Source organism: Lysobacter sp. K5869 (genome assembly GCF_018847975.1).
Taxonomy (GTDB): domain Bacteria; phylum Pseudomonadota; class Gammaproteobacteria; order Xanthomonadales; family Xanthomonadaceae; genus Lysobacter.
On record NZ_CP072597.1, the window covers coordinates 3,237,120 to 3,294,790 of the forward strand.

45 protein-coding genes and 1 tRNA gene (2 of these 46 cut by a window edge) are annotated in these 57,671 nt (G+C 69.5%); 19 read left to right on the forward strand and 27 right to left on the reverse strand.

All coding sequences use genetic code 11. The features are described 5' to 3' along the window. The 13 genes from J5226_RS14040 to J5226_RS14100 all read right to left on the reverse strand — a co-directional run. A protein-coding gene (locus tag J5226_RS14040) for a sensor histidine kinase KdpD (RefSeq protein WP_215835099.1) crosses the window boundary here: on the reverse strand, nt 1-732 show its 5' end (the start). The gene continues 1,989 nt to the left of window position 1, outside the view; only the first 732 of its 2,721 coding nucleotides appear in the window; its start codon is at nt 730-732; the stop codon falls past the left edge of the window. A 443-nt stretch (nt 733-1,175) separates the two neighbouring features. After that, nucleotides 1,176-1,478 carry a hypothetical protein gene (locus J5226_RS14045; RefSeq protein ID WP_215835100.1) on the reverse strand — a complete coding sequence of 101 codons (303 nt, stop codon included), beginning with the start codon at nt 1,476-1,478 and terminating at the stop codon, nt 1,176-1,178. A 333-nt stretch (nt 1,479-1,811) separates the two neighbouring features. After that, nucleotides 1,812-2,423, reverse strand: a complete 612-nt coding sequence (gene kdpC / locus J5226_RS14050; protein ID WP_215835101.1) for a potassium-transporting ATPase subunit KdpC — start codon at nt 2,421-2,423, stop codon at nt 1,812-1,814. A 78-nt stretch (nt 2,424-2,501) separates the two neighbouring features. Further along, nucleotides 2,502-4,562 (reverse strand): potassium-transporting ATPase subunit KdpB, encoded by a 2,061-nt coding sequence (kdpB, locus tag J5226_RS14055; RefSeq protein ID WP_215835102.1) that lies wholly within the window; start codon nt 4,560-4,562, stop codon nt 2,502-2,504. Nucleotides 4,563-4,573: 11 nt separating this feature from the next. Further along, on the reverse strand, nt 4,574-6,292 hold the full coding sequence (kdpA, locus tag J5226_RS14060; RefSeq protein ID WP_215835103.1) for a potassium-transporting ATPase subunit KdpA: 1,719 nt from the start codon (nt 6,290-6,292) through the stop codon (nt 4,574-4,576). Between the two features lie 131 nt (nt 6,293-6,423). Next, nucleotides 6,424-6,516 (reverse strand): potassium-transporting ATPase subunit F, encoded by a 93-nt coding sequence (locus tag J5226_RS14065; RefSeq protein ID WP_057948112.1) that lies wholly within the window; start codon nt 6,514-6,516, stop codon nt 6,424-6,426. Between the two features lie 14 nt (nt 6,517-6,530). Further along, nucleotides 6,531-7,292 (reverse strand): TorF family putative porin, encoded by a 762-nt coding sequence (locus J5226_RS14070; protein WP_215835104.1) that lies wholly within the window; start codon nt 7,290-7,292, stop codon nt 6,531-6,533. A gap of 322 nt (nt 7,293-7,614) precedes the next feature. Then, nucleotides 7,615-8,472, reverse strand: coding sequence for an alpha/beta fold hydrolase (locus J5226_RS14075; protein ID WP_215835105.1), 858 nt, complete (start codon nt 8,470-8,472; stop codon nt 7,615-7,617). Then, the gene (gene thiD, locus J5226_RS14080; RefSeq protein ID WP_215835106.1) at nt 8,465-9,277 is read right to left on the reverse strand and encodes a bifunctional hydroxymethylpyrimidine kinase/phosphomethylpyrimidine kinase; all 813 of its coding nucleotides are present in this window, start codon (nt 9,275-9,277) and stop codon (nt 8,465-8,467) included. The genes J5226_RS14075 and thiD overlap by 8 nt, the downstream gene beginning before the upstream one ends. A 55-nt stretch (nt 9,278-9,332) precedes the next feature. Beyond that, nucleotides 9,333-9,959 carry a DUF5625 family protein gene (locus J5226_RS14085; protein WP_215835107.1) on the reverse strand — a complete coding sequence of 209 codons (627 nt, stop codon included), beginning with the start codon at nt 9,957-9,959 and terminating at the stop codon, nt 9,333-9,335. Between the two features lie 63 nt (nt 9,960-10,022). Further along, the gene (locus J5226_RS14090; protein WP_215835108.1) at nt 10,023-11,420 is read right to left on the reverse strand and encodes a PhoH family protein; all 1,398 of its coding nucleotides are present in this window, start codon (nt 11,418-11,420) and stop codon (nt 10,023-10,025) included. A gap of 145 nt (nt 11,421-11,565) precedes the next feature. Next, entirely contained in the window at nt 11,566-12,051 is a 486-nt protein-coding gene (locus J5226_RS14095; RefSeq protein WP_215835109.1) for a peroxiredoxin, read from the reverse strand. A gap of 16 nt (nt 12,052-12,067) precedes the next feature. After that, nucleotides 12,068-12,628 carry a glycine cleavage system protein R gene (locus J5226_RS14100; protein WP_215835110.1) on the reverse strand — a complete coding sequence of 187 codons (561 nt, stop codon included), beginning with the start codon at nt 12,626-12,628 and terminating at the stop codon, nt 12,068-12,070. Between the two features lie 311 nt (nt 12,629-12,939). Here J5226_RS14100 and dapA point away from each other — a divergent pair, with 311 nt between their 5' ends. Both dapA and J5226_RS14110 read left to right on the forward strand, forming a co-directional pair. After that, the gene (dapA, locus tag J5226_RS14105) at nt 12,940-13,845 is read left to right on the forward strand and encodes a 4-hydroxy-tetrahydrodipicolinate synthase (RefSeq protein ID WP_215835111.1); all 906 of its coding nucleotides are present in this window, start codon (nt 12,940-12,942) and stop codon (nt 13,843-13,845) included. A 19-nt stretch (nt 13,846-13,864) separates the two neighbouring features. Beyond that, nucleotides 13,865-14,389, forward strand: a complete 525-nt coding sequence (locus J5226_RS14110; protein WP_215835112.1) for a hypothetical protein — start codon at nt 13,865-13,867, stop codon at nt 14,387-14,389. A 166-nt stretch (nt 14,390-14,555) separates the two neighbouring features. On the opposite strand, the gene J5226_RS14115 is transcribed toward J5226_RS14110, so the two are convergent. The 3 genes from J5226_RS14115 to J5226_RS14125 all read right to left on the reverse strand — a co-directional run bounded on the left by J5226_RS14115 (nt 14,556) and on the right by J5226_RS14125 (nt 16,016). Beyond that, the gene (locus tag J5226_RS14115; RefSeq protein ID WP_215835113.1) at nt 14,556-15,185 is read right to left on the reverse strand and encodes a hypothetical protein; all 630 of its coding nucleotides are present in this window, start codon (nt 15,183-15,185) and stop codon (nt 14,556-14,558) included. Between the two features lie 127 nt (nt 15,186-15,312). Next, nucleotides 15,313-15,636: a ferredoxin FdxA gene (gene fdxA / locus J5226_RS14120; RefSeq protein WP_215835114.1), complete on the reverse strand. Its 324-nt coding sequence runs from the start codon at nt 15,634-15,636 to the stop codon at nt 15,313-15,315. Nucleotides 15,637-15,940: 304 nt separating this feature from the next. Further along, nucleotides 15,941-16,016: transfer RNA gene (locus J5226_RS14125), tRNA-Glu, on the reverse strand. Between the two features lie 161 nt (nt 16,017-16,177). Here J5226_RS14125 and pcnB point away from each other — a divergent pair. The 6 genes from pcnB to pgi all read left to right on the forward strand — a co-directional run bounded on the left by pcnB (nt 16,178) and on the right by pgi (nt 22,528). Next, nucleotides 16,178-17,542, forward strand: coding sequence for a polynucleotide adenylyltransferase PcnB (gene pcnB, locus J5226_RS14130; protein ID WP_215835115.1), 1,365 nt, complete (start codon nt 16,178-16,180; stop codon nt 17,540-17,542). 172 nt (nt 17,543-17,714) lie between these two features. Beyond that, complete coding sequence (gene folK / locus J5226_RS14135; RefSeq protein ID WP_215835116.1) at nt 17,715-18,230, forward strand: 2-amino-4-hydroxy-6-hydroxymethyldihydropteridine diphosphokinase; 516 nt, start codon at nt 17,715-17,717, stop codon at nt 18,228-18,230. Between the two features lie 401 nt (nt 18,231-18,631). Beyond that, nucleotides 18,632-19,471, forward strand: coding sequence for a 3-methyl-2-oxobutanoate hydroxymethyltransferase (gene panB, locus J5226_RS14140; RefSeq protein WP_215835117.1), 840 nt, complete (start codon nt 18,632-18,634; stop codon nt 19,469-19,471). Between the two features lie 151 nt (nt 19,472-19,622). Further along, on the forward strand, nt 19,623-20,474 hold the full coding sequence (gene panC / locus J5226_RS14145; protein WP_215835118.1) for a pantoate--beta-alanine ligase: 852 nt from the start codon (nt 19,623-19,625) through the stop codon (nt 20,472-20,474). 148 nt (nt 20,475-20,622) lie between these two features. Beyond that, nucleotides 20,623-21,003 carry an aspartate 1-decarboxylase gene (gene panD, locus J5226_RS14150; RefSeq protein WP_057948096.1) on the forward strand — a complete coding sequence of 127 codons (381 nt, stop codon included), beginning with the start codon at nt 20,623-20,625 and terminating at the stop codon, nt 21,001-21,003. Between the two features lie 13 nt (nt 21,004-21,016). Then, nucleotides 21,017-22,528 (forward strand): glucose-6-phosphate isomerase, encoded by a 1,512-nt coding sequence (gene pgi, locus J5226_RS14155; RefSeq protein WP_215835119.1) that lies wholly within the window; start codon nt 21,017-21,019, stop codon nt 22,526-22,528. A gap of 171 nt (nt 22,529-22,699) precedes the next feature. On the opposite strand, the gene queG is transcribed toward pgi, so the two are convergent. Next, a complete protein-coding gene (gene queG / locus J5226_RS14160; protein ID WP_215840428.1) occupies nt 22,700-23,809 on the reverse strand; it encodes a tRNA epoxyqueuosine(34) reductase QueG in 1,110 nt (369 codons plus the stop codon). A 34-nt stretch (nt 23,810-23,843) separates the two neighbouring features. On the opposite strand from queG, the gene J5226_RS14165 reads away from it, so the two are divergent. From J5226_RS14165 to J5226_RS14190, 6 genes are all read left to right on the forward strand, one after another. Continuing rightward, the gene (locus J5226_RS14165; RefSeq protein ID WP_215835120.1) at nt 23,844-25,367 is read left to right on the forward strand and encodes an NAD(P)H-hydrate dehydratase; all 1,524 of its coding nucleotides are present in this window, start codon (nt 23,844-23,846) and stop codon (nt 25,365-25,367) included. Nucleotides 25,368-25,375: 8 nt separating this feature from the next. Beyond that, on the forward strand, nt 25,376-25,900 hold the full coding sequence (tsaE, locus tag J5226_RS14170; RefSeq protein ID WP_215835121.1) for a tRNA (adenosine(37)-N6)-threonylcarbamoyltransferase complex ATPase subunit type 1 TsaE: 525 nt from the start codon (nt 25,376-25,378) through the stop codon (nt 25,898-25,900). 123 nt (nt 25,901-26,023) lie between these two features. Continuing rightward, a complete protein-coding gene (locus J5226_RS14175; RefSeq protein WP_215840429.1) occupies nt 26,024-27,751 on the forward strand; it encodes an N-acetylmuramoyl-L-alanine amidase in 1,728 nt (575 codons plus the stop codon). Nucleotides 27,752-27,989: 238 nt separating this feature from the next. Beyond that, nucleotides 27,990-29,867 carry a DNA mismatch repair endonuclease MutL gene (mutL, locus tag J5226_RS14180; RefSeq protein ID WP_215835122.1) on the forward strand — a complete coding sequence of 626 codons (1,878 nt, stop codon included), beginning with the start codon at nt 27,990-27,992 and terminating at the stop codon, nt 29,865-29,867. 26 nt (nt 29,868-29,893) lie between these two features. Next, the gene (locus J5226_RS14185) at nt 29,894-30,883 is read left to right on the forward strand and encodes a DUF1684 domain-containing protein (protein WP_255322791.1); all 990 of its coding nucleotides are present in this window, start codon (nt 29,894-29,896) and stop codon (nt 30,881-30,883) included. 523 nt (nt 30,884-31,406) lie between these two features. Then, complete coding sequence (locus J5226_RS14190; RefSeq protein WP_215835124.1) at nt 31,407-32,474, forward strand: TraB/GumN family protein; 1,068 nt, start codon at nt 31,407-31,409, stop codon at nt 32,472-32,474. A 327-nt stretch (nt 32,475-32,801) separates the two neighbouring features. Here the strand turns inward: J5226_RS14190 and rnfB are convergent, their stop codons facing one another. The 4 genes from rnfB to J5226_RS14210 all read right to left on the reverse strand — a co-directional run bounded on the left by rnfB (nt 32,802) and on the right by J5226_RS14210 (nt 39,451). Further along, complete coding sequence (gene rnfB, locus J5226_RS14195) at nt 32,802-33,212, reverse strand: Rnf electron transport complex subunit RnfB (RefSeq protein ID WP_215835125.1); 411 nt, start codon at nt 33,210-33,212, stop codon at nt 32,802-32,804. Nucleotides 33,213-33,312: 100 nt separating this feature from the next. Beyond that, a complete protein-coding gene (gene metG / locus J5226_RS14200) occupies nt 33,313-35,400 on the reverse strand; it encodes a methionine--tRNA ligase (RefSeq protein ID WP_215835126.1) in 2,088 nt (695 codons plus the stop codon). A gap of 389 nt (nt 35,401-35,789) precedes the next feature. Next, nucleotides 35,790-36,227: a DUF2147 domain-containing protein gene (locus J5226_RS14205; RefSeq protein WP_215835127.1), complete on the reverse strand. Its 438-nt coding sequence runs from the start codon at nt 36,225-36,227 to the stop codon at nt 35,790-35,792. Nucleotides 36,228-36,457: 230 nt separating this feature from the next. Beyond that, nucleotides 36,458-39,451 carry a TonB-dependent receptor gene (locus J5226_RS14210; RefSeq protein ID WP_215835128.1) on the reverse strand — a complete coding sequence of 998 codons (2,994 nt, stop codon included), beginning with the start codon at nt 39,449-39,451 and terminating at the stop codon, nt 36,458-36,460. Nucleotides 39,452-39,933: 482 nt separating this feature from the next. Between J5226_RS14210 and apbC the strand changes: the two genes are divergently transcribed. The 3 genes from apbC (at nt 39,934) to J5226_RS14225 (ending at nt 42,591) form a co-directional block, all read left to right on the forward strand. After that, nucleotides 39,934-40,998: an iron-sulfur cluster carrier protein ApbC gene (gene apbC / locus J5226_RS14215; RefSeq protein WP_215835129.1), complete on the forward strand. Its 1,065-nt coding sequence runs from the start codon at nt 39,934-39,936 to the stop codon at nt 40,996-40,998. A gap of 140 nt (nt 40,999-41,138) precedes the next feature. Then, on the forward strand, nt 41,139-41,711 hold the full coding sequence (dcd, locus tag J5226_RS14220; RefSeq protein WP_215835130.1) for a dCTP deaminase: 573 nt from the start codon (nt 41,139-41,141) through the stop codon (nt 41,709-41,711). Nucleotides 41,712-42,078: 367 nt separating this feature from the next. Next, nucleotides 42,079-42,591, forward strand: a complete 513-nt coding sequence (locus J5226_RS14225) for an RDD family protein (RefSeq protein ID WP_215835131.1) — start codon at nt 42,079-42,081, stop codon at nt 42,589-42,591. A 184-nt stretch (nt 42,592-42,775) separates the two neighbouring features. Here the strand turns inward: J5226_RS14225 and J5226_RS14230 are convergent, their stop codons facing one another. The 6 genes from J5226_RS14230 to J5226_RS14255 all read right to left on the reverse strand — a co-directional run bounded on the left by J5226_RS14230 (nt 42,776) and on the right by J5226_RS14255 (nt 46,659). Further along, the gene (locus J5226_RS14230; RefSeq protein ID WP_215835132.1) at nt 42,776-43,075 is read right to left on the reverse strand and encodes a hypothetical protein; all 300 of its coding nucleotides are present in this window, start codon (nt 43,073-43,075) and stop codon (nt 42,776-42,778) included. 221 nt (nt 43,076-43,296) lie between these two features. Continuing rightward, entirely contained in the window at nt 43,297-43,980 is a 684-nt protein-coding gene (pcp, locus tag J5226_RS14235) for a pyroglutamyl-peptidase I (RefSeq protein WP_215835133.1), read from the reverse strand. Continuing rightward, nucleotides 43,977-44,930, reverse strand: a complete 954-nt coding sequence (locus J5226_RS14240) for a DUF979 domain-containing protein (protein ID WP_215835134.1) — start codon at nt 44,928-44,930, stop codon at nt 43,977-43,979. Before J5226_RS14240 ends, pcp begins: the two co-directional genes overlap by 4 nt. Then, nucleotides 44,927-45,649, reverse strand: a complete 723-nt coding sequence (locus tag J5226_RS14245; protein WP_215835135.1) for a DUF969 domain-containing protein — start codon at nt 45,647-45,649, stop codon at nt 44,927-44,929. Before J5226_RS14245 ends, J5226_RS14240 begins: the two co-directional genes overlap by 4 nt. Nucleotides 45,650-45,719: 70 nt before the next feature. Beyond that, complete coding sequence (locus J5226_RS14250; protein WP_215835136.1) at nt 45,720-46,463, reverse strand: 5-oxoprolinase subunit PxpA; 744 nt, start codon at nt 46,461-46,463, stop codon at nt 45,720-45,722. 31 nt (nt 46,464-46,494) lie between these two features. Continuing rightward, a complete protein-coding gene (locus J5226_RS14255) occupies nt 46,495-46,659 on the reverse strand; it encodes a DUF5668 domain-containing protein (protein ID WP_091793749.1) in 165 nt (54 codons plus the stop codon). 321 nt (nt 46,660-46,980) lie between these two features. Here J5226_RS14255 and J5226_RS14260 point away from each other — a divergent pair, with 321 nt between their 5' ends. Together J5226_RS14260 and J5226_RS14265 are read left to right on the forward strand one after the other, a co-directional pair. Further along, entirely contained in the window at nt 46,981-57,522 is a 10,542-nt protein-coding gene (locus J5226_RS14260) for a hemagglutinin repeat-containing protein (protein WP_215835137.1), read from the forward strand. Between the two features lie 49 nt (nt 57,523-57,571). Further along, nucleotides 57,572-57,671 carry the start of a ShlB/FhaC/HecB family hemolysin secretion/activation protein gene (locus J5226_RS14265; RefSeq protein ID WP_255322792.1) on the forward strand. It continues 1,676 nt past the right edge of the window, so only the first 100 of its 1,776 coding nucleotides appear in the window; its start codon is at nt 57,572-57,574; its stop codon lies beyond the right edge, outside the window.

Sequence of the window (57,671 nt, forward strand, 5' to 3'; positions counted from 1 at the left end):
GCCGGGCAGGCCGCGCGCGGTCTGCGCCTCGCGCAGGTCGCTGTCGACGCGATCGGCCGCGGTCTGCATCGCCAACTCGCGCAGCGCGGTGAGGTTGGACGGCGAGAAGAAGGCCTGCAGCGCGTGCGCGGCCTGTTCGGGCACGTAGACCTTGCCTTGCTGCAAGCGCTCGATCAGCTCGCGCGGCGGCAGATCGACCAGGACGATGTCGCGCAGGCGGTCGAACAGCGCGTCGGGCACGGTTTCGCTGACGCGCACGCCGGTGATGCGGTGGACGACGTCGTTGAGGCTTTCCAGGTGCTGGATGTTGACCGTGGTGTAGACGTCGATGCCGGCGTCGAGCAGTTCCAGCACGTCCTGCCAGCGCCGCTCGTGGCGGCTGCCGGGCGCGTTGCGGTGGGCGAGTTCGTCGACCAGGGCGACCTTGGGCTTGCGCGCGATCAGCGCGTCGAGGTCCATTTCCTCGAGCGTGCGGCCTTGGTAGTCGCTGCGCTTGCGCGGCAGCACCTCCAGGCCTTCGACCAGGGCCGAGGTTTCGGCGCGGCCGTGGGTTTCGACGATGCCGACGACCGCGTCGATCCCGCGGCGCTGCAGTTCGCGCGCGCGGCCGAGCATGGTGTAGGTCTTGCCGACGCCGGGGGCGGCGCCGAGAAAAATGGTGAGGCGGCCGGCGCCCTGGCGTTGCAGTTCGCCCATGAGGGCATCGGCTTGGGCGCTGCGGGGGTCGCTCATGCGGGGATTGTGCGCTTGGGGGGGGAGGGGTGTGTAGTGGCGTGTGGGTTTTCGGTTGGGGGTAGGAGCGGCGTGAGCCGCGATTGCGGAGGGGCGATGGGTTTTCGTCGTGGTTGTATTGGCGCGGTCGCGGCTTGCGCCGCTCCTACAGTCGGAAACGAAACCGGCTGGAGTCCCTGTTAGGAGCGGTGCGAGCTGCGGCCGCGAAAACGCAACTACGCCGAATCCCACTTACCGTCATTCCGGCGAAAGCCGGAGTCCATTTTGCCGTTGCCGTTGCCGTTGCTGTTGCTGTTGCCTTTCGCTTGGACGCATCCCCACCCGAGGCCCACGCTCCAAAGCCCCGGAGGGCGCGCGCATGGATGCGCGCGTGCGCCGTAGGGGCATGGATGCCCCTTACGGCGCAGCCCCGCGCCGGGTGCTGGACCTAGTGGCTCTTGACTCTAAAACCAGCGTTTTTCTTTGGTTACTTTCTTTTGTCGCGCTGACAAAAGAAAGTAACTCGGCCGCTTGCGGACGAAAGCTCTTAGCGTTTGATCTTCGCTTGTCGTCGCGCGTTCTTGCGGTGAGGAAGGGGAAGCAACATCAAAATGGATTCCGGCTTTCGCCGGAATGACGGAGTGTGAGCTGCGTTTCTCGCAGGTGGCGATGGCGGACACCCTACCCACCGTCATTCCGGCGAAAGCCGGAACCCATTTTGACTTTGCCGTCGGCTTTGCTCTTTCCGAAGCAACGAGTGACGACAAGCGACAATCCAAAGCGTTCCATCCGCAAGCGGCCGGGTCACTTTCTTTGTCTTGCCAAAGAAAGTAACCAAAGAAAGGCGCTTTCCTTGTTTTCGAATCAAGAGCCACTAGGGCTCACAGCGACGCGGGGCCGCGCCATAAGGGTCATCCTGACCCATGGCGCGCGTGCGCATCCATGCGCACGCCCTTCGGGGCTGCGGAGCGTGTGCTTCGGGCGGGGATGCGTCAAAGCGAACAGCAACGGCAAAGGCAACCGCTAATGGATTCCGGCTTTCGCCGGAATGACGGTGGGAGGAGTGCCGAGGATGGCGGGCGAATTACCGCATTGCCGCATCAGCGCTTCTGCGCCGCGGCCGCATCCAGCGCCAGATTGAGCTTGAGCACGTTCACCCTCGGCTCGCCGAGCGCGCCGAATTGCGGGGCTTCGGTGTTTTGCGCGATCAGCGCTTCGACTTGTGCCGCGTCGAACCCGCGCGCCTGGGCCACGCGCGCGGCTTGCACCTGGGCGGAACGCGGGGAGATGTGCGGGTCCAGGCCGCCGCCGGATTGGGTCGCCAGCTCCGCCGGGACGGCGCTCTCGGCGATGCCTTCGCGCTTGGCGATCGCTGCGGTTTCCTCGGCGAGGCGTTTGCGCAGGTCGGGGTTGCTGCGCGCCTGATTGCTACCGGATGCGGACATCGGGTCGTACTTGGCGGCCGAAGGGCGCGGTTGGAAGTAACGCTTGTCGGCGAAGGGTTGCGCGACCAGTTCCGAACCGACGGCGCGGCCGCCTTGTTCGACGATAGAGCCGGTGGCTTGCGCGGGAAACGCGACGCGGCCGAGGGCGGTGCCGGCGAGCGAATAGGCCAGGCCGAAGCCGAGCAGCGAGATGGCGGCGTACAGCAGCGGGGCGCGCAGGGAAAGGCGGTCGTCGATGCTGGGGGCGCAGGTGGGTTGGGTGTTCATTGCGGTGTTCCTTGGTATGCGAGGGTGGAGCCCTCGCCTCGACCCCTCTCCCGCGGACGGGAGAGGGGCTCAGGTGAGTCAGAAAATCGCCGACAGCGCCAGGTCGATCAGCTTGATCGCGGCGAACGGCAGCAGCACGCCGCCGAGGCCGTAGACCAGCATGTTCCGGCGCAGCAGCGCGACCGCGGTGGCGGGCTTGAAGCGCACGCCGGCCAGGGCCAGCGGGATCAGCGCGGGGATGATGATCGCGTTGAAGATCAGCGCGGCCAGCACCGCGTTGGTCGGGCTCGACAGGTGCATGATGTTGAGCGCGGCCATCTGCGGAATCGCTGCGGCGAACAGCGCCGGCAGGATCGCGAAGTACTTAGACACGTCGTTGGCCAGCGAGAACGTGGTCAGCGCGCCGCGGGTGATGAGCTGCTGCTTGCCGACTTCGACCACCGCCAGCAGCTTGGCCGGATCCGAATCCAGATCGACCATGTTGCCGGCTTCCTTGGCCGCCTGCGTGCCGGAGTTCATCGCCAGACCGACGTCGGCCTGCGCCAGCGCCGGGGCGTCGTTGGTGCCGTCGCCGACCATCGCGACCAGACGGCCGCCGGCTTGCTCGGCGCGGATGCGGGCGAGCTTGTCCTCGGGCCGGGCTTCGGCGATGTAATCGTCCACGCCCGCTTCGGCGGCGATGGCGGCGGCGGTGAGCGGGTTGTCGCCGGTGATCATCACCGTGCGCACGCCCATCGCCCGCAACCGCGCGAAGCGTTCCTTGACGCCGTGCTTGACCACGTCCGACAGCTCGACCACGCCGAGCACGTAACGCCCTTCGGCCACCACCAGCGGGGTGGCGCCGCCGCGCGCGACTTGTTCGATGCGCGCGGCCAGTTCCGCGGCGACGTCGCCGCCGAGCGAGCGCACGTAGTTGCCGATGGCGTCGCCGGCGCCCTTGCGGATCGAACGCGCGCCGCCCGGATACTCCTCGGGCAGATCGACGCCGGACATGCGCGTCTGCGCGGTGAACTGCAGATAATCGGCGCGCTCGGGCTCCGGCACCGCGCTGTGCTGCTCGCGCGCCAGACGCACGATGGACTTGCCTTCCGGGGTGGGATCGGCGAGCGAGGCGAGCAGGGCGGCGTCGCGCAGTTGCGAGCGGTCGACGCCGGCGAGCGGATGGAACGCGGTGGCCTGACGGTCGCCGTGGGTGATGGTGCCGGTCTTGTCGAGCAGCAGCACGTCGACGTCGCCGGCCACTTCCACCGCCTTGCCCGACTTCGCCAACACGTTGGCCGAGAGCGCGCGGTTCATGCCGGCGATGCCGATCGCCGGGAGCAGGCCGCCGATGGTGGTCGGGATCAGGCAGACCAACAGCGCGATCAGCAGCAGCGGGTCGAGCTTGGCGCCGACGAACTGGGCGAAGAACGGCAGCGTGGCGACCACGATCAGGAAGGTCAGCGTCATCGCCGCCAGCAGCATGGTCAGGGCGATTTCGTTCGGCGTCTTCTGCCGGTTGGCGCCTTCCACCAGCGCGATCATGCGGTCGAGGAAGCTCTGGCCGGGTTCGGCGCTGACTTCCACCACGATCTCGTCCGACAGCACCTTGGTGCCGCCGATCACGCCGGAGCGGTCGGTGCCGGCCTCGCGCAGCACCGGCGCGGATTCGCCGGTGACCGCCGATTCGTTGATCGTGGCCAGACCCTTGACGATTTCGCCGTCGGCCGGAATCAACTCGCCGGCCGAGACGATGACGCGGTCGCCGGGCTTGAGCGTCGAAGCGGCGACGCGGGTTTCGTTGCGGCCGACGGTGTCGAGCTTTCGCGCCACCAGATCGCGGCGGGCGGCGCGCAGGGACGCCGCCTGACCGCGGCCGCGCGCTTCGGCGACGGCTTCGGCGAAGTTGGCGAACAGCACGGTCACGAACAAGATCACCGTGACCGCGGCGCCGAACGCGGTGTTGCCCGGGACGAACAGCGTGATCAGCGCCGACAGCACGGTGCCGAGCAAGACCACGGCCATGATCGGGCTGCGCACGGCGTGGTGCGGAGCGAGTTTGACGAAGGATTCGCGGATCGCCGCGCGGAAACCGGCGGCGTCGAGGCCGGCGACGGCGCCGCTGCGGCGCTGGGCGCCCAAGTGTGTGTTGTTGTTCATAAGGCTTTACCTCACAGAGCCTTGGCCGCGAGCGTCAGATGGTCGGCGATCGGGCCGAGCACCAACGCGGGCATGAATTGCAGGACGGTCAGGATCACGATCACCGCGATCAAGGTCAGGGCGAACGTCGGCGTTTCCGCATGCAGGGTGCCGCCGCTTTCCGGCGCCACGCGTTTGCGCGAAAGCAGGCCGGCGACGGCGAGCGGCACGATCAGCGCGGGGTAGCGGCCCAGCGCCAGCACCGCGGCGCAGCTGAGGTTCCACCAGTACGTGGCGTCGCCCAAGCCCTCGAAACCCGAACCGTTGTTGGCGAATGCCGAGGTGTACTCGTAGAACACCTGGCCGATGCCGTGGAAGCCGGGATTGGAGTTGCCGGTGATCGAGGGAATCGCCAGGGTGATCGCGCTGAAGCCCAACACCACCAGCGGTTGCAGCAGGATCAGCAACGCCAGCAGGCGCACTTCGGGCGCTTCGATCTTGCGGCCGAACAGTTCCGGCGTGCGGCCGGTCATCAAGCCGGCAAGGAACACCGACAGCAGCAGATACACCAGGAACTGCTGCAGGCCGCAGCCGATGCCGCCCCAGATCGCGTTGATCAGCATGTTGACCATCGCCATGCCGCCGGTCAGCGGCGCCAGCGAGTCGTGCATGGCGTTGACCGAGCCGTTGCTGCTTTGCGTGGTCAGCGCCGACCACAGCGCCGAATCGCTGGCGCCGAAGCGGGTTTCCTTGCCTTCCATCAGCGCGATGTCGGTGGTGGTGGCCGAATGCGCTTCCGACCACACCGACAAGCCGGTGGAGACCGTGGACATCAGCAACATGCTGCCGAACACCAGCGCGGTGAGCTTACGCCGGCCGGTGAACGGGCCGATCATGAAGGTCACCGCGACCGGAATCAGGATCAGCGCGAGGGTTTCGATCAGGTTGGAGAACGGCGTCGGATTTTCCAGCGCGACCGTGCTGTTGGGGCCGTACCAGCCGCCGCCGTTGGTGCCGAGTTGCTTCGCGGCGACCATGGCCGCGACAGGCCCTACAGGAATCTTCTGTGCTTTCAGCTCGACGCTTTGATCGAGCGGCGAAACAGTCGCGCCGCCCTGCAACGTCGACGGCACGCCCTGCCACGTCAGCAACAGCGCCCACAGCAAGCACAGCGGAATCATGAAGCGCAGCGTGGCGCGGGTCACGTCGGCCCAGTAATTGCCGAGGTCGCGGGTCTCGCCTTCGCGCGCCGGCGCGGCGGAATTCGCCATCGCCTGACGGCCGCCGAACAAGCCGCGCAGGGTCGCCGCGACGATCGCCAAGCCCATCATCGGCGTCACCACCTGCAGGCCGACGATGCCGACCATCTGCGACAGATAGCTCAGCTGCGCCTGACCGGAGTAGTGCTGCTGGTTGGTGTTGGTGAGGAAGGACACCATGGTGTGCAGCGCGGTGTCCCAGCGCATGTTGGGCGCGGCGTCGGGATTGAACGGCAGCCAGGCCTGGGTCATGAACAAGGCCCACACCAGCACGGCCAGCACGGCGTTGCTGAGCAAGAACGCCAGCGCGTAGCCGCGCCAGCTCATGCCGCGCGACGGGTCGGTGCCGAGCGCGCGGTAGATCGCGCGCTCCAGCGGCAGGAACAGCGGGTCCAGGCGCGAGCGGTCGCCGCGCATGACCCGCGCCAGATACAAGCCCAGCGGCCAACCCAGGCCGATGGCGAGCGCGAATACGAGGAAGATTTCGATCATGACGAACACCGGACGGTGATGAGGGCGGCGCCGCGCATCCGGCGCGGCGACGGCCCAGCGCGCGACCGCTCAAGCGGCGGTCGCGCTAAGGAGTGGAACCGCGGCGCGTTCCTCGCGCCGCGGGCGCGCCGTCAAAAATCCTCGGGGCGCAGCACGACGTAGAGCAGGTACGCGGCGGCCACCAGGACCGAAATCGCGCACAGCATCGAGAGCCAGCCGGGCATGGTCGTGTCTCCTGTCAGAAGGACGCCTGGATCGCGGCTTCCACGCGCGAGCCGGCCAGGGAATCGCCGAAGATCCGCTCGGCGTTGCGGTCGGTGCCGTGCGCGGTCAGGCGCAGCTCGAACGGCGCCTTGAACGCCCAGATCGCGCTGAGCTGGCCGTGGGTGTAGCTGCGGTCGTAGACGTCGTCGAGGAAGTAGTGGCCGACCGCGGCCTCGAAGCGCAACGCATCGTTGACCGGGAAGCGCGCGCCGAGCTGCGAATAGACGCCGCGGTCCTTGCTGCCGAGCGCTTCGTTGGAATACGCCAGCGACAGCCAGTAGTTGTCGCGATAGGTCACCGTGCCGTTGAGCTCGGTCCAGTTCAGATCGACCGTGGTGGACGGATAGCGGTAGTGCAGGACGTTGACGTCGAGCGCCCAGTCCGGCGCGATCTTGCCGGCCCAGCCGACGGTGAAGTCGAGTTCGCTGCTGGCGTGGGTTTCAGGCGCGAATTCGACGCCCGAGCCCCACACCGAGGCATAGAAGCCGCTGCGGTGCGCGGCCTTGAAGCCGACTTGCGCGGCCGGGTCGCCCTGGCTCTGCGAGCTGCCGCGCCAGACGTAGTCGCTGGTCAGCGCGGCCGAGCCGCTGAGAGTGAAAGCGGGCGGCTCTGACGAGCGCGTTTCTTCGGCCTGCGCGTTCGCGCCCAGCGCGAGCAGGCCGAGGCCGGCGCAAGCGGCCAGCAGCAAGGGCGCGGCGGCTTCGCGGCGGCGGAACAGGTGATGCGACGACGACATGGAAGTATCCGGGAAGGAGCGTACGAGGCCGGTTCGGCCACGTGTTCATTCTCGGAAGGGCGGGCGTAAAGCCGCTATTTCGTGATCGGCGTCGTTGCGTAAATTCGGCGTAAAAGATCGCGCCGGCGGCGTAAATGCGGGCAGTGTTCCTGTAGGAGCGGCGTGAGCGGCGACCAACCGAAGCGACGAAATACCACGCCTGTCGCCGAAGACCGGCAACTGTACGCGCGTCGGAGGCTACGACCGATTGTTTTCGGCTTCGGCGACAGCGCATTGGTGCGTCGCTTCGGTTGGTCGCGGCTCACGCCGCTCCTACAGGGAGCTAGCGCAACAACGCGGCGACCACAGCATCAGGCCGCTTCATCCACGCGAAATGATCGGCCGCAACGCCCAACTCCCGCGCACCCAGCTCCACCGCTTCGACCTGCGCCAGCGGCAACTTGCCGAGCAAAAAATCCTGCGAGGCGCGCGGCACCAGCCAATCCTCGACCATGCGCACCGCGCGCGCGTCCACGCGCACCTGCGCCATGCCGGCCTCGATGTCCGCCTCGACGCCGCGCGCCGCGTACACGCCGCTCAACGCGGTGCGGCCCCAGTCGCGGATCAGGCTGCGCGCTTCGGTGCCGCCGAAACCGATGCGGCGGCCGGGCAGGGTGCCGTTGACCCGCGCCAGCCACGGCAGGAAGCGATAGATCAGCGGCATCGCCAGACGCGTCGGCATCGGCCACGTCGGCCAATACGGCGCGCCGCTGGCGACCAGCCACAGCGAAGTCGGAATGTTCGGATCGCCGCTCAACGCGGCCAGCCCGAGGCGCATGCAGGCCATCTGCCCGCCGAGGCTGTGGCCGCCGACGATGCGCGGCACGCCCGGCAGCAGCGCGGCGACTTCGGCGTCGCTGACCGGCAGATCGTCGAGCAGCAGTTCGCGATAGCCCCAATCGTTGTCGCGGCTGGCGCGCAGGTTGCTGCTGCCGTTGCCGCGCCATTCGTGCACGAACACGGCGATGCCGCGCGCGGCCAGCGCGTCGGCGAAGGCTTGGTAATGGCGCGCGGCCACGCCCAGCGCCGGCAGCCACAACAGGCTGGCGCTGGGAGCGGGCGGAATCGTGCAGGCCAACGACCAGCGATAGCCGTCGCCGGAGGCCAGCGAGCGTTGTTCGATGCGCGTCGGCTCAGCCATGCGGCGCGGCGCCGAAATGATCGAGCACCAACACCTCGCCGCGGCCCGGCCGGTAACCCTGGCGCAGCGCGACGTGCACGTAGTCGGCCGCGGCGACGCTGGCGTCTTCCAACGAACGGCCCAGACACAGATTCGCCGCGACCGCCGACGCCAGCGTGCAGCCGGTGCCGTGCGCGTCCACGCGCAGGCGCGGATGCGCGATCTCGCGCGGTGCGGCGCCGGGCGCGGCGAACAGATCGACCACCTCGCCGTCGCCGGGCAGGTGGCCGCCCTTGAGCAGCACCGCGCGCGCGCCGAGCGCGAACAGGCCGTCGAGCGCGTCGCGCATCGCGTCGCGGTCGGCGATCGGCGCGTCGATCAGCAATTCGGCTTCGGGCAGGTTGGGGGTGACCACGCTCGCCAGCGGCAGCAGCCGCGTGCGCAGCGCGTCCAGCGCCGAGGGTTCGAGCAGGCGCGCGCCGGAGGTGGCGACCATCACCGGATCGAGCACCAACCACTGGGGCCGGTAATGCTCCAGCGCATCGGCCACGGCGTGGATCACCTCGGCCGTGGCGAGCATGCCGAGCTTGACCGCGCGCACGTCGAAGTCGTCGAAGCAGGCGTCGATCTGCGCGCGCAGAAAACCGATGTCGGGCACGTGCACCGCGCTGACGCCGCGGGTGTGCTGCGCGGTCAGCGCGGCCAGCGCGCTGAGGCCGTGCACGCGGTACGCGGCGAAGGTCTTGAGGTCGGCCTGGATGCCGGCGCCGCCGCCGGAGTCGGAGCCGGCGATGGTCAGGGCGGAAACGATGGAGGATGCGCTCATGGCGCAAGCGTAGCGAAAAGCGCCCGGCGCGGCAGTGCGGGCTTGGGCGCGATGCTCAGGCCGCGGCGGCGGACGCGGTCGCGCGCCGGCGGACGATCAGGTCGCGGATCGTCCACCCGGCCAGCGCCAACGCCGCCAGCGCCATCAGCGGGTCCAGGAACACGCAGATCAGGCGTCCGAACCACGCCCATTCGGTCTGCGCGCTGCCGGTGGCCTTCGGGTGCAGGCCGATGTGCAGGCGCGTCGGCACGCCCGCCAGTTCCGGCACCGGCCGCGTTACCTGCGCTTGCAGCCGGTACCAGCCCGGTCGCGCGGAGAAACTGGTTACGGTGCGGAAGAAATCGTCGCTGCCCCAGCCGCTCAAGCCGTCGGCGACGGGTTCGCCCTGGGCGACGACGCGGCCGCTGTCGATCTCGCTCAGCGACCAGCGCAGCGGCACCGCCACGCCTTCGGACACCGGCTGGCCGTCGCGCAGCACCGGCGCTTCGAGCAGTTCGCGCAAACGTTGCCCGTCGCCCGCTGGTTTGCGGAAAACCAATTGCATCTGATAGTGGTCGCGCGCGCGCAGGCGGATGCGCTGGTCGATCGCGCCGCCGTCGGCGACCGCGAGCGGCGCGTCCAGCGGCGAGGCCTGCAAATCGTCGGCCCAGTACTCGAACCCGATCCGCGCCAGCAGCAACACGGCGAATGCCGCCAGCGCGAATCGCAGTGCCGTCGGTGACGTCCTTGTCGTCGCCTGCATCGTTTACAGCACTTCCGAAGCGTAATCGGCCAGACGCGAACGCTCGCCGCGGCGCAAGGTGACGTGCGCGCTGTGCGCCCAGCCCTTGAAGCGGTCGACCGCGTAGGTCAGGCCCGAGGTGGTTTCGGTCAGGTACGGCGTATCGATCTGCTCGACGTTGCCCAGGCAGACGATCTTGGTGCCGGGGCCGGCGCGGGTGATCAGGGTCTTCATCTGCTTCGGGGTGAGGTTCTGCGCCTCGTCCAGAATCAGCCAGCGGCTGAGGAAGGTGCGGCCGCGCATGAAGTTCATCGAGCGGATCTTGATCCGCGAAGCGAGCAGGTCGTTGGTCGCCGCGCGGCCCCAGGCGCCGCCGTCCTGGTTGTGGGTCAGCACTTCCAGGTTGTCGGTCAGCGCGCCCATCCACGGGGTCATCTTTTCTTCCTCGGTGCCGGGCAGGAAGCCGATGTCCTCGCCGACGCTGACCGTGGCGCGGGTCATGATGATCTCGCGGTAGCGCTGCTGATCCATCGTCTGCGCCAGACCCGCGGCCAGCGCCAGCAAGGTCTTGCCGGTGCCGGCGGTGCCGAGCAGGGTGACGAAATCGATCTCCGGATCCATCAGCGCGTTGAGCGCGAAGTTCTGCTCGCGGTTGCGCGCGCTGATGCCCCACACCGCGTGCTGGTGATGGCGGAAGTCGTCGACGATCTGCAAGGTCACGCGCTCTTCGCCGACCTTGGTGACCTTGAGCTCGGACTCGTCGTCGCCCGGCAGGTACAGGAACTGGTTCGGATACCAGTCGTCGTTCTCGGTGCGGCCGATCTCGTAGAAGGTGCGGCCCTTTTCGGTCCACGACTTCAGATCCTTGCCGTGGCGCTGCCAGAAATCCTCGGGCAGCGCGGTGGCGCCGGTGTAGAGCAGGCTGAAGTCGTCGAGCGCGCGATCGTTTTCGTAGTCTTCCGATACGATCCCGGCGATCGACGCCTTGATCCGCAGGTTGATGTCCTTGGACACCAGCACCACCGGCGCGCCCGGGTCGCTTTCCTTGAGCGCGAGCACCGCGCCGAGGATCTGGTTGTCCGGGATGACGGTGCCGAAGCGCTTGCCGGCGTCGAAGGAATCGGTCTGGAAGCGCAGCTTGCCGATGCTCTGCGCGCCGCGCAGTTGCAGCCCTTGCGGACGCACCAGCGAGATCCCGCTGGAAATCTTGTCGGTGCCCTCGGCCTCGATCAGCTCGTTGAGGAAACGGCTGACCTGACGCGCGTTGCGGCTGGCTTCGGAGGTGCCTTTCTTGCCGTTGTCGAGCTCTTCGATGACCTGCATCGGCAGGTAGACGTCGTGCTCCTCGAATTTGAACAGCGCGGTGGGATCGTGCATCAGCACGTTGGTATCCAGCACGTAGATGCGCTTGCTTCGTGTCATCGACAACTCCGCGGGAGAGTGGCGTGGCGGCACGCCGGGGGAAAAGGAATCGGGTGGCTGCGCACCGGCGCGCAGGCGTGCGCGCACGGCGGCGCCGCCGTGGCCCGCGGGGCGGGACGGCGGCGCGTCGGGAAAAGGGGCGGCCTCACTGGGCGGCGTGTTCCTTGAGAGCGTCGAGTACGGCTTGCGCATGCCCGGCGACTTTCACCGGACGCCATGACTGCACGATGACGCCCTTGGGATCGATCAGGAAGGTGCTGCGCTCGATGCCCAGGTACTTGCGGCCGTACAGCGACTTTTCCTTGATCACGCCGAAGGCGTTGCACAAGGTTTCGTCCTTGTCGCTGATCAGGTCGAACTGGAAACCCTGCTTGGCGCAGAAGTTCTGGTGCGACTTGACCGAATCGCGCGACACGCCCAGCACCGTGGCGCCGAGCTTCTTGAACTTGGCCAGGTGGGCGTTGAAGTCGAGCCCTTCGGTGGTGCAGCCGGGCGTGCTGTCCTTCGGGTAGAAGTACAGCACCAGCCAGCCGCCGGCGTAGTCCTTGAGCTTGACCGTTTCGCCGCTGGACAGGGCCAGGTCGTAGTGGGGGGCTTTGCCGCCGTAAGCGCGATCGCCGGTGTCGAGCATGATGGGGAGCGTACCGTCAGAACTTCATCGGATCCATGATGGCGTCCAGGTTCAAGTGGTCGCAGAACTCGAGGAAATCGTCGCGCAGCGCGGCGATGTGCATGCTGGAAGGCACGCCGATCGTGATCTGGGCCGAGAACATGTCCGCCCCGGTCTGCATCGCGCGGTAGCGCGAGCAGTGCAGGCTTTCGATGGTGATGCCTTGGCGGTCGAAGAAGTCGGCCAGCTGGAACAGGATGCCGGGCTTGTCCGCGGCGACCACTTCGACGATGTAGGGCAGCAGGCTGGACTGCACCTGCTTGGCGCCGGTGCGGTACCACACTAGCTTGAGGCCTTCCTCGCGCTCGAGCCGGGCCATCATGGCTTCCAGCTTGGCCACCGAATCCCAGGACCCCTGGGCCAGCGCGGTCACCGACACGTCGCGGCCGACCGTGGACAGGCGCGCGTCGACGAGATTGCAGCCCGAATCGGCGATCCGGCGCGTCACCGACAACAGCGGCGACTCCGGATGCGTCGTATAGGCGTTGATCAGGAGGTGGTTTTCGTTCGGCGACGGCCGGGAAGCGGAATCGGTCAAGGCGGCGCCTGCAAGGGGAGCGATGTCGGCTCGGAGAATGAACGGCGGCCCGGACGCGGGCAGCGACTGCGGGTCAGCATACTTGCCCGCGCTTTCGCGCCGCAAGTAACATCGCCCGGTGTATGGCCGTCCGGCGGCACGGTTTCGCGCCCGCAGGCCCGGCTTTGCGCAATACGTTTCGCAGTTCGGCTTCGGGACCGCCCCGACCGCGCCCGCGCCGGCCCCGCCGCGCCGGGTCCGCTCGCGGTCCCCGGGCCGTCCCGTCCGCCCCCAGCGTCCGTCCGCGGCCGCCACCTCTGATAGGTTCCACCTTGCGACTTACCGGCAGCATCACCGCGCTGGCGACGCCGTTCACCGCGTCCGCCGAACTCGACCTGGACGCCTGGCGCTCGCTGTTGGCGAAACAGTTGGAGGGCGGCACCCTGGCGGTCGTGGTCGCGGGGTCCACCGGCGAGGCGGCGGCGCTGTACGACGCGGAATACGACGCGCTGCTGCGCGCGGCGGTGGAATTCGTCGCCGGGCGCATCCCGGTGCTGGCCGGCACCGGCCTGTCCAACACCGCCAAGACCATCGAACTGAACCGGCGCGTGGCCGCGCTCGGCGCCGACGCGGCGCTGGTGGTCGCGCCGCCGTACGTGCGCCCGACCCAGGCCGGCCTGCTCGCGCATTACCGCGCCATCGCCGACGACGGCGCGCTGCCGATCGTGCTCTACAACGTGCCCGGCCGCACCGGCTGCGACCTGCTGCCGGCCACCGTGGCCGAACTGGCCGCGCACGAGCGCATCGTCGGCATCAAGGAAGCGGTGTCCGATCCGCAGCGCATGAGCGAGCTGCTGGCGCTGAAGTCCGACGCCTTCGCCGTGCTCAGCGGCGACGATCCGACCGCCTGCCGGGCCATGCTCGCCGGCGCCGACGGCATCGTCTCGGTCGGTTCCAACGCGATGCCGGCGGCGTTCCGCCGTCTCGCCGACCTGTCCCGCGCCGGCAAGCGCGCCGAGGCCGAGGCCTGGGACGCGCGCCTGCGCCCGGCCTACGACTTCCTCGGCGTCGAGCCGAACCCGATCCCGGTCAAGGCGCTGCTGGCCGCGCAAGGCCTGGGCCACGGCCTGCGCCTGCCGTTGCAGTCGCTGTCGGCCGCGCACGCCGACGCGGCGCGCCAAACCGCGGCCCTCGCCGCCGAACTCGAACACCTGAGCCGCGCCGATCTCGCGGCCTGAACCCTTGCAGGAGATGCCCATGCGTTCCAACGTTTCCCTGTCCCGTGCGGTCGTCGCCGGTCTGCTCCTGGCGGTCGTCGCCACTTCGGGCTGCAGCTGGTTCCGCAAGGGCAACAAGCTCTATGCCGAAGCGCCGGAAAACCGTCCGCTGGAAGTGCCGCCGGACCTCGACCAGCCGCGCACCGACGGCGCCATGGCGATCCCGGGCGGCTCGGCCACGGCCTCGGCCAACCGTCCGACCCAGGCCCAGCCGGGCGCGCCGGCGTCCTCGGCGCTGGGCTTCACCGTCAGCGGCAACCGCGACGACGCCTTCAACAAGGTCGGCGAAGCGCTCGGCAAGACCGAGGGCCTGACCATCGCCAGCCGCGCCCAGCTGCTCGGCGCGTACGACGTGAACTACCAGAACGCCAACTTCCTGATCCGCGTCAGCGCGGTCGAGGCGGGCGCCTACGTGTCCGCGGTCGATCCGCGCGGCCTGCCGGCGTCGGGCGCGGGCCCGACCAAGCTGATCGCCGATCTGAAGGCGGCGCTGGGCGGACGTTGATCGTCCGGCTTCGGCCGAATGCGGAAACGGGCGCCCGAGGCGCCCGTTTTCGTTTGCGGGGTGGGTAGCGGGCCGAGTCGGAAATCGCCGGTTTTAAGGCCTTTTCGCGCAGCGCGCGGCGCGGTACGGCTGCAACGCGAGGCGCTGGGTCGCGCGCCGCTACGACTCAGCGCACCGCCAACCGGCTCATGCCTTCGTTCAACATCAGCCGCATCGCGCCCGCGCGCTGCGCCAACGGCTGTTCGCCCAGCGCATCGAGCAGCCAGGCGAAGGACTGGCAGCGCGCTTGCTTGGACGTCTCGTCGATGCCGTCGGCGTTGAGCCCGGCGCCGAAGCCGTCGTGCAGGATCATCGCCTTGGCCGCGGCCGACTTCAGCGATTGCTTGGCGCCGGCGGCGTCGTAAGGCTGGCGCGGGCTCTGCAGGCCGCTGGCGGCGATCTCGATCAGCGCGTTGCCGAAGCGCTGGTGGCTGTCGGGACTGAGCCGCTGCGCCGCCGCCATCAGCGCCTGCGCGCTGCGGTCGGCCTGCGGGTCGAACAGGGCGCACAAGGTGGCCGCATCGCTACGGTCGCGCGAGGCGCTGCGCAAGGCCTGGAACAGGCCGTCGATGCGATCGTCGGGCGCGCGCATCAAGGTGTCGTTGGCGCTGGCCATGATCGCGGCCGGGTCGAGCCGCGACAGGTCGAGTTGCGAGAGATCCAGCTGGGACAGATCGAAACCGCGGTGCTGGGCGCCGGTCGCGGCGGGAGTCAGACACAACGCGAGCAGCAGGCCGAACGGCAGGAGCTTGGACATGGCGGCGCGGCGATAGAGGACCGCGGCCAGTCTAGGCGCGCGCGGATGAACGCATCCGCGCCGAAAACCCGGGCGATTCAGCAGGTTGCGGAACTTTTTCGCGGCGCCGCGACGGGCGCCGGCGGACTCAGCGCTCGAGCAGGTCGATCTTGCCGGTCTTGCCTTCCCACTCCTTGGCGTCGGCGAGGCTGTCCTTGCGCGTGGTGATCACCGGCCAGGCCTTGGCGAGTTCGGCGTTGAGCGCGACGAAGGCTTCCTGCCCGGCGGGCACGTCGTCCTCGGGGTAGATCGCGTTGATCGGGCACTCCGGCTCGCACAGGGTGCAGTCGATGCACTCGTCCGGATCGATCACCAGGAAGTTCGGGCCTTCGTGGAAACAGTCCACCGGGCACACCTCCACACAGTCGGTGTACTTGCACTTGATGCAGTTCTCGGTGACGACGAAGGGCATGGCTGGGTCCTGTGAGTGTTTCCGGAGCGCGAGGATCGGGGCAGGCCGGGCGGGCGATAGTGTAGCCACTCGCGCCGCGCCGGCCCAAGGCCGCGCGCGGCGTCTTGCGCAAGCTGGGAGCTGGGTAACGTCGCGGACGGAACTGTTCGATGGCGCGGTTTTGCGCCGCCGGTCCGCCCGCGGCCGCGACCTGGCGCCGGTGGGGGGGCGGCGGGCGCGTTCGCAAGCCCGCCGGATGCGGCCTGCGTCGCTAAACGAAAAAGCCCGCGCGAGGCGGGCTTTTTCTGCGACGAGGTCGCTTGGATGGCGCTCCCTACGGGATTCGAACCCGTGTTTTAGCCTTGAGAGGGCCACGTCCTAGGCCTCTAGACGAAGGGAGCGTTGGTGCTTCCGGCCGGGGGCTCCGGCGACCGGAGGCTTCCTGGCGGACCGCCCAGTCTCTCAATCCTGTGCGGCCTGCTAGTATATGCGCCGCTGTGGCCTCCGGCAACGGCCCGACCCACGAATTTTCTTTCCAGATAAGGCGGCGCGTCCGCGTTCGATGCAAGCCGACAACTCTTCATCCTCTATTCCGACATCGCTGCGGGTGATCCCGCGCGATCAGCACAACGTCTCGCGCAAGGACATCAGCCCCAACGCGTTGCGCGTGCTGTACCGCCTGCGCGACAGCGGCTTCGGCGCCTATCTGGTCGGCGGCGCGGTGCGCGACATCCTGGTCGGCGGCCATCCCAAGGACTTCGACGTGGCCACCGACGCCACGCCCGAGCAGGTCAAGGGGCTGTTCCGCAATTGCCGTTTGATCGGCCGGCGTTTCCGTCTGGCCCACGTGGTCTACGGCCGCGAGATCATCGAGGTGGCGACGTTCCGCGCCAACAGCGACGACGGCAGCGGCGACCGCGAGACCGACGACGGCGGCCGGCTGCTGCGCGACAACGTCTACGGCACCATCGAAGACGACGCGGTGCGCCGCGACTTCACCGCCAACGCGCTGTATTACGCGGTCGAGGATTTCTCGGTGCGCGATTACGTCGGCGGCTTCGAGGACGTGCAGAACCGCTTGATGCGCCTGATCGGCGATCCGGAAACGCGTTATCGCGAAGACCCGGTGCGCATGCTGCGCGCGGTGCGTCTGGCGGCCAAGCTCGGGTTCGAGATCGAGCGCGGCACCGCCGAGCCGATTCCGCATCTGGCGCCGCTGCTGGCCGAAGCCGCGCCGGCGCGCTTGTTCGAGGAATGCCTCAAGCTGTTCCTGTCCGGCCATGCCGTGGAAAGCTTCCTCGGCCTGGAGCGCTACGGCCTGTTGCCGGCGCTGCTGCCGGAAAGCGCCGCGGCGCTGAAGTCCAACCGCAGCGGCGCGCTGCGGCGCATGGTGCTGGAAGGGCTCAAGGGCACCGACGCGCGCGTGGCCGCGGACGAGCCGGTGTCGCCGGCGTTCCTGTTCGCGCTGCTGCTGTGGCCGGCGTATTGCCGCGACCTCATGGGCCTGCAGGCGCAGGGCGTGCACACCGCCGAGGCGCAACGCCGCGCCGCCGACCGGGTCACCCTGCACCAGCTCGCGACCATCGCGCTGCCGCGCCGGTTCTCGCTGCCGATGCAGGAAATCTGGCTGCTGCAATCGCGTTTCCAGCAGCGCCAGCGCAAGCGCGTGTTCCGCCTGCTCTCGCATCCGCGCTTCCGCGCCGCGTTCGATTTCCTCACCCTGCGCACCGCCGCGTCGGACGAGCACGTCGGCGACGTCGAGTTCTGGCGCGAGGCGCAGCAGCATCCGAACGAGTTGCTGGCGCAGGCCGAAGCGCAGGCGCGCTCGGGCGAGGACGGCGGCGACGAGGAGGGCGGCGAGGGCCGCGCTCCGCGCAAGCGCCGCCGCCGCCGTCGCGGCGCGCCGGTCGGCAACGCGGCGGAGTAAACCGTCGCGGCGCATCGGCGGCGCGGGGCGTCGCCGGTTCGGCCGGTATAGGTGCGGTCGGCCTTTGTCGGCCGATCTTAGCCCGTAGCGGTTCCATCGATTTTCGCGTCGCCGTTCGCGAACCGTGCACCGACACGGCCGCGCCGGCCCGCAGTCCGTTCGCGTAGCGCCCATGACTTCGACCGTTTCCGCCTACATCGGCCTGGGCAGCAATCTCGGCGACAGCGCCGCGGTGCTGCGCGCGGCTCTGCGCGCGCTCGCCGGCTTGCCCGACTCGCGCCTGCTGCGCGCGTCCAGGCTGTATCGCACCGCGGCCTGGGGCCGCATCGATCAACCGGATTTCCTCAACGCCGTGGCCGTGCTGGAGACCGCGCTGCCGGCGCGCGAACTGCTCGCGGCGATGCTCGGCATCGAACGCGACGCCGGCCGCGCGCGCAGCGCCGACGGCAGCGACCGCTGGGGCCCGCGCACCTTGGACCTGGATTTGCTGTTGTACGGCGAGGCGGTGATCGCCGAAGCCGGCCTGCACGTGCCGCACCCGCATCTGCACGAGCGCGCGTTCGCGTTGGCGCCGTTGGTGGAGATCGCGCCGCAGGTGTCGATTCCCGGCGTCGGCCCGGCGCGCGAGGCGCTCGCGCGGATCGAGTTGGGCGGGATCGAGGCTTTGCCGGACGGCGAGGGCGGCTGAGCGCCCGCGTGGCTCCGGTCGCTCGCGGTAGGAGCTGCGTGAGCTGCGACCGCGACAACGCAACCACGGCGCGTTTTTCCTGCGCCCGCGAACGCAGCAGGCCGCGCCCTCGTCGAGCGTTGGAAAATTCAACGTCGAGTTGGCGGGAACGGACCCGTTAGGCGGGTTTCGCCGTAGCTGCATTGTCGCGGTCGCAGCTCACGCAGCTCCTACAAGGGGCCACCGGTTCGCGCGGCGAACGGGGTTGACCGCTTCGGGCGATTCCGGCCCTCGCACGCGGCTGCGCGGTTGCCCGCGCGTGGCGGCCCGACAGCGTTGCGCGGGCAGGGGTCGCCTGGGGGCGGCAACCTGCTAAGTTAGGCGACCTCCCCATCACGTCCGTCGCCACCGGACTTCCGCCCATGTACACCTCGGCTCCGACCGATGCCTCGCCTTCCGAAAAGCGCAAGGCCTGGACCGTGCCCATGCTCGCCGACGCCAAGCGCGAAGGCCGCAAGCTGGTCATGCTGACCGCCTACGACGCCAGTTTCGCCCGCACCATGGACGCCGTCGGCACCGATCTGGTCCTGGTCGGCGACTCGCTGGGCATGGTCTCCCAGGGCCACAACAGCACCTTGCCGGTGACCGTGGCCGATATGGCCTACCACACCGCCAGCGTCGCCCGCGGCCTGTCCAAGGCCTTGCTGATCGCCGACTTGCCGTTCGCCTCCGACGCGACGCCCGAGCGCGCGCTCGACGCCGCCGTGGCGCTGCTGCGCGCGGGCGCGGCGATGGTCAAGATCGAAGGCGCCGGGCACAAGCTCGAGGTGATCCGTTTTCTGGTCGAACGCGAAATCCCGGTCTGCGCCCACCTCGGCCTGACCCCGCAGTCGGTGCTGCGCCTGGGCGGCTACAAGCTGCAAGGGCGCGACGACGCCACCGCGGCCAAGCTGCGCGCAGATGCGCGCGCGGTGGCCGAGGCCGGCGCCGCGCTGCTGGTGCTGGAGTGCGTGCCGACCGGGCTGGCTCAGGCGATCAGCGGCGACCTCGCCATCCCGACCATCGGCATCGGCGCCGGCCCGCACTGCGACGGGCAGGTGCTGGTGCTGCACGACCTGCTCGGGGTCAACTCCGGGCACCGCCGGCCCAAGTTCGTCAAGGACTTCCTGGCCGAAGGCGGCTCGGTTGCCGGCGCTTTCGCCGCGTACGCACAGGCCGTGCGCGACGGCAGCTTCCCCGACGCGGCGCATTCCTACGACTGAACGCGCCCGCGCGGCAGCGGCGCCCTGAACGTCCGGAATCTGGATATTCAGGGCCGCCGGCCCCAGATCCGCCCCGTTCCCGCTTTCCAGCCGGCGCCGCGCGCGCCGGTCCGTCGCGCATGGACCGCGCCGTCACTCATCGAGTTACCGCATGCTGACCGTCGATCAACTGGGCGCCCTGCGTTCCACCCTGCAGGCCTGGCGCGCGTCCGGCCACAGCGTCGCCTTCGTCCCGACCATGGGCAACCTGCACGAGGGCCACCACTCGCTGATCCGTCTGGCGCGCGAGCGCGCCGACCGGGTGGTGGCGAGCGTGTTCGTCAACCCGACCCAGTTCGGCCCCAACGAAGACTTCGGCCGCTACCCGCGCACTCCCGAAGCCGACGCCGAAGGCCTGCGCGCGGCCGGCTGCGACCTGCTGTGGCGCCCGTCGGTCGACACCATGTACCCGTACGGCGCCGAGCGCACCGTGCGCATCGTCGTGCCGGGCGTGACCGAAACCCTGGAGGGCGCGCACCGCCCGGGCCATTTCGACGGCGTCGCCACCGTGGTCGCGCGCCTGTTCAATCAGGTGCGTCCGGATGTGGCGGTGTTCGGCCGCAAGGACTACCAGCAGCTCGCGGTGATCCGCTACATGGTCCGCGACCTGGCCTTCCCGATCGAACTGGTCGCCGCGCCGACCCGGCGCGAGGCCGACGGTCTGGCGATGAGCTCGCGCAACCAATACCTGTCCGAAACCGAACGCCCGCGCGCCGCCGAGATCCACCGCACCCTGCAATGGATGCGCGAAGCCGCACAGGCCGGGCAGGGGCGCGAGACGGTCGAAACCGAGGCCGCCCGACGCCTGGGCGAGGCCGGGTTCGAGGTCGATTACGCGGCCCTGCGCCGCCCGGACCTGACCCTGCCCGAGACGGGCGAGGCCGGCGACGGCGAGCGGGTGGCCCTGATCGCCGCCCGCCTGGGCCGCACGCGTCTCATCGACAACCTGGAATTCACCGCCTGAACAGGGCGGCGGTGCGGCTGCGGGCCGGAACCGAGCGGAAAAGCAGTGTTCCGGCCGAACCTCTCCGGCACCATGTTGCAGCGCGCCATGCGCTGCTAGACTTCAAACCCTTCGCGCCCGCGCCTCCGCGGGCCCACGAGTGACCGACATGCAACTGAATCTGCTCAAGGCCAAGATCCACCGTGCCACCGTCACCCACGCCGAGCTGCATTACGAAGGCTCCTGCGCGATCGACGGCCGCCTGCTCGACATCTCGGGCATCCGCGAGTACGAGATGGTGCACATCTACAACATCAACAGCGGCCACCGCTTCTCCACCTACGCCATCCGCGGCGAAGAGGGCAGCGGGGTGATCTCGGTCAACGGCGCGGCCGCGCACAAGGCCCAGCCCGGCGATCTGGTGATCATCTGCGCCTACGGCATCTGCGACGAGGCCGAAGCGGCCAAGTACAAGCCGACCCTGGTCTACGTGGACCGCGACAACCAGCTCACCCACACCAACCATTCGATGCCGGCCCAGGCCGCCTGAGACCCGACGCACGATGAGCGACGACTCCCGACTCCACGAGCTGCGCGCCGAGGTCGGGCGCGTCGCTGCCACGCCGCTGTCCCAGCTGATCGCCGCCGACCCCGCCCGGGCCGGCGACTTCGCCCTCAAGGTTGGCCCGGTCTACGCCAGCTTCGCCCGCCAGGGCTACGACCGCGACGCGCTGGCCTGGCTGTTCCGCGCCGCCGAGGCGGCCGGCAGCCGCGAGCGCCTGCAGGCGCTGTTCGACGGCCAGACCGTCAACGTCACCGAAGGCCGTCCGGCGCTGCACACCGCGCTGCGCGGCGATTTCTCCCACGCGCCGATCGCCCACGACGCGCACCGTCAGGCGCTCAAGGCGCGCGCGCAGATGCGCGCGACGATCGAGCAGCTGGCGGCGAGCGAAGTCACCGACATCGTCAGCGTCGGCATCGGCGGTTCCGATCTCGGCCCGCGGCTCGCGGTCGATGCGTTGAGCGGACCGAAGCCGGGCCGCTTCCGCGTCCACTTCCTGTCCAACGTCGACGGCCACGCGGCCCAGCGCACGCTGGCGGGGCTCGATCCCCAGCGCACCGCGGCGCTGCTGATCTCCAAGACCTTCAGCACCCAGGAAACGCTGCTCAACGGCGGCATCCTGCGCGACTGGCTCGGCGACGATTCGCGCCTGTACGCGATCAGCGCCAACGTCGAACGCCCGGCGCAGGCCTTCAACATTCCGGCCGAGCGCATCCTGCCGATGTGGGACTGGGTCGGCGGCCGCTATTCGCTGTGGTCGGCGGTGGGCTTGCCGATCGCGCTGGCGATCGGCATGGACGCGTTCGAGCAATTCCTCTCCGGCGCGGCGCAGATGGACGCGCACGTGCTGCAGACCGAACTGCTGCGCAACCTCGCCGCATGGCACGCGCTGACCTCGATCTGGAACCGCAACGGCCAGGGCTACGCGACTCAGGCGGTGCTGGCCTACGACGAACGCCTGAAGCTGCTGTCGAACTATCTGCAGCAGTTGGTGATGGAGAGCCTGGGCAAGTCGGTCAAGCTCGACGGCGCGCCGGTGCACGGCGACACCGTGCCGGTGTGGTGGGGCGGCGCGGGCACCGACACCCAGCACAGCTTCTTCCAGGCGCTGCACCAGGGCACGTCGATCGTTCCGGCCGACTTCATCGGCGTGGTCCGCAGCGACGCGCCGTACCCGCAGAACCATCGCGCCTTGCACGCCAACCTGCTGGCGCAGACCGAGGCCTTCGCCAACGGCCAGCGCAGCGACGACCCGCACCGCGCCTACGCCGGCGGCCGTCCGAGCACGACGATCCTGCTCGACGCGCTGACCCCTGCCTCGCTCGGCGCGCTGCTGTCGATGTACGAGCACAGCGTGTATCTGCAGTCGGTGTTCTGGGGCATCAACGCGTTCGACCAGTTCGGCGTCGAGCTCGGCAAGCAGGTCGCCAGCAAGCTGCTGCCGGCGCTGGCCGGCGAGGTCGAGGCGGACGATCCGGTGACGCGCGAGTTGTTGGCGCGGTTGCGCGGATAAGCCGTCGCGATACGCATCCACGAACGGCGCCTCGGCGCCGTTCGTCGTTTTGGGCCTAGGTAATGCTGGGTCTGCTCCCTGTAGGAGCGGCGCGAGCCGCGACTGCGACAACGCAACTACGCCGCAAGGTCCGTCATGGTTGCGTTGCCGCAGTCGCGGCTCACGCCGCTCCTACAGGGCGGCTTCGTGCTTCGCGAGCGCCCATTGGACGTGTTCGCGCACCAATTCGCTCGGATGCTCCCGGCGCGAACGCAAGGCCGCGATCGTCTCGGGCGTTGTCGGCGCATTGCCCAGCGCCACCGCGATATTGCGCAACCACCGCTCGTGCCCGCTGCGGCGGATCGCCGAGCCTTCGGTGCGGCGCAGGAATTCGTCCTCTTCCCACGCGAACAGCTGCGCCAGCGTCGCCCGGTCCAGATCGTTGCGCGCGCGGAAATCCGGCTCGTCGCTGCGCCGGGCGAACTTGTTCCAAGGGCACACCAACTGGCAGTCGTCGCAGCCGAAGATGCGGTTGCCGATGGGCTCGCGCAGTTCCAGCGGAATCGCGCCCTCGTGTTCGATGGTGAGGTACGCGATGCAGCGCCGCGCATCCAGCCGGTGCGGCGCGACGATGGCCTGAGTCGGGCAGATGTCGATGCAGCGCACGCAGGTGCCGCAGTGCGCGCTGGCCGGCGCGTCCACCGGCAGCGGCAGGTCGACGTAGATCTCGCCGAGGAAGAACCACGAGCCGCCGTCCTTGTCGATCAGGCAGGTGTGCTTGCCGATCCAGCCGAGCCCGGCGTTGCGCGCCAGCGCGCGTTCGAGCACCGGCGCGGAATCGACGAACACGCGGTGGCCGAACGACCCCACCAGTTCGGCCAGCCGCTCGGCCAGCCGTTGCAGACGCTGGCGCATGAGCTTGTGGTAGTCGCGGCCGAGCGCGTAGCGGGCGACGTAGGCGCGCTCGCCGTCGGCCAGCGTGGCCCAGGCGTCGTCGTCGTCGCGGCGGCCGTAGTCGAGCCCGACCGAAATCACCCGCACCGTGCCCGGCAGCAACTGCGCCGGGCGCGCGCGCAATTCGCCGTGGCGCGCCATCCAGTCCATCGAGCCGTGCAGGCCGCGTTCCAGCCAATCCAGCAAATACGCCTCGTCCTGGCCGAGCTCGACGCCGCTGATGCCGCAGCGCTGGAAGCCGAATTCGCCCGCCAGCTCGCGGATGCGCCGCGCCAGCGCCGAATAGTCGGGCGCGGGCCGGCCGGCGGGATCGCCGGGCGCGTCGGAGGAACTGGGGCTGGCGTCGATCTGGCTCACGATGCGCTAAGTATAGAATCCAGGCATGTCCCGGTCCTCCGAAATCGCCGGCATCGCGGCCCGCGCCGCCGAAACGCCGCTGTACGACGCCGCCGCGCTGCGCTGGATCGAGCGCGCGGCGGCCGACGAACTCGGCGATGCCTTCGAGCTGATGCGCCGCGCCGGCGAGGCCGCGTGGCGCGAATGGCTGGATCGCTGGACCCAGGCCTATTCGCTGCTGGTGGTCTGCGGCCCCGGCAACAACGGCGGCGACGGCTACGTGATGGCGACCCACGCGCTACGCAACGGCCGGCGAGCGACGGTCGTGCGCTTGCGCGAACACGCGCCGCGCGGCGAACTCGCGCAACGCGCGGCGGCCGAATACGCCGAAGCCGGCGGCGCGGCGATCGAATTCGACGGTACGCTGCCTGAGGCCGACGCCATCGTCGACGCCTTGTTCGGCATCGGCTTGTCGCGCGCGCCGGACGCCGCGGCGAGCGCGCTGATCGAGGCGATCAACGCGCACGGCGCACCGGTGTTCGCGCTCGACGCGCCCAGCGGCGTGGATGCCGACCGCGGCGCGGTGGCGGGCGCGGCGGTGGTCGCCGAGCGCACCCTTGAATTCATCGCGCGCAAGCACGGGTTGCGCACCGGTGCGGCGCTGGACTACACCGGCGAGTTCGCGCTCGCGGACTTGGGCTTGCGCGTGCCGCAGTACGGCGCGTATCCGGTCGCCGAATGGCTGCGCGAACCGGATTTGAACCGCTGGCTGCGCCCGCGCCGGCGCGACAGCCACAAAGGCCGCAACGGCCGCGTGCTGTGCATCGGCGGCGATCACGGCCACGGCGGCGCGCTGATGCTGTGCGCGCAGGCCGCGCTGCGCAGCGGCGCGGGGCTGGTCGATGCCGCGACCCGCGCCGATCACGTCGCGCCGTTGCTGGCGCGCTTGCCCGAAGCGATGCCGCGCGCGGTCGAATCCAGCGAAGACGCGCGCGCCGCGCTGGACGCGGCCGACGTGATCGCCATCGGCCCGGGCCTGGGCACGCAAGAGTGGGGCGCGCACTTGTTCGTAGCGGCGCTCGCCAGCGGAAAACCGCTGCTGCTCGACGCCGACGCGCTGAATCTGCTCGCCGCGCAACCGCGCGCGTTGCCGGCCGATTGCATCCTCACCCCGCACCCGGGCGAAGCCGCGCGCCTGCTCGGCAGCGACACCGCGCGCGTGCAGGCCGACCGCTTTGCTGCGGTGCGCGCGTTGAGCGAACGCTATCGCTGCGCGGTGGTGTTGAAGGGCGCGGGCAGCTTGGTGCATGCGCCGGGGCAGGGCGTGCGCGTGATCGGCGCCGGCAATCCGGGCATGGCCGTCGGCGGCATGGGCGATGTGCTCAGCGGCGTAATCGCGGCTTTGCGCGCGCAAGGTTTGGACGCGTTCGACGCGGCCGGTTGCGGCGCGTTGCTGCATTCGGTCGCGGGCGATCATGCCGCGCGCGACGGCGGCGAACGCGGCCTGTTGCCGAGCGACCTGATGCCGTGGCTGCGCCGCTGCGCCAATCCGCGCGCGGATGAGCGATGATGCGCGCGATGACTTCCGCACCGGCTTCCGAACTCGCTTTGCATCTGGCCGACGCCGACGCCACCGACGCGCTCGGCGCCGCGCTCGCGTCCGCGCGCGCGCGCCTGCCGGCAGACGCGCCCGCGTTGCACGTGCACCTGCACGGCGATCTGGGCGCCGGCAAATCCACCTTGGCGCGCGCGTTGCTGCGCGCGCTCGGCGTGCAAGGCGCGATCCGCAGCCCGACCTACACCTTGGTCGAGCGTTACCCGCTGTCCGACGGCGGCGAAGCCTGGCATCTGGACCTGTACCGGATCGGCGACGCCGGCGAACTCGAATTTCTCGGCCTGGACGGCGGCGAGGCCACGCTGTGGCTGATCGAGTGGCCCGAACGCGGCCGCGGCTGGCTGCCGCCGGCCGATCTGCGCATCGATCTGGCCGTGGACGGCGATGGGCGCGGCGTCCGGCTGGCCGCGGCCAGCGTCGGGGGGCGGGCCTGGCTGGCGGCGCTGGCGGCGGCGACGGGAACTGAGCCGCTTGCGGCCGACTCCTGAACGATTCCCTAGGAAGTAGCGGCAGGTACCGGATTTGCAAGGAAAAAATACTTGCAATTCCACGATCCCGGTGCTTGACTTACGCCCATGCGAGTCAAAGGGGCCACCGTTCAGAAAGTCCTGATGGGCCTGGCGCTGCTGGCGGCGCTGGCCTGGAATCTCGCGCATGCCAGCGAAATCAAAGGCTTGGAACTGCGCAACGGCGCCACCGGCACCCGCGCCGAAATCGTCCTCGACGGCGCCGGCCAGTACAAAGTCATCAGCCTCAAAGGCCCCGACCGCCTCGTGGTCGATCTGCCGGCCTCGCGCCTGGGCAAGGGCGTCAAGCTTCCCGCCGGTTCCGGCCTGGTCAAATCCGTGCGCAGCGGCGAGCCGCAGCCCGGCACCGCGCGCATCGTGTTCGATCTGGCCCAGCCGGTGTCGGTGCTCAAGCCGCGCATCGAGCAGGGGCCGGGCGGTCCGCGCCTGATCCTGGAATGGCCGGGCGACGGCAGCGAGCCCGCGGCCGCGGTCGCCGCCGCACCGAAGGCGGCCGAGCCCAAGCCGTCCGAACCCAAGACCGTCGAGCCCAAGTCCGTCGAATCCAGGCCGGCGGTCGCCGAGCCGGCGACCGGCTTCGCCTCCGTGCCGGCGCCGAACGCGCCGAACGCCGCGGCCGAACCGGCCGATCCGGCGCTCGCCTCCAACGCCGCCACCAGCAAGCTCATTTCCGAACTCGCCGCGCGCGGCGCGGGCGCGCATGCCGCGCCGACCGGCCAGCCGCCGGGCGCGCAGGCGCCGGCCGTGGCCGCCGCCGCGCCGCCGCCGGCCGCGCAGCAGGCCGTCAATCAAGCCGCCAATCAGGCCGTGTTCGAGCAGGCCGCGCAGGCGCCGGTGCCGACCACCGTCGCCACCGGCGTGCCGACCCGCATCGCCACGGGCGTGCCCACCCGCATCGCGACCGGCGTGCCGACGCCGATGCCGGGTTCGGCCGCCGCCAACGCTACTGCGACCGCCGCCGCCCCGAGCGCGCCGGCCGCCGCCGAACCGGCGCCGCCGGCCGGCGCGGTCAAGACGCTCAAGGACGTGATGCGCGGCCGCGGCATGCGCCCGCTGATCATCGCCATCGACCCGGGCCACGGCGGCCAGGATCCCGGCGCGATCGGCCAGGGCGGCAAGCGCGAGAAAGACGTGACCCTGGCCATCGGCCGCGAACTGGCGCGCCAGATCAACGCCACGCCGGGCCTGAAGGCCTACATGACCCGCGACACCGACGTGTTCATCCCGCTGCCGCGCCGCGCCCAGCTGGCGCGTCAGGCCAAGGCCGACATGTTCGTCTCGATCCACGCCGACGCCGCGGAAAACCGCAGCGCGCGCGGCTCCTCGGTGTACGTGCTCTCGCTCAAGGGCGCGACCTCGCAGCGCGCGCGCTGGCTGGCGGACAAGGAAAACGCCTCCGACCTGATCGGCGGCGTGCGCTTGCAGCAGACCGACAACACCTTGGCCTCGGTGCTGCTCGACCTGACCCAGAGCGGCCACATGAAGGCGTCCGAAGACGCCGCCGCGCACGTGCTCGAAGGCCTGCGCGACGTCGGCAACAACCACAAGCCGCACGTGGAGAAGGCCAACTTCGCGGTTCTGCGCACCTCGGACATGCCGGCGATGCTGGTGGAGACCAACTTCATCTCCAACCCGGACGAAGAGCGCCGCCTGACCGATCCGGGCCACCAGCGCGCGCTGGCGCGCGCGGTGCTCGGCGGGATCAACAACTACTTCACCCGCCAGCCGCCGCCGGGCTCGCTGTACGCCGCGCGCGCCGAAGCCCAGCAGGGCTCGCCGCCGCAGGGCGGCGGTTTTGGCGGCAGCCCCTAACTAGCGGCGCGCTCAGACAGCAGACTTCGACGGCCCCGGCGATCCCGGGGCCGCTTTCGTTCGGGCTACTTTGGTCCGGCTGTTTTCCTTCGGGCCGCCGTCCTTGCTGCCGGAACCATCGCAGCCTCGCCGCCGGCGCAACGCTGAGAGCGCAGGATGCGGATCGCGGAGCCGCGGCGGCAGCGGCTATCATCGATTCCCAATCCCCCGCGGTGCCTGCGCGCACCGGAACGCCGCCGTGACCATCCGCCAGCTCCCCGACACCCTCATCAACCAGATCGCCGCCGGCGAAGTGGTCGAACGGCCCGCGTCCGTGGTCAAGGAATTGGTCGAAAACGCGCTCGACGCCGGCGCGCGCCGGGTCGATATCGATCTGGAAGAAGGCGGCGTGCGCCTGATCCGCATCCGCGACGACGGCAAGGGCATCGCCGCCGACGAACTGCCGCTGGCGGTGTCGCGCCACGCCACCAGCAAGATCGCTTCGCTCGACGATCTGGAAGGCGTCACCACGCTCGGCTTCCGCGGCGAAGCGCTGCCGTCGATCGCCTCGGTCAGCCGCTTCTCGCTGTCCTCGCGCCGCATCGGCGAAGACCGCGGCGCGGTGCTGGAAATCGACGGCGGCCGGGTCGGCGAGATCGCGCCCAAGCCGCATCCGCAAGGCACCACGGTCGAAGTGCGCGACCTGTTCTTCAACGTGCCGGCGCGGCGCAAATTCCTCAAGGCCGAGCGCACCGAACTCGGCCACATCGAAGAATGGCTGCGCCAGCTCGCGTTGGCGCGGCCGGATGTCGAACTGCGCGTCTCGCACAACGGCAAGCCGACCCGGCGCTGGAAAGGCGAGGGCGATCTGGTCGACATCGGTCTGTCGGACGTGCGCATCGGCGAAGCGCTGGGCGAGGAGTTCGCCCGCAACGCGCTGCGCGTGGACCACAGCGGCGCGGGCCTGCGCCTGCACGGCTGGATCGCGCAGCCGTCGTACAACCGCGCCAGCGCCGATCAGCAATACCTCTACGTCAACGGCCGCGCGGTGCGCGACCGCAGCGTCGCGCATGCGGTGAAGCAGGCGTATTCGGACGTGCTGTTCCATGGCCGGCAGCCGGCGTACGTGCTGTTCCTGGAACTCGATCCGCGCCGGGTCGACGTCAACGTGCACCCGGCCAAGCACGAGGTGCGCTTCCGCGACGCGCGGCTGATCCACGACTTCGTCTATCGCACGCTCAACGACGCGCTGGCCGAAACCCGCGCCGGCAGCTTGCCGTCGGCGCAGACCGGCGAGTTCGGCGCCGGCGGTCATCCGGCCGCGCAGGGCGAATCGGCCGGCGCCGCCGCGGCGCCGTCGCAGGCGACGATGTATCAGTACCGTCCGACCGCGCCGCTGGCGTTTCGCGTGCAGGAGACGCAGGCCGGTTACGCCGCGCTTTACGGCAGCCACAACGGCGGCGCTGCTTCGGGCGGTTTCGCGTCGGGCGGCGGCAGCGCCTATGCCGCGCCGTCGTCGGCGCCCGCGCTGCCGCACAGCGACGACGACAGCTTGCCGCCGCTGGGCTACGCCATCGCCCAGTTGCACGGCATCTACGTGCTGGCCGAGACCGCCGAAGGCCTGATCGTGGTCGACATGCACGCCGCGCACGAGCGCATCGGCTACGAAAAGCTCAAATCCGCCCACGACGGCGAAGGCCTGCGCACCCAGCCGCTGCTGGTGCCGGCGACCTTGGCGGTGTCCGAGCGCGAAGCCGAAGTCGCCGAGCGCGAAGAGGCGACGTTGATCGCGTTGGGCTTCGAGGTCACCCGCGCCGGCCCGCAGTCGCTGACCTTGCGCGCGGTGCCGGCGCTGCTCGCCCACGGCGACGTCGAGGCGCTGCTGCGCGACGTGCTGGCCGATCTGCGCGAACACGGCGAATCGCGCCGGGTCGGCGCGGCCCGCGACGAGTTGCTGGCGACCATGGCCTGCCACGGCGCGGTGCGCGCGAATCGCCGTCTCACTTTGCCCGAAATGAACGCCTTGCTGCGCGAAATGGAGGCGACCGAACGCTCCGGGCAATGCAATCATGGGCGCCCGACCTGGGCCCGCTTCACCCTGTCGGAAATCGACCGCTGGTTCTTGCGAGGGCGCTGATGACCGCCGCTGTCCGTTCGCCTGCCGTGACCGTTCCGCCCGTCGCGTTCCCGTGGCGCGGGCTGCTGTGCGCGGCGCTGCTGCTGCCGGCGCTGGCCGCCTGCGATTCGCCCGAACAAAAGGCGCAGCGCGCCAAGGAAGCCGAGCGCGTCGCCCACGCCGGCGAGGATTTCAAGCGCGATCAGCAGTTGTGGCGCGAGCAGCGCAGCGCCGAACTGCTCAAGCCCGACGGCTGGACCAGCCTGGTCGGGCTGCATCCGATCGAGGCCGGCTCGCATTACTTCGGCAGCGATTCGGACAACGGCATCCGCCTGAGCGTCGGTCCCGGCCATCTGGGGTTGCTGAGTCTGGACAAGGGCCGGCTGCGCTTCGTGCCCGAGCGCGGGCTGGCGCTGACCCTCAACGAACAACCGCTCAAGGGCGCGGCGGTGCTGCTGGCCGACGATTCGCCGGCCGGCCCGACCCGGATCGGCTTCGACGAGGGCAAGGGCGTGCTGACCGCGATCAAGCGCGGCGGCAATCTGTACTTGCGCGTGCGCCACGCCGACGCGCCCAGCCGCACCGGCTTCGGCGGGATCGACTACTGGCCGGTGCAGCAGGATTGGAAGCTCAGCGCCAAGTTCGTCGCCCATCCGGCCGGGCAGACCATCGAGGTCGCCAACATCATCGGCGTGATCGAACCCACGCCGAACCCCGGCGCGGTCGAGTTCGAGCGCGACGGCCGCACCTATCGCATCGAAGCGCTGGACCAGGGCGGCGAAGAACTGATGCTGGTGTTCGCCGACCGCACCAGCGGCCACGGCAGCTACAGCGCCGGACGTTTCCTCGACGTGGCGCGGCCGAATCTGCAGGGCAAGGTGACGGTCGATTTCAACAAGGCCTACAACCCGCCGTGCGCGTTCACCCCGTTCGCGACCTGCCCGCTGCCGCCGGAGGGGAACCGGCTGGATCTGGAGATCACGGCGGGGGAGAAGGCTTACAAGGCTGCGGAGAAGGCGGCGGCGACGGCTTCCTGAGGGGGCTCGCGTTGTTTCGGCGCGAGATCAATCCGGAGACTTCAAAGTCCTGTCGCGATAAATTCCTCGATTCCCGCGTTCGCGGGAATGACCTCAGATGGCTTTCGCCGCGTCTATCCCGGACCGTCACCCCCGCAGAGGCGGGGATCCAGAGACTTCAGAGTCCTGTCGCGATAAATCCCTGGATTCCCGCGTTCGCGGGAATGACGTTAGGTGGGTTTCGCCGCGTCTGTCCCACACCTTAGGCGGGTTTCGCCGCGTCTGTCCCACACCGTCATCCCCGCGAAAGCGGGGATCCCGAGCCTTCAGCGCCATGCTCCGCCGAAGCCCGTCTCAGACTTCGCGGCAACGAACGCGGGCGAATTCCCCAGCCCCGCGCCGCGCCGCTGTGCGGCCGCGGGCGTTTACGGCTTCGTAATACGAACCCCAACCGCGACGGCTTACACTGAGCGCCCGTTTCCTCGCGCCGCGCGCCGCATCGCGCCGCGGCCGCCGCCTGCTCATCCGAGGTCTTCGTCGCCCCATGCGGTTGCTCAAGCTGTTCGTCCTGCCCCTGTGCGCCGCGGTCGCGCTGAGCGCGCCGCTGACTTCGGCCACCGCGACCGGCGCGGTCGCGCAGGCGGCCAAGGCCGCGGCCAAGCCGCCGCCGGTGCCGCTGCTGTGGCGGGTGTCGGACGCCGACAACGCGGTCTATCTGCTGGGCTCGTTCCACTTGCTGCGCGCCGACGATTACCCGTTGTCCTCCGACATCGACCGCGCGTTCGCCGCGTCCGACAAGTTGGTGTTCGAGGTCGCGCCGGAAGAGATGTTCGATCCGAGCGTCGGCCAGCGCTTCATGCAGCGCGCGCGCTTCGAGGACGGGCGCACGCTCAGCCAGGCCTTGCCGGCGGATCTGCGCGAGAAGCTCAACCGCGTGCTGGCCAAGAACGGCCGCTCGCTGAGTCAGGTCGACGCGCTGGAGCCGTGGTTCGTCAATCTGTCGCTGGTGCTGGGCGTGTCGCAGTCGCTGGGCTTCAGCCCGCAGCTGGGCCTGGACCAATACCTGATGCGTCAGGCCGCCGAGGCCGGCAAGGGCGCGGCGGGGCTGGAGAGCATGGATCACCAGCTCGACGTGATGGACGCCAGTCCCGCCGACGAGCAGGTCAAGGCGCTGCGCGAGTTCCTCGATCAGCCGACCGAAGTGCCCGGCATGCTCGAGGAGATGCACACCGCGTGGCGCGAGGCGGACCTCGCCAAGCTCGACGAGAAGGCGCGGGTGGAGATGCAGCAGAAGACGCCGCAGACCTATCGCATCGTCAACGTCGAGCGCAACGAAGCCTGGGTGCCGCAGATCCAGAAGCTGCTCGACGATCAGAAGAAGGGCGACACGCTGGTCGTGGTCGGCAGCCTGCATTTGCTCGGCGGCGACGGTTTGGTCGAGCGCTTGCGCGCGAAGGGCTACAAGATCGAGCGGATCTGCTCGGCGTGCGCGGCGGGGACGCCGGATCTCGCGCCGATGCCCGCGCTCGTGCCGGCGGCGGCGCCGTCGGTGCGGTTGACGCCGGACGATCCGCGCGAGAGCAAGACGGTCGAGCCTAAGCCCAAGCGCTGAATCCGGATGCGACGTAGCGTCCCGCGCTACGTGTAGGAGCGGCGTAAGCCGCGACCAACCGAAGCGACTAACGCAAGCGAACCATCAGAAACCGAGAACCCCGGCGACGCTTTCGCAGAATCAACCCTCATCCATCCGGGCTTCGGGGCCTGCGTGGTATTCAAGCGAATCATCAGAAGCCGAGAACTTCGGCGACGTTTTCGCAGGATCAAGGCTCATCCATCCGGGCTTCGGAGCCCGCATGGTATTCAATCGCTTCGTTGGGTCGCGGCTCACGCCGCTCCTACAGGTAGATCGCCGGCAACGCGTTGAACGACGCGAGCGCGCCTAAGCGGCGGGCGCGACCAACACGATGCAATCCACCGGACACGCCGGCACGCACAGCTCGCAGCCGGTGCACAGCGGTTCGATCACCGTGTGCATGTGCTTGGCCGCGCCGACGATGGCGTCGACCGGGCAGGCCTGGATGCACTTGGTGCAGCCGATGCAATCGGCTTCGACGATCAGCGCCACCGGCGGTGCCGGCAGATGGCGGCCGCGTTCGCGGTCGAACGGTTTGGCCGCCACGCCCAACAACTTCGCCAACGCGCGCGCGCCGGCGTCGCCGCCCGGCGGGCAGCGATCCACGTCGGCTTCGCCGCGCGCCATCGCCTCCGCGTAGGGTCGGCAACCGGCGTAGCCGCACTGGCCGCATTGGGTTTGCGGCAGCAGGCGGTCTAGGCGTTCGGTTAGATCCATAAGAGCAGGAGTTAGCGAATAGGCGTTAGAAGTTAGCGAAAATCTAGAAGCGGCTGCTTGCTCTCGCTATCTCCTAACTCCTAACCGCTACCTTCCAGCCTCACCTCACCGGCATGCCCGGCTGCGCCCCGCCATCGGCATCCAGCAGGAACAAGCCGCCGCCGTCGAAGCCGGCCGAGAGGATCATGCCTTCGCTCAGGCCGAAGCGCATTTTGCGCGGGGCGAGGTTGGCGATGAACACCACGCTGCGGCCGATCAGCTTCTCGGGCTCGGCGTAGGAGCCGCGGATGCCGGAGAAGATCTGGCGCTTGCCCAGGTCGCCGGCGTCGAGCTCGAAGCGCAGCAGCTTGTCGGAGCCGTCGACGAATTCGCAGGCCAGCACCTTGCCCACGCGCAGGTCGAGCTTGGCGAAGTCGTCGATGGCGATGGTGGCGGGGCCGTCGCTCGCCGCGGCGGCGGGCTTGGGCGCGGCGGCCGCAGCCGCGGGCTTGGCGGTTTCGGCCTTCGCGGCCTCGCTCTTGGCGGGCGCGGCGGCGGCGAGGGATTCCTTGCTGGCTTCGATCATGGCTTCGATCAATTTCGGGTCGATACGGGTGAACAACGGGACGTAAGCGGCGATGTCGCGCGCGACCAGCGGCTGGTCGAGGTCGCTCCAGCGCGCCACCGGCGCGGCGAGGAAGGCTTCGCTCTGCGCGGCCACGCGCGGCAGCACCGGCTTGAGCGCGGCGGCGAGCACGCGGAACAGGTTCAGGCCCTGGGTGCACACCGCCTGCAGTTCGGCGTCGGCGCCGTCCTGCTTGGCCAGCACCCACGGCTTGCGCTCGTCGATGTACTTGTTGGCTTCGTCGGCCAGCGCCATGGTCAGGCGCAGCGCGGTCGCGGCTTCGTTGGCCTCGTAAGCGCGGGCGATCGGCGCGATCTGCTCGACGAAGCGCGCGTACATCGCCGGCTCCGGCAGCGCGTCGGCGAGACGGCCGGCGAAGCGCTTTTCGATGAAGCCGGCGCAGCGGCTGGCGAGGTTGACGAACTTGCCGACCGTGTCGGCGTTCACCCGCGCGACGAAGTCGGCGAGGTTGAGGTCGATGTCCTCGACGCCGCCGGTGGTCTTGGTGGCGAAGTAGTAGCGCAGCGCTTCGGGATCCAGGCCTTGATCGAGATAGGTGCGGGCCTGGATGAAGGTGCCGCGCGACTTCGACATCTTCTCGCCGTTGACCATCAGATAGCCGTTGACGTGCAGCCGCGTCGGCGCGCGGAAGCCCGCGCCGTGCAGCACCGCCGGCCAGAACAGGCCGTGGAAGGTGACGATGTCCTTGCCGATGAAGTGGTGCAACTCGGCCTGGCTGTCGCGGGCGAGATACGACCAGAAATCCAGGCCTTGCTTCTCGCACAGCGTCTGGAAGCTGCTGAGGTAGCCGATCGGCGCGTCGATCCATACGTACAGGTACTTGCCCGGGTGGCCGGGAATCTCGAAGCCGAAGTAGGGCGCGTCGCGCGAGATGTCCCAGGCGCGCAGGCCGCCGTCGGCGTCGAGCCATTCGTGCAGCTTGGCTCGGATGCCCGCGGTGGCGACGTCGCCGGCGAGCCATTCGCGCAGGAACGTCTCGAAGTGGCCGACCTCGAAGAAGAAGTGTTCGGACTCGCGCAGCTCCGGCGTCGCGCCGCTGACCACCGAATGCGGTTCGAGCAAGTCGGTCGGCGCGTAGGTCGCGCCGCAGTTCTCGCAGTTGTCGCCGTATTGGTCGGGGGTCTTGCAGTTCGGGCAGATGCCCTTGACGTAGCGGTCGGGCAGGAACATCTGCTTGACCGGGTCGAACAGCTGCGCGACCGAGCGGCGGCCGATGTGCCCGTTGTTGTCCAGGCGCGCGTAGATCGCCTCGGTCAACTGGCGGTTGGCGGCGGAGTGGGTGGAGTCGTAATGGTCGAAGGCCACGCCGAAATCGGCGAAGTCGCGCTCGTGGCGGACCTGGATTTCGGCGATGTAGGCCTCCGGCGTCTTACCGGCCTTTTCCGCGCCGAGCATGATCGGCGTGCCGTGGGTGTCGTCGGCGCAGATGTAGTGGACGGTGTGGCCGGCCATGCGCTGCGCCCGCACCCAGATGTCGGCCTGCATGTAGCCGACCAAATGGCCGAGGTGCAGGTCGCCGTTGGCGTAGGGAAGGGCGTTGGAGACGACGATTTCGCGTGTCATGGCGGGGGTGGCCGTGGGTGGTCGTGAATTATGGCATGGGCCGCCGCGGCGCTCGGCCGTGGCGGAGTGGGTGGAACGCGTGGAAAGGCCTTCGGGCCTTGCCTGTGCAGAACGAATCGGTGGGGCGAAAGCGAAGAAAGCGGGGGTGAGGCCGGAATCGGCTGGGCCCGCGAGCGAGAAACCGGGGCATCGCCGAATCGGGGAGCTTCGAAAGCGGGAGACCGGGCCAAGGCCGCAATCGCCCGGCCCTAAAATCAAGAAACCCGGCCAAGGCCGCAAGCGCCCGGCCCTAAAAGCAAGAAACCCGGCCAAGGCCGGAATCGCCCGAGCCTAAAAGCAAGAAACCCGGCCAAGGCCGGGTTTCCGTAAACGCACGGACCGGCCGGGACTTATTCGTGACGCATCCAGGTCTGGCTGCGGCCGATCAGCGAGAAGCCGATGAAACCGCGCACTTCCAGCTTCTTGCCGGCGTCCTGCGGGGTCACCTTGACCGAATAGATCTTGCCGGTGGCCGGGTCGAGGATCTTGCCGCCTTCCCAGGTGTCGCCGCTCTTGCGGATGCCCCACAGGATGACCATGCCCTTGACCGGCTTGCCCTTGCGCTCGCCGTCGCACTTGTCGCACAGCGGGTTGGGACCGCGCTCGGACTGCAGCACTTCGTTGACCCGGCCGGCGAGGCTGCCGTCCTTGGCCTCGTAGATCTCGACCACCGACTTGGGCTTGTTGGTCTTGTCGTCGATCGTGGTCCAGGTGCCGAGCGGCGAAACCTGGGCGAACGCCGCCGCCGGCAGCGCGAGCAGCAGCAGGGCGAGCAATTGTTTACGCATGTATCCCCTCCCAGAGACGTTAGCGTGGTGGCCGCGCGCCGTGGGCCGGCGCGGCGGGACGAGGTTCTTTATACCGCATCCGCACAGGTATGGAAGCCGCGCGGCGCGCGTTCAGCCTGTGCGCGGCCGAACCGGCGCGGCGGCCGCGAACGCGCCGCCGCCGGAAAACGAAAAGCCCGGCGTGCGCCGGGCTTTTCGCTGCAACGTTCGAACGATGGACTGCGCGGACCTTAGAACTTGTAGGTCGCGCCGGCGTACACGTAGCGGCCGATGGTGTCGTAGTTCGAGTTGGCGGCCAGCTCGCCGAAGTAGTTCAGCGGCGGATCCTTGTCGAACACGTTGTCGGCGCCGACGTACAGGTCCAGACCGGTGTTCGGGACCTTATAGCCGACCTGCAGGTTGTGGTAGGTGTAGGAACCGTTGCGGATCGGGCTGACCTGGCCCGGGTTGCTCTGGTAGCTCCACGGCTCCACGCGCAGGTTGCCGTCGATGTAGCGCATGTCCCAGCTCGCGCGCCAGTTGCCGATCTTGTAGCTGGCGTTGAGGGTGGCGCGCCAACGCGGATCGCTGACGTAGGTCAGGTATTCGCGGTACTCGTTCGGGAACTCCTGGAACGCCCACTCGCGCGAGGAGATCAGGCGCGTGCCGACGAAGCGCAGCGAGGCCTGGCCGCCGAACATCTCGAAGCGGTAGTCGGCTTCGATGTCCACGCCGGCGCGGCGCGAACGGGCGAGGTTCTCGTTGAGCGCGGTCCAGTTGTAGATCGAGCCGGCCGGGAAGGTGCGGCCCTGCGGATCGACGTAGCCGCCCGCCGGAGCGCGCTTGATCATCGAGCAGAAGCCGTTGCCGACGCCGCCGGGCGAGTCGACGCAGCGGGTCGCGAGCTGCTCGGCGCTGACCGCGCCGATCGCGTCCTTCAGGTTGACGCGCCAGTAGTCCACCGACAGGCCGAAGCCCTGGATGAACTCGGGCTGCCAGACGAAGCCGTAGGAGAACGAACGCGCTTCTTCCACGTCGAGGTTCGGGTTGCCGCCGCTGACGCCGGGGTAGTTGCCGCCGTACTCGTTCTGGAAGTTCGCCGGCAGGCCCAGCGCGGCGCAGTTGCGCGCGCGCAGCGCCGGATCGGCCGCGGTGTTGACCGAGTTGCGGCGGCCCGGACGGGTTTCGCACGGGTCGTTGATCGTGGCGAAGTTCTGGGTCTGCGGGTTGAACAGCTCGCCGATGTTCGGCGCGCGCACCGCCTGGGCCAGGCTGGCGCGGACGCGGAAGGAATCGTTGATCGCCCAATCCAGGCCGACGTTCCAGGTCTTGGTCTCGCCGACCGTGCTGTAGTCGGAGTAACGGCCGGCCAGGTCCATGCTCAGGCGCTGCACGCCCGGCAGATCGGCCAACAGCGGGATGGTGGTTTCGGCGAAGATTTCCTTGACGCTGTACTCGCCCTTGCGGCTCGGGATCGCGTTGAGGAAGGTCAGGCCCTGCGCGGCCAGCGGATCGGTGCGCTCTTCGCTGCTTTCCTTACGCCATTCCACGCCGCCGGCGAAGCCGACGCCGCCGGCCGGCAGCTCGAACACCGAGCTGTTGGCGACCGAGGCGCTGAACACCTTCTGGGTCAGCTGGGTGCGGTTCTTGGCGTCGTAGTTCATCCAATCCGCCGCCTGACGGCTGACCGCGCCGTCGCCGAACACGCTGAAGGGCACGCAGCCCTGGCGCGACAGGTCGAGGTAGCGCACGCCGGTGTTCGGGTTGATCGCGTTCGGGTCCAGCGTGGTGCGGCAGACCAGATTGCCGCTGCCGTCGCGCACCACGTCCATGCCGGCCTGCCAGCGGTCGTTGATGCGGTTGTTGAGGTTGAGGCGGTCGATCTCGGTCTTGCCGTAGTTGGCCGAGACCTCGTAGGTCCAGTTCTCGCTCAGGTAGCCTTCCAGGCCCAGAACGTAGCGCTGGGTGGTGCGCTCGACGTTCTCGCCGCGGCGGCCGGCGTCGACGTTGAAGCGCGAGACCTGCAGCATCTTGTCGCGGTCGGTCAGGCTGTTGAGGCCGTTGGCGTCCATCAGCGCGGCCAGCTGCGGCGACAGATAAGCGTTGTCGCGGCGGATGCGCAGCGGCTGGTCGTAGCTGGGCTGCGACAGGAAGTCCGACTCGGTCTTGGTGTACTTGCCTTCGAAGAAGAACTTGTGGTTCTCGTTGATATCGAAGTTCACCAGGGTGTTGACGCTGTAGCGGTCGAAGCCCGGCTGCAGGTCGGCGACGCCGTTGAGGTCGACGAAGTCGCAGTCGACGCAGGTGTTGGCGCCGTCGCGCGGACCGTCGTAGCGGGTCGGGCGGAAGGTGCCGTCCGGGTTGAACTGGTAGCGCTTGCCGCCGGCGTTGAAGGTACCGCCGTAGGAAATGCTGGAGTTGCCGCCCGGGCCCATGAACACGCGCTGCGGGTTGTCCTGGCTCGGCGGCAGCTTCGGGTCGAAGTTCGGGTTCGGCATGCTGATCAGGTTTTCGCGCCCGATCTTGCGGTCGTTGCGGCCGAAGCGGTCCTGCTTGCTGTACTCGGCCGAGTACACCACGCTGCCGCGGCCGCCGGCGAATTCGTTGCCGCCGGTGAAGCTGACGAAGGAGCGGCTGAAGTCGCCCTCGCTGGCGTCGCCGGTCTGGGCGCGCAGCTCGTAGCCTTCGAACTTCTTCTTCATGATGAAGTTGACCACGCCGGCGACCGCGTCGGCGCCGTAGACGGCCGAAGCGCCGCCGGTGATCACTTCCACGCGCTCGATCAACTCGACCGGGATGGTGTTGATGTCGACCGCGGTCGAACCCGACAGACCGCCGACGTGGCGGCGGCCGTTGACCAGCACCAGGGTGCGGGTGGTGCCCATGCCGCGCAGGTCGAGCAGGCCCAGACCGGCGGTGCCGATCGAGCGGGTCGAGTTGCCCATGGTGTAGGTGGCCGACAGCTGCGGCAGGGTGGTCATCAGGTCGGCGATGGTCACCGCGCCGGTGGCGCGGATTTCCTCGGAGCTGATGCCGATCACCGGCGACGGGGTGACGAAGCCGATGCGCTTGATGCGCGAGCCGGTGACGGTGACCGCGTCGATGTCGGTCGGCGAGGCGGCCGCGCCTTCGGCCGGAGCCGCGGTCTGGGCGCTGGCGGCGCCGGCGGCGGTGAAGGCGATCGCGGAAACGAGCGCTGCCGTCAGCCTGCTGCGATGCAGGCCGAACGAGTTGAGTGCTGCCATGAATGAATCCCCTAGCTGAGAAGTGAAGCGCGAAAGCGGACTTTCTGGGTCGATCTACGTGTTTTGGTTGCCTTCCTGGGCATTAACGATCCCTTTACGAAACTGAACTTAACACGACGATAACGTTCGCTTTCTGGCCGGGGCGGCCCATTCACTTTGCGCCGTCTGTTGTTTCAACTGATTGAATTTAATGGTTTGTTAGTCTATAGGCGGCGGTCGAACGCAAAATCGCGTTGCGCGGCTTTATGTAATCAATCTGTAGCTAAGTCACAGATAGCAATGCGGCGGAATCCGAATTGGCAATTTTAAGTTGTTTTATTCAGCTTTCGCGACGGGCCTGTCCAGGCGCCGGCCGCGGGCCCCGCCGCGAGCGGGCGGACGCGATTGCGCGCAAGCCTTAACATGTAGACCGGCCGCCACGCGGCATCCCTGTATCGAGTCCCCATGCGCCTACCTACCCCGCGCCCAGCCGGATCGCCGGCATGAGCGAGCAACTGCAGTCTTCGATCGCGGCGCTGCCGCTGCCCGACACCGACCTGAGCCTGGCCGACAGCGGCGCGCGCGTGCGCGCCGGCGCGGCCGAGGGCCGGGTCGCGGTGTCCATCACCGCCGGTTTCGCCCTGGACGGCATGCGCGCCGGGCTGGAGACGGCCATCGCCGCCGCGCTGGCGCCGCAAGGGCTGGCGCTGGCCAGCCTGGAACTGATCTCGCGCATCGTCTCGCACGCGGTCCAGCCCAAGCTGTCGCCGCTGGCGAACGTGCGCAATCTGATCGCGGTCGGTTCCGGCAAGGGCGGGGTCGGCAAGTCGACCACCGCGGTCAATCTGGCCCTCGCGTTGGCGGGCGACGGCGCCCGCGTCGGCGTGCTCGACGCCGACATCTACGGCCCCAGCGTACCGACCATGCTCGGCGCCCACGGCAAGCCCGACAGCCCGGACGGCAAGCACATCGAGCCGCTGCGCGCGCACGGCATCGAGGCGATGTCGATCGGCCCGCTGGTCGAACAGGACACGCCGATGATCTGGCGCGGCCCGATGGCGACCTCGGCGCTGACCACGCTGCTCAACGACACCCAGTGGGGCGAACTGGATTACCTGATCGTCGATCTGCCGCCCGGCACCGGCGACATTCAGCTGACCCTGGCGCAGAAGATTCCGGTCGCCGGCGCGGTCATCGTGACCACGCCGCAGGACGTGGCCACGCTCGACGCGCGCAAGGCGCTGCGCATGTTCGAGAAGGTCGAAGTGCCGGTGCTGGGCCTGATCGAGAACATGGCCGTGCACGTGTGCTCGAACTGCGGCCACGCCGAGCATCTGTTCGGCGAAGGCGGCGGCGCGCGCATGGCCGCGCAATACGCGGTGCCGCTGCTCGGCAGCCTGCCGCTGGAGATCGCGATCCGCGAGCAGGGCGACGCCGGCGTGCCGCTGGTCGCGGCCCAGCCCGATTCGGCGGCGGCGCGCGCCTACCGCGGCGCGGCGCGCCGGCTGGCCGCGGAACTGGCGCGGCGGCCGCGGGTGGCGCCGTCGATTTCCGCCTCGCTGGTGTAAGCGCGGCGCGGTTTCGGCGGGTCGCCCGCGACCGCCGCGCCGTGCCGCAGCCCGTACAATCCGGGACCGGGCGCCCCTCGCGGCCGGCCCCCCAAATGATTACCGCGCGGCCTCGGCCGCGCCTTCGTAAGGAACACCGCATGAGCATCAAGTCCGACCGCTGGATCCGCCGCATGTCCGAACGGCCCGCCGGCATGATCGAGCCGTTCGAACCCGGTCAGGTCAAGCAGTCCGCCGACGGCCAGCGCATCGTCAGCTACGGCACCTCCAGCTACGGCTACGACGTGCGTTGCTCGCGCGAGTTCAAGGTGTTCACCAACATCAACTCGACCATCGTCGATCCCAAGCATTTCGACAGCGGCAGCTTCGTCGACGTGGAATCGGACGTGTGCATCATCCCGCCGAACTCGTTCGCGCTGGCGCGCACGGTCGAGTACTTCCGCATTCCGCGCGACGTGCTGGTGGTGTGCTTGGGCAAGAGCACCTACGCGCGCTGCGGCATCATCGTCAACGTGACCCCGCTGGAACCGGAGTGGGAAGGCCACGTGACCTTGGAATTCAGCAACACCACGCCGCTGCCGGCGCGCATCTACGCCAACGAGGGCGTGGCGCAGATGCTGTTCTTCCAGTCCGACGAAGTCTGCGACACCTCGTACAAGGATCGCGGCGGCAAGTACCAGGGCCAGGTCGGCGTGACCTTGCCGCGCACCTGATCCGCGCAACCGGGCCGCGCGCCGCGCGGTCCTGTGCGGCGCTCGCCGCCGCGGCGCGCACGGCCGCGGTGTCCGCGAACGCGGTCGTTGGCGCGGGCTCGGTCCGCGCCGCTGAGTTCTCTGCGATCGCCGCGTTTCGCGGCGGTCTTCTTCCAGCGAATGCGCGCCGCCCATACCGGGCGGTGTGGATGCCGCGCGCGCGCAAGCTCGCGCCGGCCCGATTCGCCGCCCGGGCGGCTTCGGCAAAAAGACTGTGATCGGTGCAGCCGATCCCGGTTTTGCCTGTTATCTTTCCCGAGCCCCAAACCCGGGCCGCGCGACGGGGAATCCCGCGGACCCGTCCAAAACCCCTGCAAGGAGTAGTCGAATGGACCCGCAAAACCCTTACCAGAGCCCGCAATCGCAGCTGACCGCGCCGGGCGGCGGCGATGACGAGCTGGCCGACCGCGGCATCCGCCTGGTCGCCGCGATCATCGACGGCGTCATCATGATGGTGGTGATGCTGCCGCTGATGTTCATCGGCGGCTATTTCAACGCGGTCATGGAAGCCGCCCAGAGCGGGCACCAGCCGTACGGCCTGCAGATCGCCTGGGGCATCGGCGGCCTGCTGCTGTTCTTCGCCGTGCAGTACCTGCCCCTGAGCCAGAACGGCCAGACCTGGGGCAAGAAGGTCATGAAGATCAAGATCGTCGACCAGGACGGCAACAAGCCGGACCTGGCCACGCTGATGGGCAAGCGCTATCTGTTCCAGCAGGGCGTCGGCCTGATTCCGTGCCTGGGCCCGATCGTCATTCTGGTGGACGTGCTGATGATCTTCCGCGAAGACCGTCGCTGCCTGCACGACCAGATCGCCGGCACCCGCGTGGTGGTCGCGCGCTGATTTCAGCGACGCGATGCGGCAACGAAAAAGCCGGCGCTCGATGCGCCGGCTTTTTTTTTATGTCTCGATTTCGCGCGGTAGGAGCGGCGTGAGCCGCGACTGCGACATCGCGACTACGTCGAGACTGTCGTCGTAGCTGTGGTGTCGCAGTCGCGGCTTACGCCGCTCCTACAGGGAGCTCCCGTTACTCGCGCGGCTTCTGGTAGGTGACGAAGAAGCCTTGCAGATCGCCGTTCTCGATGTACGGCTCCACGCTCACCACGTCGTAGCCGCGGGTGGCGAAGGCCTGGTGCGCGCGGCTGAGCGCGTTGGCCGCGCCCTGGTTGCGGAAGCCCCAGGTCGCGTCGACCCACAGCGTCACCGCGCGCAGGTTCTTGCTCACCGCGTCCTGCGCGACCTGGTCGGGATTCTTGTCGAACAAGCCGGCGTGGGCGGGCGCGGTAGCGGCCGCGGCGAGCAGGGCGGCGAGCAAAAGGCGTTGCATGAGGGGTCTCCGGCGAGGCGGCCGGGGCGGCCGCGGTCGATGTTGGGCGCCGCCGACGCGGCGGCGCTGCAGGGGCGAAACCGTCGGCGAAGCGGCGGTCGGTGTCGGGCGCCGCCCGCGAGCCGACGGTCGCTGTTCCGCGCCGTCGGCAAGCGGGTGGTCGGTGTTTCGCACCGCCGGCAAGCCAGCGGTGGGTGTTCCGCACCGCCGGCAAGCGACGGTCAGTGTTCCGCACCGCCGGCGAGCCGGCGGTCGACGTCCGTCGCCAGCGCGGTTTCGACCATCGCGCGCAGGGCGCGGACCACGCTGTCGGCGTCCAGGCTCGGCGCGCCGGCATGGCGCGCGGCTTGCGCGGGAGAATACGGAATGTGGATGAAGCCGCCCCGAACCCGCGCGTCGCCGCGCCGGTGCAGTTCGTGCATCAGCCCGTAGAACACGTGATTGCACACGTAGGTGCCGGCGGTCTGGGAGATCTCCGCGGGCAGTCCGGCATCCAGCAGCGCCGCGCGCAGCGCCTTGATCGGCAGGGTGCTGAAGTACGCCGCCGGGCCGTCGCCGATCACCGGCTCGTCGATGGGCCGCGCGCCGAGGTTGTCGGCGATGCGCGCGTCGTCGACGTTGATCGCCACGCGTTCGATCGACAACTGCGCGCGGCCGCCGGCTTGGCCGACGCACAGCACCAGCGCCGGGCGCGATGCGTCGAGGCATTCGCGCAAGCGCTGCAGCGACGCGCCGAACGCCACCGGCAAGCGTTCGGCGACGACGCGGCGGCCGCCGATGCGCTCGCCGTGCAGGCGCCGCACCGCGTCCCAGCTCGGATTGTCGGCTTCGCCGCCGAACGGCTCGAAGCCGGTCAGCAGCACCGGCGCGTCGGCGAAATCGCCGTTGTGGACATCGGCGGTCATCGCAGCGCGATCCAATACATCAGCAGCACGTTGCAGGCCAGCAGGACCGCGCCGGTGGGCCACTGCGCGCGGATCACGCCGTACGGGTCCTTGAGTTCGAGCAAGGCCGCCGGCACCAGATTGAAGTTGGCCGCCATCGGCGAGAACAGCGTGCCGCAATAGCCCGAGAGCATGCCGATCGCCGCCAGCGGCGCCGGATCGGCGTGGTGGTGGCCGACCAACAAGGGCAGGGCGATGCCGCCGGTCATCACCGGGAACGCGGCGAAGGCGTTGCCCATGATGACCGCGAACAGCGCCATGCCGACCGCGTAGGCGACGACCACGGCGAAGGCGTTGTCGACCGGAATCGCCATGCGCACCACGCCGGCCACGGCCTGACCGACGCCGCCGGCCTCGAACACGCTGCCGAGCGTGGCCAGCAGCAGCGGCAGCAGCGCGGCCCAGCCGATCGCGTCGACCAGCCGGCGCGATTGCTCCACGCCGCTCCACGGCGTCTGCCGGGTCAAGCGGCAGGCGGCGAGCAGGGCGACGATGCAGGCGAAGGCCAGGCCGATCAGGGTGATGTTGGCGGTTTCCAGCAGCGGCCGCTCGCCGATGCGCACGTATTTCAGGCCGAGCGCGACCGCCAAGGTGACCGCGGGAATCAGCAGCGCCGGCCAGAACAGGCGATTGCCCAGGCGCAGCGATTCGCCGGTTTTCTCTTCCTGGGTGGTTTCCGCGTAGCGTCCGCGGCCGAGGCCGCCGAAGCCGGCCAGCAGCGCCAGCACGACCACGCAGCCGCCGACGACGGTGTTCGGCAGGTGCTCGGCCAGGACCATCAGCGCGGCGATCAGGCCCCAGAACGCGGCCGTGGTCCAGCGCCGCGGATTGCCGGCGTCGCGCGCGCCGCGCCAGGCCAACGCGCCGAAGTACAGGCCCAGCAGCCAGTAGACGAAGTTCAGGCCGATCATGCGTCGCGCGCCTGATCGGCGAGCGCGGCCACTTCGGCCGCGCGCTGCTGCGCCAAGCGCCGGACCAGCGCGCGCTCGAAGCGCAGCACCCGGATGCAGTGGATCAGGAACGCGCAGATCGCGGTCGGGATGCCCCACAGCGCGATGTGCAGCGGATCCAGCCGCAAGCCGTGTTCGGTGAAGAAACTCTGGATCAGTAGCACCGCGCCGAAGGCGATGAAGATGTCCTCGCCGAAGAACAGGCCGACGTTGTCGGTGCCGGCGGCCATCGCGCGGATGCGCTGGCGGGCGTCCTCGTCGAGATCGCCGTGGCCGGCTTGCGCGGCGCCCTCGGCCATCGGCGCGAGCAGCGGGCGCACGGTCTGCGGATGGCCGCCCAGGCTGTTGAGGCCGACCGCCGAGGCGAGCTGGCGCATCAGCAAGTAGGCGATCAACAGCCGCCCCATGGTCGCGCCGCGCAAGCGCGCGACCCAGCGTTGCGCGTGTTCCTTCAAACCGTGGCGCTCGAGTAGGCCGATCACCGGCAAGGTCAGCAGGAACAGCAGCAGGAAGCGTTTCTCGGTGTAGGCCTTGCCGAGCACTTCCAGCACCTCCAGCGGCGAGATCTTCGCCGCCAGTCCGGTGATGAAGCCGGCGGCGACCACCACCAAGGCCGGATTGAGCCGCAGCACGAAGCCGAGCGCGAGCGCGGCGACGCCGATCAGGGGCCAATAGTTCATGCGGCAGCGTCCTCGCGTGGCGGAAGGAGAGTCGGGTGCGAGCGATCCTTCGCCGTGCGCGCCGCCGCGGTCACCAGGCCGCGACGCTCACGCCGTCGGCCTCCAGCGCCGCGCGCACGGCGCGCGCGAACTGCGGCGCGTCGCTGCGGTCGCCGTGCAGGCACAAGGTGTCGGCGCGCAGGGCGATGGTGTCGCCGCCGGCCGCGCGCACGCGCCCGTGCAGGGCGAGTTCGCGCACCTGGGCGATGGCCTCGTCGAGCGATTCGATCACCGCGCCGGGCTGGCCGCGCGGCAGCAGGCGGCCGTTGGCCGCGTAGCCGCGCTCGGCGAACACTTCGTGGGCGACGCGCAAGCCCAGCCGCTGCGCCGCGTCGGTGAGTTCGGATTGGGCGAGGCCGAACACGATCAGGCGCGGATCGAATTCGGCCACCGCGGCGGCGATGGCTTCGGCCACGGTGCGGTCGTCGGCGGCGAGGTTGTAGAGCGCGCCGTGCGGTTTGACGTGGGTCAGCACCATGTCTTCGTCGGCGGCGATGGCGGCCAAGCGCGCGAGCTGGCCGGTCACCAGCATCGCCACCTGCTCGCGCGACAGCGCCAGCGCGCGGCGGCCGAAATGCTCGCGGTCTTCATAGCCCGGATGCGCGCCGGCGGCGACGCCGTGGGCGCGGCACAGGCGCAGGGTCTCGCGCATCGTCGCCTCGTCGCCGGCATGGCCGCCGCAGGCGATGTTGGCCGAGCTTACGTAGGGCAGGATCGCCGCGTCGTCGCCGCAGCCTTCGCCGAGATCGCAATTGAAGTCGATGCGTGCGGACATGAGGCGTTGCGCGTGCGGCCCGCGGCCGCGCTCAGTTGCGCTTGAACAGCAGGCCCAGGCCGACCGCGATCAGGATCGCCGGCCACCACGTGACCAGCAGCTTGGTCACGCTGAGATTGGTGAAGCCCAGGTTGTTGAGCAGGAACAAGGTGCCGATGACGATCAGGATCAGGGCGCCGACGACGTGGGATTTCATGGGTGAGTCTGGTTCCTGGAAAACGTACCGGCCGCTGGCGCCGGTACAGGGCGACCGCAGTCTAGTGGGGCGGCGGGGTTTTTCCCAAGCCCGCGGGGAAATCGGACGCCGCCCGTACCGCGATCGGGCCGCGTAGTTCATTGAATTCATTAAAGATGCCCCGTGAGAACGGACGTGATTGCACTCACGGATCGATAAAAATTTCCGCACTGCCGCGCGAAGTCGTGGGGGTGTGCGCAGCGAGGTTCGTCTAGTCAGGTGAGCGCGACCGGCCCAGGCCGTGGCCCGCGCCTCCACCGACGACTCTCATGGACGACTGTTATGACCCCTCTGCCCAGCTTGTTGCCCCGTACCGATCGCGCCGGTGCGGCGCGCCGGCCTGCCTTGAAGCCGCTGACCGCCGCCCTCGCGGTGCTGTGCGCGGCGCTGGCCGCGCCGCCGGGCCATAGCCAGATCGTGGCCGCGCCGGACGCGCCCGGCGGGCAGCGGCCGGTGGTGTTGACCGCGCCCAACGGCGTGCCGCTGGTGAACATCCAGACCCCGTCGGCGGCCGGCGTCAGCCGCAACGTCTATCAGCAGTTCAACGTCGACGCGCAGGGCGCGATCCTCAACAACAGCCGCACCAACGCGCAGACCCAGCTCGGCGGCTGGGTCCAGGGCAATCCGTATCTGGCCGGCGGCGGCGCGCGGATCATCCTCAACGAAGTCAACGGCGGCGATCCCAGCCGCCTGCGCGGCTATCTGGAAGTCGCCGGCCAGCGCGCCGAAGTGGTGATCGCCAATCCGGCCGGCATCTCGGTGGACGGCGGCGGCTTCATCAACGCCAGCCGCGCCACCCTGACCACCGGCACGCCGCAGCTCAGCGCGATCGGCGGGCTCGACGGCTTCCTGGTGCGCGGCGGCACGATCCGCATCGAAGGCAAGGGCCTGGACCTGAGCCGCACCGATTACGCCGCGATCCTGGCGCGCGCGGTGCAGGCCAACGCCGGCATCTGGGCCGGCGAGCTCAAGGTGGTGACCGGCGCCAACCGCATCGACGCCGATCACCGCGTGGCCGAGACCGTGGCCGGCAGCGGCGCCGCGCCGGCCTACGCGCTCGACGTGGCCGCGCTGGGCGGCATGTACGCCGGCAAGATCGCCTTGATCGGCACCGAAGCGGGCCTGGGCGTGCGCAACGCCGGCACCGTGCAGGCCGCCGCGCAAGCCGGCGTCGCGTTGGCGGGCGCGGGGCAACTCGTGGTCACCAGCGCCGGCCGCCTGGAAAACCTCGGCACGCTGCAGGGCGCCAGCGACGCGAACCTCAGCGCGAGCGCGCTGAGCAACGGCGGGCGCGTGTCCAGCGGCGGCAACCTCAAGATCGCCACCCAAGGCGATCTGAGCAACGCGGCGGCGGGCAAGGGCGGCGTCATCGAAGGCGGGCGGCTGGACCTGGGCAGCGCCGCCGGCGATCTCGACAACCGCGGCGGCACCTTGCGCCAGACCAGCGCCGCGGGCTTGGTGTTGAACGCGCCGAAGCTGAGCAACGCCGGCGGCACGATCGGCCGCGAGCCGATCGCGCAGACGCCGAACCCGGGCACCGATCCGGGCACGCCGGGTGGCGGCACGCCCGGCGGCGGCACCCCGGGCGGCGGGACGCCCGGCACGGGCACGCCGGGCGGCGAACCCGGCGGCGGCATCGTCGTGCCGCCGTACGTGCCGGCCTCGCCCGGCGCGATCGCGGCGGCGGGGGCGGTGCGCAACGACGGCGGGCGGATTTACCTCGGCGGCGCGATCGAACTCAACAGCGCCGACCTCGACAACCGCGGCGGCAGCCTCAGCGTCGCGCGCATGAACCTGATCCAGCCGCGCTTCGACAACCGCGGCGGCACGCTCGACGTCAGCGAGGCGTTCAACGCCCGCGTCGAGCAGTTCGACAACCGCGGCGGCAAGCTCAACGCCGGCCGCCTGAACATCGCCGCCAGCGGCGACGTGCTCAACGAAGGCGGCAGCTTGAGCAGCGGCGGCGACGCCGCGCTGGAGGCCGGCGGCCGCTTCGACAACGCGCGCGGCGCGTTGACCGCGACCGGGACGCTCGCCATCGCGGCGGCCGGCGCGGTCGACAACCGCGGCGGCACGCTCGCGGCCAATCGCGACTTCGCGCTCGCCGCCGGCGCGCTCGCCAATGCCGGCGGCGCGATCCAGTCGGCGCAGGGCGATGCGCGCCTGAGCCTCGCCGGCGCGTTCGACAACGGCGACGGCCAGATCGCCGCGGCGCGCGACTTGAGCGTGACGGCGCGCGAGGCGAGCCACCGCGGCCAGCTGCGCGCGGGCAACGACGCGTCGCTGACGTTCTCCGCGGGCCTGAGCAACGACGGCGCGATCACCGCCGGGCGTCATCTGAACCTGTCCGCCGGCAGTTTGAGCGGCGGCGCCGGCGGCGTGCTCGGCGCCGGCGTGCAGGCCGACGGCAAGCTCGGCGCGGCCGGCGATCTCAGCGTGCGCACCAGCGGCGCGTTGGCCGCGCACGGCACCCAACTCGCGGCCGGCGGCGCCACGCTCGACGGCGGCGCTGGCGTGGACGTGTCCGGCGGCCAGACCAGCGCCGCGAACGTGGTCCTGCGCGCGCGCCAGGGCGACGTGAACGCGCGCAAGGCCAACGTGGTCGCCAGCGGCCGCCTGAGCGTCGAGGCCGACGCCGCCGACTCGCAATCGCTGCTCAACGAAGGCGGCCGGCTGCAGGCCGGACAGCTCGATCTGCGCGCCGGCGTCGTGCGCAACAACCAAGGCGGCGAGATCGTCCAGACCGGCACCGCCGCCGCGCTCATCGCCGCGCGCGGCGCGCTCAGCAACGACGGCGGCCGCATCGCCGTCAACGCGACCGATCTGAGCCTGCTCGGCGCGAGCATCGGCAACGCCGGCGGCAAGATCGAGCACGCCGGCAGCGGCGCGCTGAAGATCGCCGGCGGCCGTTTCGACGGCGACAACGGCCAGATCGCCGCCAACGGCGCGCTCTTGGTCGATCTGAGCGGCGCGTTCCATCACGACGGCGGCAAGGCCGGCGCCAAGCAGGTGTCGATCCAGGCCGGTTCCTTGAGCAACCGCGGCGGCCAGATCGTCCACAGCGGCGACGGCGAAGCGCGGGTGAGCGTGGCCGGCGCGCTCGACAACGACGGAGGCGCGATCGCCGCCAACGCCGCCGCGCGCATCCAGGCCAACAGCCTGAGCAACCGCGGCGGCAGCCTGCGCGCGGCGGAAAACTCCGATCTGCGCATCGACGTGGCGCAGACCCTGGACAACGGCGGCAACGGCGACATCGCCGCCGGCCGCGACACGCTGCTGCGCGCCGGCGCGATCGACAACCGCGGCGGCCGCATCGCCGCGGTCGGCGATCTCGACGTGGACGCGCGCACGGCGCTGAGCAACGCCGGCGGCACGCTCGCGGCCAACGGCAACACGCGCTTGTCGGCCGAGCGCCTGGACAACAGCGGCGGCACCCTCGCCGCGGTGCGCGGCGGCTTGCAGGTCGCCACCGCGTCGGCGACGCGCAACGACGGCGGCAAGCTGCAGGCCGGCGGCGCGGTGACCTTGAACAACGGCGGTTTCAGCAACGTGGGCGGGCAGGTGTTCGGCGACAGCGTGTCGATCGACACCCGCGGCCAGGCGCTGGACAACCGCGGCAAGGGCGTGATCGCCGCGACCCAGGGCATGGACCTGCGCTCGGGCGCGCTCGACAACGACACCGGCCTGATCCAATCCGGCAAGGCGCTGCGCATCGACACCGGCGGCGCGAGCCTGACCAACACCCACGCCGCCGGCGGCTTCAACGGGCAGGGCGGCATCAGCAGCGGCGACACGCTGACGCTCGTCACCGGCGCGTTCGACAACCGCGCCGGCTCGATCGCCGCCAAGCGCGCGCTGCAGGCCGACACCGGCGCGTTCCTCAACCGCGACGGCGGCACGGTGCTGGGCGAGGCGGGCGTCGTGGTCGACACGCACGGCGCGGGCTACGACAACCGCGGCGGCCAGACCCTGGCCAAGGGCGATCTGACCTTGCGCGCCGGCGCCATCGACAACACCGGCGCACTGATCCGCTCGCTCGGCATCGCCTCGCTGCAAGCCGGCAGCGTGATCAACGCCGCGACCCAGGGCGCCGGCCAAGGCATCGAAGGGCGCGACGTGATCGTCGTGGCGAGCGCGCTGGACAACCGCAACGGCGCGATCCGCGCCGACCGCAACGCCACCCTCGTCGGCGGCGGCCGGATCGACAACGGCGGCGGGCTGATGTCGGCCGGCGACACCTTGGCGATCCTCGACCCCAACCGCGCCATCCCCGGCGCCAAGACGCTGGAACTGGTCAACACCGGCGGCACCTTGGTCGCCGACAAGAACCTGCTGATCGACGCGGCCGGTTTCAGCGGCGACGGCCGGGTGCTGTCGAACCAGGACCTGAGCATCGCGCTGAGCCGCGACGTGACCCAGACCGGCGAAGTCGCCGCCAACGGCGACCTGCGCTACGCCACCGCCGGCACCTTGATCCAACAAGGCAAGCTGGCGGCGGGCCGGACCCTAACCGTCAACGCCGCCACCCTCGACAACCGCGCCGGCGCCGAGATCGTCGGCGGCACCACCGTCGTCGGCGCCGGCCACGTCGTCAACCGCGGCCTGATCGACGGCCGCGACACCCGCATCGACGCCGGCACGCTCGACAACATCGGCACCGGCCGCATCTACGGCGACACCGTGTCGATCGGCGCGGGCACGATCAACAACGACGCCGAAACCGTCGGCGGCGCGATCAAGGCCGGCACCATCGCCGCGCGCGCCAACCTCGACATCGGCGCGGGGACGATCAACAACCGCGAGCATGCGTTGATCTTCAGCGGTGGCGACATGGTCATCGGCGGCGCGCTCGACGCGCAGCGCCGCGCCACCGGCCGCGGCGCGACGCTCAACAACCTCAGCGCCGAGATCGAGTCGCTGGGCGACATGGCCATCGCCATGGCCCAGATCAACAATCACGACGTGCACCTGCGCAAGGGGCCGACGACCCATCCGGCCAAGCCGCCGCTGATCGCGATCGCGCCGATCGGCGGCGACCGCATGTACCTGCCGGAGGAAGTCATCTATGCGCCGGGTTCGCCGTTCGTTTACGAGCGCAATCCCGACGGTACGCCCGGCCGCCTGCTGTCCAGCGAGGGCTACGGTCTTTGGACCACGGTTTACGCGGTGACCGAGGACACCGCGGTCGACGCCGATCCTTCGCGCATCGTCTCCGGCGGCGACATGCTGCTGGACGGCAGCGTGCACAACCGCAGCAGCCGGATCGTCGCCGGCGGCGATCTGGTCGCCGTCGGCGGGATCTCGAACGAGGGGCTCAACGGCGATCGCAACATCAAGCGGGTCTTCACCGTCATCAACCACGAAGGCAAGCTGGTCGGCGGCGGGGCTTTGTCCGACATCAACGAGACCTTCGAGCTCAACAAGTACGAGCCGCAGCGCAACGTCAACGCGGTGCAGGGCTACAACCCGGGCGCCGCCGGCGCGACCGGCGTGAACGCCGCGACCGGCGGCGCGGGAGCGGTCGGCGGCGCCGGCGCGCAGGCCATGATCGAAGTGCCCGCCAACGTCGGCGGCGTCTCCCGCGCATCCGGCGCGGCGGCCGGTGCCGCCAACGGCGCGGCCGGCGGCGCCGGCACCGACGGCGCGGCGTCCGTGCCGATGGTCGTGCGCACTCGTTCGCCCGACGCCACGGTCCCGCGCGCCAGCCTGTTCGGCCTGCGCCCGGATTCGGCCAGCCGTTACCTGATCGAAACCGATCCGCGCTTCACCGATCAGCGCCGCTGGCTCAGCAGCGACTATCTGCTCAGCCGGCTCGGCATGGACGGCAACCTGACGCAAAAGCGCTTGGGCGACGGGTTCTACGAACAAAAGCTGATCCGCGAACAGATCGCCCAGCTCACCGGCTACCGCTATCTGGAAGGATTCGGCAGCGACGAAGCGCAATACGCCGCGCTGATGAACGCCGGCGCCACCTTCGCCGCGCAGTACGGTCTGCGCCCCGGCGTGGCGCTGAGCGCGGCGCAGATGGCGCAGCTGACCAGCGACATCGTCTGGCTGGTCGAGCAGACCGTGAGCTTGCCCGACGGCGGCACCCAACGCGTGCTGGTGCCGCAGGTGTACGTGCGGGTGCGGCCGGGCGACATCGACGGCTCCGGCGCCTTGCTCAGCGGCAACACGACGCGGATCCAGAGCGCGGGCGACCTGGTCAACACCAGCACCATCGCCGGGCGCCAATTGCTGGCGATCAACGCCCAGAACATCGACAACCTCGGCGGGCGCCTCGACGGCGGCCAGGTCAACCTCAACGCGCGCAACGATCTGAACAACCTCGGCGGCAGCATCACCGCGCGCGATGCGGCGATCCTGACGGCGGGCAACGACATCAACCTGCGCACCACCACCCGCGATGCGACCGGCCTGTTGACCGGCAGCAACATCGATCGGGTCGCCAGCATCTACGTCGCCAATCCCGGCGGGATCTTGCTGGCCTCGGCCGGCCGCGACGTGAATCTGGCCGCCGCGCAAGTGGCCAACGCCGGCGCGGGCAGCCGCACCCTGGTCAACGCCGGGCGCGACGTCAATCTGGGCACGGTGACCGAAGGCTATTCGGCCTACGCCACCGGCCGCAGCGGCAACACCCGCGCCAGCGGCATCGCCGCGCACACCAACGAGGTCGGCTCGACGATTCTCGGCGGCGGCAGCGTCGCGATCGCCGCGGGCCACGACGTCAACGCGCGGGCCGCCCAGGTCGGCGCGCTCGGAACCTTGGCCGTCAACGCCGGCAACGACATCCGCATCGATGTCGGCACCCGCGCCGATTCGGTGCTGACCACGCAAGAGTCCTCCGGCCGCAAGATGCTGGTGCGCAGCAGCAGTTCCAAGCTCGACGTCGAAAACAGCGTCGGCGCGATCGGCAGCCGCCTGTCCGGCCAGGACGTGATCCTTTCGGCCGGCAACGACCTGATCGTGCGCGGCAGCGAAGTCGCGGCCGAACGTCAGGCCGTGCTCAGCGCCGGCCGCGACGTGCGCATCGAAAGCGCGCAGGAGTACAAGCAGACCGCGAGTTTCTCCTCCAGCAAGAGCAGCGGGCTGTCGCGCGGCATCGCCGAGGGCATCAACTACACCAGCAACAAGGCCAGCCAGTACAAGATCGGCAACGGCGTCAGCCAGGTCGGCAGCACCATCGCCGGCGCCGACATCAGCATCGACGCCGGCCGCGACGCGCAGATCGTGGCGAGCAAAGTGCTGGCCGACCGCAACGTGGCCATCGCCGCCGGCCGCAATATCGACATCCTGGCCGCCTACGACACCAACAACACGATCGCGGCCAGCGACAAGAACGACCTCAGCCGCAACCTCAAGCCGGGCGCGGCGCCCAGCCAGACCTTGTACAGCCGCACGTACAAGGGCGAGGACGGCACCGGCCAGACCAGCAAGGCGGTGACCAGCACGATCAGCGCCACCGGCGGCAGCGTTTCCCTGATCGCCGGCGTGGACGGCAAGTACCGCGGCACGGGGCAGGGCAACGTCACCAGCGAGGGCGCCAACCTGCTGGCCAAGGACCGGGTCAGCATTTCCGGCAACGCGGTCAACCTGATGGCGGCGACGTCCACCGAGCTGAGCACCAAGCACAGCCGAAGCACCGGCCACACCGTCGGCGCGGAACTGTCCGGCACCGTCGGCGGCAAGATCACCGCGCTGTACAAGCAGATCGAAAAGGCGCGCACTTCCACCGACGAGCGCGAGCAAGCCGCGGCGGCGCTGAAGGCCGGTTACGACGCTTACAAATTCGCCAACGACGGCATCGGCAAGAAAGTCGCCGGCGGCGTGGATCAGGCGGCGATCGACAAGGCGGTGGCCGCGGGCAGCACCGACGCGGCGATGGCCAATTCGCCGTCCGGCGCGGCGTTCGGCGTCAGCGTCAGCGAGAGCCGCACCCGCTCGCGCGAGGACAGCGCCAGCGCCAGCACCCGCCAGCGAGGCACCGAGATCCAGGCCGGGCGCATCGACATCACCGCGCGCGAAAGCGACATCAATATCCAGGGCGGCAAGCTGCAGGCGAGCGACATCCTCCTGGACGCCGCGCGCGACGTGAACCTGTTCGCGGCGCAGAACACCTCGGCCACCCTGGGCACCAGTTCCGGCAGTTCCTTCGGCGGCGGCGCCACGTTCGGCTTCGGCTCGCAGAACGGCGTGAGCATCCAAGTCAGCATGGGCGGCAGCCGCGGCCGCACCACCGGCTTCGAGGTCGTCCACGACAACACCCGGGTGACCGCGACCGATTCGCTGACCATCAAGAGCGGCCGCGACACCAATCTGCGCGGCGCGCAGTTGGCGGGAGAAACCGTCAAGCTCGATGTGGGCCGCGATCTCAACATCGAAACGCTGCAGGACGTCACCCAGTTCTCCAGCGACAAGAGCAGCCGCGGCCTCGACCTGAGCCTGTGCATTCCGCCGATCTGCTACGGCCAGTTCATCGACAGCGCGAGCATCAAGTATTCGAGCGAATCGGTCGATCACAACTACCGCAGCGCCGGCGGCCAAAGCGGCATCACCGCCGGCAGCGGCGGCTACGACATCCGCGTGCGCGGCAATACCGATCTGGTCGGCGGCGCCATCGTCAGCACCGCGGCGCCGGACAAGAATCTGCTGACCACCGCCAGCCTGACCAGCCGCGACCTGCAGAACCTGCAGAACACCAACTCCTCCAGCACCAGTCTGGGCCTGAGCTTCAGTTCCGGCTCCAACGCTTATGTCCAGGGCCCGAGCCTCAGCGATCAGCTGATCTCCAACGCGTCCAGGAATGTGCGCTCGAACCTGGCCGCCGGCAGCAACGGTTTGCCGGCCGACGGCGAGCAGCGCAGCCAGACCCTGAGCGTGATCGGCCCCGGCCGCGTCGTCGTCACCGGCACCGGCAACGCCGAAATCGACGGCCGCAGCGCCGAGACCGTCGCGACGGTCACCGCGCGCGACCCCAAGACCGCGCACGATCCGCTCAAGAACACGCTGACCCTGCAGCAAGCCGCGGAGATTCCCAAGCGGCAGAAAGAGGCGGCCGAGCGTCAGGCGCTGGCGGACAAGGTCGGCGGCGTGATTTCCGGCGCCATCGGCGACATCAGCGGCGCGTTGAACAAGGAGCTGCAGGATCAGGAGAACAAGCGCGCCGAGTTGGCCAAGGAAGATGCGCGCAAGATCAGCTCCTGGGCCGACGGCTCGATTGAAAAGACGGCGATGCATAGTCTGGCCGGCTTCATTCAGGCCAAGATCGCACAAGGCAATCTTGTGGCCGGTGCGGCCACCGGCGCGCTTAACGAACAATTGGCGCCGGAGATGGCGAAGCTGCTGCTGGGCCTTGGGGTCGAGCGCGACAGCGTCACGTTCAAGGAACTGATGAAGATCGGTTCGACCTTGCTCGGCGTCGCCGTCGGCACCGCCGCCGGCGGGCGCACCGACGTGGAGATCAACGCGGCGGTGGCCAGCAACGGCACCGCGCAGAACTTCCTCAAGCACGATCAGGTCGCGCAGATGAAGCGCGAGTTCGACGACTGCAAGGCCCAGGGCAACGCCTGCGGCGACGAACAGATCAAGGCGATCGCCAGCCGCTACATGGCGCTGTCGCAGCAAAACATCGATAAGGTGCGCGCCTACATCCGCGCCGGCGACGTCGCCGCGGTGGCGGCGCTGGAAGGGCAGGCCGCGACCGCCGCAGCGGTCGACGACGCGATTCCGTTCGGCTACGGCGATGTGTCCAAGGTGTTCCAGGGCTGGCAGAACAACGTCAATTTGCTGGGCACGGTCGGCGGCGTCGGCGCGATCGGCGGGACCGATGTGCAGCAGGCGACCGAGGTCGCGCAGTTCCGCCGCGATTACTGCGTCGGCATCAGCAGCGGCGCCTGCGATGCGAAAGTGCAGCAGGCGCTCGACGATCGCGCCACCCGCTACTGGACGCTGACGGGGATCAGCGCGAGCGTGCAGATCGCGGTGCCGCTCGCGGTGCGAGCGGTCGGTGGGCTGCGGCCGCCGGCGCCGACATCGGCGCCGACCCCGACGAGCGTGGGCTCGGTCCGCGTCGGCGACCGCGACGTCGAAGTCGCCGGCCGCGGCCCGGTGATGCTTCGCCGCAATCCCGAAACCGGAGTCTACGAACCACTGGAAGAAGTGCCCGTGGCCGTTCCCGGCCCCGGCTTGCCGGTGCCGCGGCCCGGCACGCAAACGCCTCCGGCCACGACTCCCGCGTTGCCGGCGCCGGCCGGCTACGTGATCATGCCGATGCGCGATTCCAGCGGAACCTCGATCCCGGTGGTGTTGGCCACCGAGAAATTCAGTTGGGGGCCGACGAATCCCAACGATCTGATCGGATCCCAATCGGTCGATCATGAGCGCGCCGCGGTGCGGTACATCCTGTCGACCGAACAGGTGGTGACGATACTGGATACCCGGTCGTCCAACGCTAACGGCTTCGACCCTTCCTATATCAAGAAAACGCCGGAAGGCGGCTATCAATTGGTTCTGGTCGAGGACAAGTCCGGGCGCATGGACGCCATCACGGCCTTCGGCGAAGGCCACACCGGCGAACAACAGCTGATCAAGAATCTGGACGCGATGCGTGCCTATATCCTCGCCGACAAGAATCTGTCCGAACCGGCTCGGATTTCCGCTATCGACCAGATCGACCGGCGCACCTTCCAGGTTCAGTTGTTCGTCGGGCCGACCTCCAATCCGCGCCTTTCGACATTGGACAACGCTCGCAAAATGACGCGCGGGACATCGTCGTTGTACAACATCGTCGTACTGCCGCGAGCGCCGGGGGCGATCAAGCAATGATCCCCGGGTTGCGACAGCATATGAACCAAGGGCTGGGCAGGAACGCGATTTGAAGACGTCCCGAAGCGATAAACCGCGCGGCGCCGGCGCGCGCGCGACGCTGTTGGCTTGCGCGCTCGCCGCCGTCGGCCAAAGCGCCGCCCAAACCG

What these genes read in the sequence shown, in the direction of transcription:
- kdpC (WP_215835101.1), bottom strand. Translation starts at nt 2,423, where the DNA reads ATGAACACCCAACCCACCTGCGCCCCCAGCATCGACGACCGCCTTTCC.
- kdpB (WP_215835102.1), bottom strand. Translation starts at nt 4,562, where the DNA reads ATGAACAACAACACACACTTGGGCGCCCAGCGCCGCAGCGGCGCCGTC.
- kdpA (WP_215835103.1), bottom strand. Translation starts at nt 6,292, where the DNA reads ATGATCGAAATCTTCCTCGTATTCGCGCTCGCCATCGGCCTGGGTTGG.
- J5226_RS14065 (WP_057948112.1), bottom strand. Translation starts at nt 6,516, where the DNA reads ATGCCCGGCTGGCTCTCGATGCTGTGCGCGATTTCGGTCCTGGTGGCC.
- J5226_RS14070 (WP_215835104.1), bottom strand. Translation starts at nt 7,292, where the DNA reads ATGTCGTCGTCGCATCACCTGTTCCGCCGCCGCGAAGCCGCCGCGCCC.
- J5226_RS14075 (WP_215835105.1), bottom strand. Translation starts at nt 8,472, where the DNA reads ATGGCTGAGCCGACGCGCATCGAACAACGCTCGCTGGCCTCCGGCGAC.
- thiD (WP_215835106.1), bottom strand. Translation starts at nt 9,277, where the DNA reads ATGAGCGCATCCTCCATCGTTTCCGCCCTGACCATCGCCGGCTCCGAC.
- J5226_RS14090 (WP_215835108.1), bottom strand. Translation starts at nt 11,420, where the DNA reads ATGACACGAAGCAAGCGCATCTACGTGCTGGATACCAACGTGCTGATG.
- J5226_RS14095 (WP_215835109.1), bottom strand. Translation starts at nt 12,051, where the DNA reads ATGCTCGACACCGGCGATCGCGCTTACGGCGGCAAAGCCCCCCACTAC.
- J5226_RS14110 (WP_215835112.1), top strand. Translation starts at nt 13,865, where the DNA reads ATGCGTTCCAACGTTTCCCTGTCCCGTGCGGTCGTCGCCGGTCTGCTC.
- J5226_RS14115 (WP_215835113.1), bottom strand. Translation starts at nt 15,185, where the DNA reads ATGTCCAAGCTCCTGCCGTTCGGCCTGCTGCTCGCGTTGTGTCTGACT.
- fdxA (WP_215835114.1), bottom strand. Translation starts at nt 15,636, where the DNA reads ATGCCCTTCGTCGTCACCGAGAACTGCATCAAGTGCAAGTACACCGAC.
- pcnB (WP_215835115.1), top strand. Translation starts at nt 16,178, where the DNA reads ATGCAAGCCGACAACTCTTCATCCTCTATTCCGACATCGCTGCGGGTG.
- folK (WP_215835116.1), top strand. Translation starts at nt 17,715, where the DNA reads ATGACTTCGACCGTTTCCGCCTACATCGGCCTGGGCAGCAATCTCGGC.
- panB (WP_215835117.1), top strand. Translation starts at nt 18,632, where the DNA reads ATGTACACCTCGGCTCCGACCGATGCCTCGCCTTCCGAAAAGCGCAAG.
- panC (WP_215835118.1), top strand. Translation starts at nt 19,623, where the DNA reads ATGCTGACCGTCGATCAACTGGGCGCCCTGCGTTCCACCCTGCAGGCC.
- panD (WP_057948096.1), top strand. Translation starts at nt 20,623, where the DNA reads ATGCAACTGAATCTGCTCAAGGCCAAGATCCACCGTGCCACCGTCACC.
- pgi (WP_215835119.1), top strand. Translation starts at nt 21,017, where the DNA reads ATGAGCGACGACTCCCGACTCCACGAGCTGCGCGCCGAGGTCGGGCGC.
- J5226_RS14165 (WP_215835120.1), top strand. Translation starts at nt 23,844, where the DNA reads ATGTCCCGGTCCTCCGAAATCGCCGGCATCGCGGCCCGCGCCGCCGAA.
- tsaE (WP_215835121.1), top strand. Translation starts at nt 25,376, where the DNA reads ATGACTTCCGCACCGGCTTCCGAACTCGCTTTGCATCTGGCCGACGCC.
- J5226_RS14175 (WP_215840429.1), top strand. Translation starts at nt 26,024, where the DNA reads ATGGGCCTGGCGCTGCTGGCGGCGCTGGCCTGGAATCTCGCGCATGCC.
- J5226_RS14190 (WP_215835124.1), top strand. Translation starts at nt 31,407, where the DNA reads ATGCGGTTGCTCAAGCTGTTCGTCCTGCCCCTGTGCGCCGCGGTCGCG.
- rnfB (WP_215835125.1), bottom strand. Translation starts at nt 33,212, where the DNA reads ATGGATCTAACCGAACGCCTAGACCGCCTGCTGCCGCAAACCCAATGC.
- metG (WP_215835126.1), bottom strand. Translation starts at nt 35,400, where the DNA reads ATGACACGCGAAATCGTCGTCTCCAACGCCCTTCCCTACGCCAACGGC.
- J5226_RS14205 (WP_215835127.1), bottom strand. Translation starts at nt 36,227, where the DNA reads ATGCGTAAACAATTGCTCGCCCTGCTGCTGCTCGCGCTGCCGGCGGCG.
- J5226_RS14210 (WP_215835128.1), bottom strand. Translation starts at nt 39,451, where the DNA reads ATGGCAGCACTCAACTCGTTCGGCCTGCATCGCAGCAGGCTGACGGCA.
- apbC (WP_215835129.1), top strand. Translation starts at nt 39,934, where the DNA reads ATGAGCGAGCAACTGCAGTCTTCGATCGCGGCGCTGCCGCTGCCCGAC.
- dcd (WP_215835130.1), top strand. Translation starts at nt 41,139, where the DNA reads ATGAGCATCAAGTCCGACCGCTGGATCCGCCGCATGTCCGAACGGCCC.
- J5226_RS14225 (WP_215835131.1), top strand. Translation starts at nt 42,079, where the DNA reads ATGGACCCGCAAAACCCTTACCAGAGCCCGCAATCGCAGCTGACCGCG.
- J5226_RS14230 (WP_215835132.1), bottom strand. Translation starts at nt 43,075, where the DNA reads ATGCAACGCCTTTTGCTCGCCGCCCTGCTCGCCGCGGCCGCTACCGCG.
- pcp (WP_215835133.1), bottom strand. Translation starts at nt 43,980, where the DNA reads ATGACCGCCGATGTCCACAACGGCGATTTCGCCGACGCGCCGGTGCTG.
- J5226_RS14240 (WP_215835134.1), bottom strand. Translation starts at nt 44,930, where the DNA reads ATGATCGGCCTGAACTTCGTCTACTGGCTGCTGGGCCTGTACTTCGGC.
- J5226_RS14245 (WP_215835135.1), bottom strand. Translation starts at nt 45,649, where the DNA reads ATGAACTATTGGCCCCTGATCGGCGTCGCCGCGCTCGCGCTCGGCTTC.
- J5226_RS14250 (WP_215835136.1), bottom strand. Translation starts at nt 46,463, where the DNA reads ATGTCCGCACGCATCGACTTCAATTGCGATCTCGGCGAAGGCTGCGGC.
- J5226_RS14255 (WP_091793749.1), bottom strand. Translation starts at nt 46,659, where the DNA reads ATGAAATCCCACGTCGTCGGCGCCCTGATCCTGATCGTCATCGGCACC.
- J5226_RS14260 (WP_215835137.1), top strand. Translation starts at nt 46,981, where the DNA reads ATGACCCCTCTGCCCAGCTTGTTGCCCCGTACCGATCGCGCCGGTGCG.